Origin of the sequence: Aeromonas sp. LsrichE-8G (genome assembly GCF_022869435.1) — a bacterium.
Taxonomy (GTDB): Bacteria; Pseudomonadota; Gammaproteobacteria; order Enterobacterales; family Aeromonadaceae; genus Aeromonas; species Aeromonas caviae.
On sequence record NZ_JALIHH010000013.1, the window covers coordinates 1 to 57,671 of the forward strand.

Annotated in this window: 46 protein-coding genes and 1 pseudogene (1 of these 47 running past the window's edge); 20 read left to right on the top strand and 27 right to left on the bottom strand. The window is 62.5% G+C overall.

The features are described 5' to 3' along the window. Positions 1-30: 30 nt before the first annotated feature. Together tnpA and MUW49_RS03850 are read left to right on the top strand one after the other, a co-directional pair. Entirely contained in the window at positions 31-435 is a 405-nt protein-coding gene (gene tnpA / locus MUW49_RS03845; RefSeq protein ID WP_202211820.1) for an IS200/IS605-like element ISAs26 family transposase, read from the top strand. Between the two features lie 449 nt (positions 436-884). Continuing rightward, the gene (locus tag MUW49_RS03850; RefSeq protein WP_039039055.1) at positions 885-1,481 is read left to right on the top strand and encodes a GPR1/FUN34/YaaH family transporter; all 597 of its coding nucleotides are present in this window, start codon (positions 885-887) and stop codon (positions 1,479-1,481) included. Between the two features lie 78 nt (positions 1,482-1,559). Here the strand turns inward: MUW49_RS03850 and MUW49_RS03855 are convergent, their stop codons facing one another. After that, entirely contained in the window at positions 1,560-2,369 is an 810-nt protein-coding gene (locus tag MUW49_RS03855; protein WP_052815706.1) for a M90 family metallopeptidase, read from the bottom strand. 18 nt (positions 2,370-2,387) lie between these two features. Next, entirely contained in the window at positions 2,388-2,756 is a 369-nt protein-coding gene (locus tag MUW49_RS03860; protein WP_234888624.1) for a GNAT family N-acetyltransferase, read from the bottom strand. A gap of 373 nt (positions 2,757-3,129) precedes the next feature. Here MUW49_RS03860 and MUW49_RS03865 point away from each other — a divergent pair, with 373 nt between their 5' ends. Continuing rightward, on the top strand, positions 3,130-4,629 hold the full coding sequence (locus MUW49_RS03865) for an alanine/glycine:cation symporter family protein (RefSeq protein ID WP_043156472.1): 1,500 nt from the start codon (positions 3,130-3,132) through the stop codon (positions 4,627-4,629). A 67-nt stretch (positions 4,630-4,696) separates the two neighbouring features. On the opposite strand, the gene MUW49_RS03870 is transcribed toward MUW49_RS03865, so the two are convergent. Continuing rightward, positions 4,697-5,503: a crotonase/enoyl-CoA hydratase family protein gene (locus MUW49_RS03870; RefSeq protein ID WP_043156474.1), complete on the bottom strand. Its 807-nt coding sequence runs from the start codon at positions 5,501-5,503 to the stop codon at positions 4,697-4,699. Between the two features lie 157 nt (positions 5,504-5,660). Here MUW49_RS03870 and MUW49_RS03875 point away from each other — a divergent pair, with 157 nt between their 5' ends. From MUW49_RS03875 to MUW49_RS03895, 5 genes are all read left to right on the top strand, one after another. Then, the gene (locus MUW49_RS03875) at positions 5,661-7,448 is read left to right on the top strand and encodes a putative nucleotidyltransferase substrate binding domain-containing protein (RefSeq protein ID WP_244812420.1); all 1,788 of its coding nucleotides are present in this window, start codon (positions 5,661-5,663) and stop codon (positions 7,446-7,448) included. A gap of 2 nt (positions 7,449-7,450) precedes the next feature. Next, positions 7,451-8,077 (top strand): 3'-5' exonuclease, encoded by a 627-nt coding sequence (locus MUW49_RS03880; RefSeq protein WP_029314461.1) that lies wholly within the window; start codon positions 7,451-7,453, stop codon positions 8,075-8,077. A gap of 107 nt (positions 8,078-8,184) precedes the next feature. After that, positions 8,185-8,496 (top strand): DUF485 domain-containing protein, encoded by a 312-nt coding sequence (locus MUW49_RS03885; protein ID WP_039039049.1) that lies wholly within the window; start codon positions 8,185-8,187, stop codon positions 8,494-8,496. Then, positions 8,493-10,148, top strand: coding sequence for a cation acetate symporter (locus tag MUW49_RS03890; protein WP_010674577.1), 1,656 nt, complete (start codon positions 8,493-8,495; stop codon positions 10,146-10,148). Before MUW49_RS03885 ends, MUW49_RS03890 begins: the two co-directional genes overlap by 4 nt. 209 nt (positions 10,149-10,357) lie before the next feature. After that, on the top strand, positions 10,358-11,950 hold the full coding sequence (locus tag MUW49_RS03895) for an ABC-F family ATPase (protein ID WP_010674576.1): 1,593 nt from the start codon (positions 10,358-10,360) through the stop codon (positions 11,948-11,950). Between the two features lie 212 nt (positions 11,951-12,162). Here MUW49_RS03895 and ppiD read toward each other — a convergent pair whose 3' ends face one another. The 6 genes from ppiD to tig form a co-directional block, all read right to left on the bottom strand. Further along, positions 12,163-14,076 (bottom strand): peptidylprolyl isomerase, encoded by a 1,914-nt coding sequence (gene ppiD / locus MUW49_RS03900; RefSeq protein ID WP_042016078.1) that lies wholly within the window; start codon positions 14,074-14,076, stop codon positions 12,163-12,165. Positions 14,077-14,225: 149 nt separating this feature from the next. Continuing rightward, the gene (gene hupB / locus MUW49_RS03905; protein ID WP_005315375.1) at positions 14,226-14,498 is read right to left on the bottom strand and encodes a nucleoid-associated protein HU-beta; all 273 of its coding nucleotides are present in this window, start codon (positions 14,496-14,498) and stop codon (positions 14,226-14,228) included. A gap of 240 nt (positions 14,499-14,738) precedes the next feature. After that, positions 14,739-17,093 (bottom strand): endopeptidase La, encoded by a 2,355-nt coding sequence (gene lon / locus MUW49_RS03910; RefSeq protein WP_010674574.1) that lies wholly within the window; start codon positions 17,091-17,093, stop codon positions 14,739-14,741. A gap of 139 nt (positions 17,094-17,232) precedes the next feature. After that, entirely contained in the window at positions 17,233-18,507 is a 1,275-nt protein-coding gene (gene clpX / locus MUW49_RS03915; protein WP_010674573.1) for an ATP-dependent protease ATP-binding subunit ClpX, read from the bottom strand. A gap of 70 nt (positions 18,508-18,577) precedes the next feature. Then, on the bottom strand, positions 18,578-19,201 hold the full coding sequence (gene clpP / locus MUW49_RS03920) for an ATP-dependent Clp endopeptidase proteolytic subunit ClpP (protein ID WP_005324106.1): 624 nt from the start codon (positions 19,199-19,201) through the stop codon (positions 18,578-18,580). 86 nt (positions 19,202-19,287) lie between these two features. Next, on the bottom strand, positions 19,288-20,598 hold the full coding sequence (gene tig, locus MUW49_RS03925; protein WP_010674572.1) for a trigger factor: 1,311 nt from the start codon (positions 20,596-20,598) through the stop codon (positions 19,288-19,290). Positions 20,599-21,028: 430 nt separating this feature from the next. On the opposite strand from tig, the gene MUW49_RS03930 reads away from it, so the two are divergent. Next, complete coding sequence (locus tag MUW49_RS03930; protein WP_042016081.1) at positions 21,029-21,463, top strand: YccF domain-containing protein; 435 nt, start codon at positions 21,029-21,031, stop codon at positions 21,461-21,463. Positions 21,464-21,547: 84 nt separating this feature from the next. Further along, the gene (gene yfbR, locus MUW49_RS03935; protein ID WP_010674569.1) at positions 21,548-22,138 is read left to right on the top strand and encodes a 5'-deoxynucleotidase; all 591 of its coding nucleotides are present in this window, start codon (positions 21,548-21,550) and stop codon (positions 22,136-22,138) included. A gap of 130 nt (positions 22,139-22,268) precedes the next feature. Here the strand turns inward: yfbR and lolE are convergent, their stop codons facing one another. From lolE to MUW49_RS03950, 3 genes are read right to left on the bottom strand one after another with little or no spacing between them, the layout of a single operon-like run. Then, on the bottom strand, positions 22,269-23,510 hold the full coding sequence (gene lolE / locus MUW49_RS03940) for a lipoprotein-releasing ABC transporter permease subunit LolE (protein ID WP_039039045.1): 1,242 nt from the start codon (positions 23,508-23,510) through the stop codon (positions 22,269-22,271). Beyond that, the gene (gene lolD / locus MUW49_RS03945; RefSeq protein WP_010674567.1) at positions 23,510-24,208 is read right to left on the bottom strand and encodes a lipoprotein-releasing ABC transporter ATP-binding protein LolD; all 699 of its coding nucleotides are present in this window, start codon (positions 24,206-24,208) and stop codon (positions 23,510-23,512) included. The genes lolE and lolD overlap by 1 nt, the downstream gene beginning before the upstream one ends. 40 nt (positions 24,209-24,248) lie before the next feature. Further along, positions 24,249-25,484 (bottom strand): lipoprotein-releasing ABC transporter permease subunit, encoded by a 1,236-nt coding sequence (locus MUW49_RS03950; RefSeq protein WP_104452890.1) that lies wholly within the window; start codon positions 25,482-25,484, stop codon positions 24,249-24,251. A gap of 76 nt (positions 25,485-25,560) precedes the next feature. Between MUW49_RS03950 and MUW49_RS03955 the strand changes: the two genes are divergently transcribed. Both MUW49_RS03955 and mfd read left to right on the top strand, forming a co-directional pair. Beyond that, positions 25,561-26,136 (top strand): PilZ domain-containing protein, encoded by a 576-nt coding sequence (locus MUW49_RS03955; protein ID WP_042863798.1) that lies wholly within the window; start codon positions 25,561-25,563, stop codon positions 26,134-26,136. A 42-nt stretch (positions 26,137-26,178) separates the two neighbouring features. Further along, complete coding sequence (gene mfd, locus MUW49_RS03960; RefSeq protein WP_244812421.1) at positions 26,179-29,643, top strand: transcription-repair coupling factor; 3,465 nt, start codon at positions 26,179-26,181, stop codon at positions 29,641-29,643. 565 nt (positions 29,644-30,208) lie between these two features. On the opposite strand, the gene fbp is transcribed toward mfd, so the two are convergent. Continuing rightward, entirely contained in the window at positions 30,209-31,243 is a 1,035-nt protein-coding gene (fbp, locus tag MUW49_RS03965) for a class 1 fructose-bisphosphatase (RefSeq protein WP_029314452.1), read from the bottom strand. Then, complete coding sequence (locus MUW49_RS03970; RefSeq protein ID WP_244812422.1) at positions 31,231-31,473, bottom strand: hypothetical protein; 243 nt, start codon at positions 31,471-31,473, stop codon at positions 31,231-31,233. Before MUW49_RS03970 ends, fbp begins: the two co-directional genes overlap by 13 nt. Positions 31,474-31,616: 143 nt before the next feature. Here MUW49_RS03970 and MUW49_RS03975 point away from each other — a divergent pair, with 143 nt between their 5' ends. Beyond that, positions 31,617-33,233: a peptide ABC transporter substrate-binding protein gene (locus MUW49_RS03975; protein WP_244812423.1), complete on the top strand. Its 1,617-nt coding sequence runs from the start codon at positions 31,617-31,619 to the stop codon at positions 33,231-33,233. Between the two features lie 50 nt (positions 33,234-33,283). On the opposite strand, the gene MUW49_RS03980 is transcribed toward MUW49_RS03975, so the two are convergent. From MUW49_RS03980 to sixA, 3 genes are all read right to left on the bottom strand, one after another. Next, on the bottom strand, positions 33,284-34,204 hold the full coding sequence (locus tag MUW49_RS03980; RefSeq protein WP_042016089.1) for a DMT family transporter: 921 nt from the start codon (positions 34,202-34,204) through the stop codon (positions 33,284-33,286). Positions 34,205-34,389: 185 nt separating this feature from the next. Further along, positions 34,390-34,596, bottom strand: coding sequence for a DUF1107 domain-containing protein (locus tag MUW49_RS03985; protein ID WP_005324080.1), 207 nt, complete (start codon positions 34,594-34,596; stop codon positions 34,390-34,392). 133 nt (positions 34,597-34,729) lie between these two features. Continuing rightward, on the bottom strand, positions 34,730-35,197 hold the full coding sequence (gene sixA, locus MUW49_RS03990; RefSeq protein WP_201894138.1) for a phosphohistidine phosphatase SixA: 468 nt from the start codon (positions 35,195-35,197) through the stop codon (positions 34,730-34,732). 162 nt (positions 35,198-35,359) lie between these two features. On the opposite strand from sixA, the gene MUW49_RS03995 reads away from it, so the two are divergent. Then, positions 35,360-38,134, top strand: a complete 2,775-nt coding sequence (locus MUW49_RS03995) for an insulinase family protein (RefSeq protein WP_244812424.1) — start codon at positions 35,360-35,362, stop codon at positions 38,132-38,134. Positions 38,135-38,419: 285 nt separating this feature from the next. Here MUW49_RS03995 and MUW49_RS04000 read toward each other — a convergent pair whose 3' ends face one another. Together MUW49_RS04000 and MUW49_RS04005 are read right to left on the bottom strand one after the other, a co-directional pair. Next, on the bottom strand, positions 38,420-39,067 hold the full coding sequence (locus MUW49_RS04000; protein WP_010674558.1) for a thiopurine S-methyltransferase: 648 nt from the start codon (positions 39,065-39,067) through the stop codon (positions 38,420-38,422). 110 nt (positions 39,068-39,177) lie between these two features. Next, a complete protein-coding gene (locus MUW49_RS04005) occupies positions 39,178-40,548 on the bottom strand; it encodes a leucine-rich repeat-containing protein kinase family protein (protein ID WP_244812425.1) in 1,371 nt (456 codons plus the stop codon). 260 nt (positions 40,549-40,808) lie between these two features. On the opposite strand from MUW49_RS04005, the gene MUW49_RS04010 reads away from it, so the two are divergent. From MUW49_RS04010 to MUW49_RS04025, 4 genes are all read left to right on the top strand, one after another. Beyond that, complete coding sequence (locus MUW49_RS04010; protein ID WP_052814499.1) at positions 40,809-41,339, top strand: MarR family transcriptional regulator; 531 nt, start codon at positions 40,809-40,811, stop codon at positions 41,337-41,339. Beyond that, on the top strand, positions 41,336-42,118 hold the full coding sequence (locus tag MUW49_RS04015; protein WP_052814498.1) for a HEAT repeat domain-containing protein: 783 nt from the start codon (positions 41,336-41,338) through the stop codon (positions 42,116-42,118). Before MUW49_RS04010 ends, MUW49_RS04015 begins: the two co-directional genes overlap by 4 nt. Continuing rightward, a complete protein-coding gene (locus MUW49_RS04020) occupies positions 42,115-42,486 on the top strand; it encodes a DUF6616 family protein (protein ID WP_045524762.1) in 372 nt (123 codons plus the stop codon). The genes MUW49_RS04015 and MUW49_RS04020 overlap by 4 nt, the downstream gene beginning before the upstream one ends. A gap of 381 nt (positions 42,487-42,867) precedes the next feature. Beyond that, complete coding sequence (locus tag MUW49_RS04025) at positions 42,868-43,269, top strand: hypothetical protein (RefSeq protein WP_162231286.1); 402 nt, start codon at positions 42,868-42,870, stop codon at positions 43,267-43,269. Between the two features lie 36 nt (positions 43,270-43,305). Here MUW49_RS04025 and guaA read toward each other — a convergent pair whose 3' ends face one another. The 4 genes from guaA to MUW49_RS04045 all read right to left on the bottom strand — a co-directional run bounded on the left by guaA (position 43,306) and on the right by MUW49_RS04045 (position 51,350). After that, complete coding sequence (guaA, locus tag MUW49_RS04030) at positions 43,306-44,895, bottom strand: glutamine-hydrolyzing GMP synthase (protein ID WP_244812426.1); 1,590 nt, start codon at positions 44,893-44,895, stop codon at positions 43,306-43,308. An 84-nt stretch (positions 44,896-44,979) separates the two neighbouring features. After that, positions 44,980-46,443 carry an IMP dehydrogenase gene (guaB, locus tag MUW49_RS04035; RefSeq protein ID WP_010674549.1) on the bottom strand — a complete coding sequence of 488 codons (1,464 nt, stop codon included), beginning with the start codon at positions 46,441-46,443 and terminating at the stop codon, positions 44,980-44,982. Positions 46,444-46,708: 265 nt separating this feature from the next. After that, the gene (locus MUW49_RS04040) at positions 46,709-47,344 is read right to left on the bottom strand and encodes a YitT family protein (protein WP_223952423.1); all 636 of its coding nucleotides are present in this window, start codon (positions 47,342-47,344) and stop codon (positions 46,709-46,711) included. A 799-nt stretch (positions 47,345-48,143) separates the two neighbouring features. Beyond that, entirely contained in the window at positions 48,144-51,350 is a 3,207-nt protein-coding gene (locus tag MUW49_RS04045) for an alpha-amylase family glycosyl hydrolase (RefSeq protein WP_223952425.1), read from the bottom strand. 376 nt (positions 51,351-51,726) lie between these two features. Between MUW49_RS04045 and MUW49_RS04050 the strand changes: the two genes are divergently transcribed. Beyond that, positions 51,727-52,635: a DMT family transporter gene (locus MUW49_RS04050; RefSeq protein WP_069785003.1), complete on the top strand. Its 909-nt coding sequence runs from the start codon at positions 51,727-51,729 to the stop codon at positions 52,633-52,635. Between the two features lie 106 nt (positions 52,636-52,741). Further along, the gene (gene xseA / locus MUW49_RS04055; RefSeq protein WP_069785002.1) at positions 52,742-54,106 is read left to right on the top strand and encodes an exodeoxyribonuclease VII large subunit; all 1,365 of its coding nucleotides are present in this window, start codon (positions 52,742-52,744) and stop codon (positions 54,104-54,106) included. Between the two features lie 74 nt (positions 54,107-54,180). On the opposite strand, the pseudogene hutW reads toward xseA, so the two are convergent. The 4 genes and pseudogenes from hutW to MUW49_RS04075 all read right to left on the bottom strand — a co-directional run. Next, a pseudogene (gene hutW, locus MUW49_RS04060) lies at positions 54,181-55,526 on the bottom strand (heme anaerobic degradation radical SAM methyltransferase ChuW/HutW). 275 nt (positions 55,527-55,801) lie between these two features. Further along, the gene (locus MUW49_RS04065; RefSeq protein ID WP_010674543.1) at positions 55,802-56,290 is read right to left on the bottom strand and encodes an OmpA family protein; all 489 of its coding nucleotides are present in this window, start codon (positions 56,288-56,290) and stop codon (positions 55,802-55,804) included. Positions 56,291-56,323: 33 nt separating this feature from the next. Then, on the bottom strand, positions 56,324-57,433 hold the full coding sequence (locus MUW49_RS04070; RefSeq protein WP_069785001.1) for a diguanylate cyclase: 1,110 nt from the start codon (positions 57,431-57,433) through the stop codon (positions 56,324-56,326). Further along, positions 57,430-57,671, bottom strand: partial view of a YfiR family protein gene (locus tag MUW49_RS04075; protein ID WP_042882082.1) — the final stretch only. It continues 307 nt past the right edge of the window; the window shows 242 of its 549 coding nt (coding positions 308-549); the start codon falls outside the window, past its right edge; its stop codon occupies positions 57,430-57,432. The genes MUW49_RS04070 and MUW49_RS04075 overlap by 4 nt, the downstream gene beginning before the upstream one ends.

Below are 57,671 nucleotides of genomic sequence, written 5' to 3' on the forward strand. Positions count from 1 at the left end.
CATATCTATTAAGCCCGATTGAGTGACAGAATGCAATTCACTAAAATTAATAAATCACGCCATGCGGCCTACGCTTTGCACGTACATTTGGTGTTTATCACCAAGTATCGAAAGCCGATATTGGGGGATCTGCATCACGCTTCCTTATGTCAGTGTGCGGCAGAGGTTTGCAGAGATTTTGGTGCGGAACTGAAAGAGTGTGACGGAGAGGCTGATCATGTTCACATGCTGATAGAGTACGCGCCAACGGTGCAGCTATCGGTACTGGTGAACTCGTTAAAGGCGGTCACATCAAGGCGACTGCGTAATGAATTTCTGGACTTGAGAGGTGCTTACAGCAAACCCGTACTCTGGTCACGCTCTTACTTTGCGGGCTCTTGCGGCGGAGCACCGTTGGAGGTGATCAAGCAATACATTCAAAACCAGCGGGGCTGACGCCCCGGCGAAATTCCCCTCCCACCTACGTCGGAGGGAGTCCCCTTTCGCATTTAAGATGGGGAGCGCAACGGACACTGCGATGGCAAGCGATACGGGAGGTCCATAGGTCACAAACAGGAGGGAAACACTCTTGTCTGATGGCATATGAGATCATTTTTCAATCAATCCGCCATAACGCGACCATCCGGGGCGCGTTTCCCTCACCAGTCCCAGTCACCATCGTCGTTGCCGACTTTCATGCCAAGGTGGCTTTTATACAAAATCGCAACGTTGAAAACGTTTTTCATTCACCGCTCGTCTACCTGAATGGCACGAATGGTTGGCCACTTAAACTTTCGTGTTCTTTTTTTACCATTTCTGTGTGTCCCCCCCTTGCCCGGGACCCCGAGCCTGCCTAAAATCGCGCGTCTTTTATCAACCCCACCTCTATTGTTGGAGAACACCACGTGAGCGAAAAATTGGCCAACCCTGCCCCTCTGGGTCTGATGGGTTTCGGTATGACCACCATTCTGCTGAACATCCATAACGCAGGTTTCTTCCCCATCAGCGCCATGATCCTGGCCATGGGTCTGTGCTATGGCGGTCTGGCCCAGATCATCGCCGGCATCATGGAGTACAAGCGTGGCAACACCTTCGGTGTCACCGCCTTCATCTCCTACGGCACCTTCTGGTGGAGCCTGGTGTTCCTGCTGGTGATGCCGACCATGGGTCTGGCCGAGGCCACCCCGCACGCCTACATGGGCTGGTACCTGCTGATGTGGGGCATGTTCACCCTGTTCATGCTGATCGGGACCGTCAACTTCCCCCGCGTGAAGCAGTTCGTGTTCGCCTCCCTGACCGTGCTGTTCTTCCTGCTGGCCGCCCGTGACTTCACCGGCAGCACCCTGATCGGCACCATCGCCGGTTTCGAAGGCATCATCTGCGGCGCCAGCGCCATCTACCTGGCCATGGCCACCGTGATCAACGAGCAGTTCGGTCGCACCGTGCTGCCCATCGGCGAGCAGAAGAAAGCCGCTCCCGTCGAGCTCAAAGCCGCTGCCTAAGCACCCGGCGACATCGCTGTCACGAAAAAGGCACCCTCGGGTGCCTTTTGTGTTTCTACCGCCCGGACACCGTGCCGGTCAGCCCTGCGCCCCGGGATCCCCAGCCAGCAATCGGGTGGCCGGGTAGCGGGCGGCGGGATCCTGGCCGTAGAAGCGGGCGAACTGGTCATAGACCGCGGGGTAGACGGCGCGCAGACGCAACGGATCGGTGAAGAAGCTCTCGCTGCACACCGCGAAGAATTCGGCGGCGTGCGAGGCGGCGTAGGGGTCTATCTCGGTCACCTCCTCTCTGGTCAACTGATCGTTCATCTCGTCAAACGCACCTTGCAGCGCCCGGGTCCATTGCTGGGGATCCATGCCCCGCGGCAGGGGCGGTGCACCGTCCGCATCCCCTCCCAGCATGTCGAGCTTGTGGGCAAGCTCATGGATCACCAGGTTGAATCCGTCCCAGTCCCCGTCCTGCTGCAATTCGCTCCAGGCCAGCACCAGTGGCCCCTGGGGCCAGGATTCACCGGCGTTCTCCTCTTCAAATTCGCTCACCAGCCCGAACTCGTCCTGCACCTCCTGACGACGGGTCACGGGCTCGGGGATGATGATCACCTCGTGGAACCCTCGATACCAATCGAACCCCAGGTGCAGGACGGGCAGCACCGCCTGCAGGGCCAGCACCCCCTGCTGGCGGGGCGTCAGTTCCACCCCGATCTGGGTGAGGGTCTTGCGCGAGAGAAAATGGCGCGCCAGCTCCATCAGCCTCTGCGCCTCTTCTTCTTCAAGCCCCTGCAAGATGGGCACCGCCGCCAGCGCCTCGCGCCACTCCTGCTCTTCTGGGAGACGAGGCTCCCGGGGAGATGCACCACCCAATACCTCTTTCAACCTGGACCAGAACACACGGACTCCTCTTGCCAATCAGACAGCTTTCACAAAACGTTTCGGACGCTCGCAATACCCTTGCGCCAGATAAAATCGGTGCGCCCCTTCGCGCTTGAGGCTGCTGGAGAGCTCCAGCTGGCCACACCCCAGGGCTGCCGCCCGCTGCTCTGCCGCCGCCAGCAGCAGGGCCCCGATGCCCCCGCCCCTTGCACCCTCATCGACAACCAGCGCCGAGATCAGGCCCCAGGCTGGTGCAAGATGCATGGGTTGCAAGTGGTGCCACACCAGCCCCCCCACCGGGATCCCCTCGCACAGGGCCACCAGGACCTCCCGCGCCGGATCGGGCTGGGCCAGCCTGGCGCTGACCGCCCCATCAGGGTTGGGGTAGCCCAGCTGGGCAAACAACCCCGTCAATCCGGCCCCATCCGCCTCCCCGGCGAGGCGAATGATGTATCTGTTTTCCCTTGTTGCCACTCCTGGCCTCCTATTTGCATTACCTCAATCAGCCCTCTGGGCATGGCAAAGCGGCAGATGATGGGTATGTACCGAATCTTGTCCAGTTCCATTCACCATTTGTTAATGTCAATTCACAAATCAACAAAGTCACAACACTTTTCACTAGGAAGGCCCTGAACAAACCGATATGTTAAATCCCGCGGACTAACCAGTCGAAAGTCCCGCACAATCCTGAGTGACCCCCTTGGTCACCATATATTTCAATGTTAGGGCAGCGAGGCACAGACCTCGCCAAGACAGCGCAACAAAGGAGTTGTTGTACATGAATGAGATCGTCAATGCCATCAATGGCGTGATTTGGAGCCCTGCGCTCATTTATCTGTGTCTGGGGGTAGGCCTCTACTTCTCCCTGCGCAGCCGTTTCCTGCAACTGCGTCACTTGAAAGGCATGATACGCCTGATGTTTCAGGGCAAGGGCAACGATGCCGGTGTCTCCTCCTTCCAGGCACTCTCCATGACCCTGGCCGGTCGCGTCGGTACCGGCAACATCGCCGGTGTGGCCACTGCCATCACCTTCGGCGGCCCGGGCGCCCTGTTCTGGATGTGGATGGTCGCCTTCCTCGGCGCCAGCTCCGCCTTCGTGGAGTCCACCCTGGGCCAGGTCTACAAGGAGAAGATCAACGGTGAATATCGCGGCGGTCCGGCCTTCTACATCGAGAAGGGCCTGGGCATGAAGTGGTATGCCTGGACCTTCGCCATCGCCACCATCTTCGCCTGCGGCGTGCTGCTGCCGGGCGTACAAGCCAACTCCATCGGCTCCAGCCTGCAGACCGCCTTTGACATCGATCCCAACGTCACCGCCGCCGGTCTGGCGCTGCTGCTCGGTTTCATCATCTTCGGCGGCGTCAAACGCATCGCCAATTTCGCCAGTACCGTGGTGCCCTTCATGGCGCTGGGTTACATCATCGTCGCCTGCGTCATCATCGCCCTGAACATCGGCCAACTGCCGGGCGTGATCCTGCTCATCTGGAAGAGTGCCTTCGGGATGGAAGCCGGCTTCGGCGCCATTCTGGGTCTGGCCATCATGTGGGGTGTCAAGCGCGGGGTCTACTCCAACGAAGCCGCCCAGGGGACAGGCCCCCACGCCTCCTCCGCCGCGGCGGTGAGCCACCCGGCCAAGCAGGGCCTGGTGCAGGCGTTCTCCGTCTACATCGACACCCTGTTCGTCTGCTCCGCCACCGGCTTCATGCTGCTCATCACCGGCCTGTACAACGTGCAGGGTCCGGACGGTGCAGCCCTCTACACCGGCATCGCAGGCATCGCGGCAGGCCCCGGCTATGTGCAGACCGCCATGGAGAGCATGATGCCAGGCTTTGGCAACTACTTCGTCGCCATCGCCCTGTTCTTCTTCGCCTTCACCACCATCGTGGCCTACTACTACATCGCCGAAACCAACATCGCTTTTGTCAACCGCAAGATTAACCGTCCCTGGCTCACCTTCCTGCTGAAGATTGCGCTGATGGCTGCCACCGTCTACGGCACCGTCAAGACCGCCGATCTGGCCTGGGGCCTGGGTGACATCGGGGTCGGCCTGATGGCCTGGCTCAACATCGGTGCCATCCTGATGCTGCAAAAGCCGGCTTTCGCCTGTCTGAAAGACTACGAGGCACAGCTGGCCAAGGGTCTGGATCCCGTGTTCCACCCGGAAAAGCTCGGCATCAAGAACGCGGACTACTGGATTGAAAACCGCGCCGAAGTAAACCTGATGCGCGAGCAAACCGGCCACCCCTTCGAGGCGGACCCGGATACCGTTGCCAAGTAATCAGACGGCACAATGCAAAATGGCAGCTTCGGCTGCCATTTTCATTTGTGTTGGATGGGTGAGGGGTTCAAAGCACGTTGCGGCGCGGTCCGAATGGCAGGCGCCAGCGAAACAGGCTGTTGAGGGTCGCCCGCCACTGGTTGGGGCGCCCCAGGATCTGCCTCTGCAACCGGGTCTCTTCCTTGAGCATGGCCTCGTCACTGCGAGCCCAGGCCTGGGTGTAGAGCTGCTTGATCCCCGCCAGCGCATCCGGCGACTTGGTGATCAGGGTCCGGGCAAAGGCCCGCGCCTCTTCCAGAGGATCCGCGCACACCCGGCTCACCAGGCCGAGGGACTTGGCTTCGCTGGCTTCCAGCTCGCGCCCGCTCATGGCAAGCTCCATGGCGGTATCCATCCCCATCAGGTTGCGCAGGGTGACGCTGCCGCTCATGTCGGGGATGATGCCCCACTTGATCTCCATCACCGAGAAGCGGCAATCCGGGGTGCTGAAGCGAAAATCGGCGCCGAGCGCTATCTGCAGGCCGCCGCCAAAACAGACCCCCTGGGTCACCGCAATCACGGGCACCGGCAGTTGATGCCAGCCATAGGCCACCCGCTGGGCCAGGTTGGTCGCCTCGTCCGCCTCGCGCTTGAGGATCTCCAGCGCCGCCACCGGCTGCCTCAGCATGGATTTCACATCCAGCCCGGCGCAGAACGCCCGCCCCTCCCCGTGCAGGATCACGGCCCGCAGCCCTTTTTGCCGGGATAGCGCGTTCAGCGTCTCGTCGATGGCGTCGAACATGGCCCGATCCAGTGCGTTGAGCTTGTCCCCCCGGCAGAGCATCACCTCGGCGATCCCCTCCTGAAACACCCATTTGACCCTTGGCTTTTCCATCTCCGTCTTCGTCCTTTGATTCAACTGGTCATACCACAACGTTACCAGAGTGTTATGGGCAGGTACAGGGAGGCCGCCCCAGGCCTGCGACTAAAGTCGGCTGGCCCGGTGGTGGAGCCTTTGTCAGACTGGCCCCATGGTCACGGTGGAGCCTCTCATGTCACTTCTGTTCAATTTTGCCCGTCCACCGTTCGACGGCCTGGACGAGGAGGCACGCCAGCGGCTCGGTCAGCACCTCAGCATCTGCTACTTTCGCGCGGGCCAGACGGTGCAGCACGCCGGGGAGGAGCCCGCCGGGCTCTACCTCATCATCAAGGGGGCCGTGGAAGAGTCTGCCCCCCATCAATCCTTTGGCGACTATGGCGAGGGGGACATGTTCGACGTCCGTGCCCAGTTTGACGGGCACTGCCGCCACCGTTTCGCCGCCCTGGAAGATACCCTCTGCCAGCTCATTCCCCGCCCCGTCTTTCTGGCCCTGTGCGACGAGCACCCCCATATCGCCCGCTACTTCACCGCCACCCTGGCGGAGCGCCAGCGGGAGCAGGAGCGCCGCGGCCAGCTCGGACAGCAGAACCTGGCAGAGTTCATCCTGACCCGCATCGCTCCCGACCATCTGCAGGCGCCGCTGATCGTGGAAAGCAGCCTCTCGCTCCTGGCCGCCACCGAGGCCATGGTGGCCAGGGGCACCGACTGCCTGCTCTATCCCGGAGCAGACGGCAGCCTGAGCCTGGCCACCCGCAAGACCCTGCTCCACGCCCTCACCCTCAAGGGATTGTCGCTCAGTGCGCCGCTGGCGGTGCTGACCCCCACCCCGCTGACGGGTCTGCCACTGGGGAGCTATCTGTTCGATGCCCTGCTGCTGATGACCCGCCACCGCATCAAGCGCCTGGTCATCTGGCAGGGGCAGGAGGTGGCAGGCATCCTGCATTTGACCCAGGTGCTCGGGCTCTTCTCCACCCACTCCCATGTGTTGACCCTGCGCATCGCCCGCGCCGACTCCCCGGCCGCCCTCGAGGCGGTCGCCCGGGAGCAGCAGCAGCTCATTCGCTCCCTGTTTGCCCAGGGGATCCACACCCTGTTCCTGATGAAGCTCATCGCCACCATCAACGAGCAGTTGATCGCCAAGGCCTTTTCCCTGGTGATCCCCGCGGCGCAGCAAGAGCAGGTGTGCCTGCTGATGCTGGGGTCGGAGGGGCGTGGCGAGCAGATCCAGAAAACCGATCAGGACAATGCCCTGATCCTGCCGGATGGCCTGCCGTGGCCCACCCAGTCGGCGGATCTGGCCGCCTTCAGCGCCCTGCTGGCGCGCCTGGGTTATCCCCCTTGCCCGGGCAGGGTGATGGTCAACAACCCGGCCTGGGTGAAGCCGCTTGGCGGCTGGCTGCAAGGGATAGAGCAGGCCTGTGTGTGCGCCAGCGAAGCGGATCTGCTCTGGCTCGCCACCCTGGCCGATGCCCAGGCCATCACGGGAGATCGCGCCCGGCTCGCCCCCGTCGCCCGTCACCTGCGGGCCTGCCTCGCCGACCGGCCGGATCTGCTGGCGGAGATGGCAAGGGCCGCCGTCGCCTTTCACGCCCCCCTCACCCTCTTTGGCAGGCTGGAGCAAGCCCCGGAGGGGCTGGATCTCAAGCGGGGCGGCCTCTTCCCCCTTGTCCACGGCGTCCGGGTACTCTCCCTGGAGGCGGGGATCCTGGAGACCTCGACCACGGGGCGCATCGAGGCCCTGGTGAGCCAGGGACGCCTCAGCCGGGACTATGGCACCAATCTGGCGGAGGCCTTCCGGCTGTTCATGCGGCTTCGGCTGCGCAGCCAGTTGCAGGAGGGAGACGGACGGGTGCGGGTGGCCGACCTCGGCCCCGCAGAGCGGGATCTGCTGCGCCATGCCCTGCACCAGGTGAAGAAGTTCCAGCAATGGCTCACCTTGCACTTTCGTCTTAGGCAATAGCGATGTGGATGCACTGGCGCCGCCGCTGGCTTGGCAGGACGTTTCGGGAGGGGGAGTTTGCCCCGCTCTTTGCCCGCCCTGCTGGCGACGAGTGGGTGGCACTGGACTTCGAGACCACCAGCCTGGATCCGGCGCTGGCGGAGATCGTCTCCATCGGGGCGGTGCGCATCCGGGGCAACCGGATAGAGACGGGCGATGCCCTTGCCATCCGGGTCCAGGCTCCCGCCAGCCTGAGCGCCGGGTCCGTGGTGATCCACGGCCTGCGCCATCAGGATCTGCAACAGGGAATGGCACTGGAGCCCGCGCTGCGCGCGCTGCTGGAGTTCATCGGCCCCCGTGAGCTGGTGGGATATCACATCGCCTATGACCTGCGCATTCTCAACCTCGCCTGCCAACGGCTGTGGGGGCTCACCCTGCCCCAGCGCGGCATCGAGGTGAGCCGCCTCTATCACGATCACCTCTATCGCCGCTATCCCGATGCCGCCATCGATCTGCACCTGGCCGCGATCTGTCGCCATCTGGCGCTGCCAGCCCTGCCCCCCCACGACGCCCTGAGCGATGCCGTCACCGCCGCCCTTGTCTTTGTACGCCTGCATCAGGGCGGCCCGCTGGCTTATCCCAAAGTCTAATTGTTCGGAAATAACATTTAATTCACATTTTGCTCACATGGACAGCCGTGCTGTCCGGTAGGGAACCCCTCATCCACCGCTGACATTCACTGTCATGGAGAACTGCAATGGAACAGCAACCGTATCTTCGGATCCAGCAAGATCCCAACTTCCAGGCACTGGTCGCCAAACGCCAGCGTTTTGCCTGGACCCTCTCCATCCTGATGCTGGGGCTCTACCTGGCGTTCATCCTGCTCATCGCCTTTGCGCCGGGCTGGCTTGGCACCCCCTTGAGTGAAGGCTCCAGCATCACCCGTGGTATCCCGGTCGGGATTGGTCTCATCGTATCGGCCTTCGTGCTGACCGGTATCTACGTATTTCGTGCCAACGGCGAGTTCGACGAACTGAACCAGAAGATCCTCAAGGGAGCGCAATCATGAAAGGCAAGTTTCTGCTGCCGCTGGCAGGTCTGATCTCCACCCCTTTGCTGGCGGCCGACGCCATCAGCGGCGAGGTGCAACGCCAACCCCTCAATATCTCGGCCATCGTGATGTTCGTGATCTTCGTGGCCGCGACCCTGTTCATCACCTACTGGGCCTCCAAGCGCAACCGCTCGGCTTCCGACTACTACGCCGCCGGCGGGCGCATCACCGGCTTCCAGAACGGTCTGGCCATCGCCGGTGACTACATGTCCGCCGCCTCCTTCCTCGGCATCTCCGCCCTGGTCTACACCTCGGGATATGACGGTCTCATCTACTCCATCGGCTTCCTGGTGGGCTGGCCCATCATCCTGTTCCTGATCGCGGAGCGGCTGCGCAACCTCGGCAAGTACACCTTTGCCGACGTGGCCTCCTACCGCCTCAAGCAGACCTCGGTGCGCAGCCTCTCCGCCAGCGGCTCCCTGGTGGTGGTCGCCCTCTACCTCATCGCCCAGATGGTCGGTGCCGGCAAGCTCATCGAGCTGCTGTTCGGCCTCCAATACCATGTGGCCGTGGTGCTGGTCGGCATCCTGATGGTGCTCTACGTGCTGTTCGGCGGCATGCTGGCCACCACCTGGGTACAGATCATCAAGGCGGTGATGCTGCTCTCCGGTGCCTCCTTCATGGCCATCATGGTGATGAAGTCCGTCAACTTCGACGTCGGTACCCTGTTCAGCGAAGCGGTCAAGGTGCATGCCAATGGTGCGGCCATCATGAGCCCGGGCGGCCTGGTCGCCGACCCCATCTCCGCCATCTCCCTTGGGCTGGCCCTGATGTTCGGTACCGCCGGTCTGCCCCACATCCTGATGCGATTCTTCACCGTGAGCGATGCCAAGGAAGCCCGTAAATCGGTGTTCTATGCCACCGGCTTCATCGGCTACTTCTACATCCTCACCTTCATCATCGGCTTTGGCGCCATCCTGCTGGTCAGCACCAACCCGGACTTCAAGGACGCCACCGGCGCCCTGCTGGGGGGCACCAACATGGCGGCGGTCCATCTGGCCGATGCGGTGGGCGGTAGCCTGTTCCTGGGCTTCATCTCCGCCGTGGCGTTTGCCACCATACTGGCGGTCGTGGCCGGGCTGACCCTGGCGGGGGCCTCCGCGGTCTCTCACGACCTCTATGCCTGCGTCATCAAGGAAGGCAAGGCCAACGAGGCCGACGAGCTGCGCGTCTCCAAGATGACCACCCTGGTACTGGGTGTGGTCGCCATCGGCCTTGGCATCCTGTTCGAGAAGCAGAACATCGCCTTCATGGTGGGCCTGGCGTTCTCCATCGCGGCGAGCTGCAATTTCCCGGTGCTCTTCCTCTCCATGTTCTGGTCCCGCCTGACCACCCGTGGCGCCGTCTATGGCGGCTGGCTCGGTCTCATCAGCGCCGTGACCCTGATGATCCTGGGCCCCACCGTCTGGGTGAAGGTGCTGGGTCATGCCCAGGCCATCTTCCCCTACGAATACCCGGCGCTCTTCTCCATGGGGCTGGCTTTCATCGGGATCTGGTTCTTCTCGGTCACCGACAAGTCCCAGGCAGCCTCCGACGAGCATGCGAAGTTCTTCCCGCAGTTCGTCCGCTCCCAGACCGGGCTCGGTGCCTCCGGCGCCTCCGCCCACTAAGTGGCATCCCACGCATCCAAGCCGGCCCAGTGCCGGCTTTTTTCATGACCGCCCCTCGCCTCCCCTCTGCAAGAGAGGCCGGAGCCCGTTGCCGGCCTGGTCGTGAAACCTTCCCCCCTGCAATGGGGCCAGATCACAGTTCCTGCTAAAACTTTCGGGGGATCTGTGCCATAATGCGCGCCATTTGACAGACCAACCGGGACATTCCAGTGCTTTCAAGCAACAACATCACCATGCAGTTCGGCGCCAAGCCGCTGTTTGAGAACATCAGCGTCAAGTTTGGCGGCGGCAACCGCTACGGCCTCATCGGTGCCAACGGCTGTGGCAAGTCCACCTTCATGAAGATCCTCGGCGGCGATCTCGAACCCACCGGCGGCAATGTGAGCCTGGATGTCAACGAGCGCATCGGTAAGCTGCGCCAGGATCAGTTCGCCTACGAAGAGATGCGCGTGCTGGACGTGGTCATGATGGGCCACACCGAGCTGTGGGCCGCCATCGCCGAACGCGATGCCATCTACGCCAACCTGGAAGCCACCGACGACGACTACATGAAGGCCGCCGAGCTGGAAGGCCTGGTCGCCGAATATGATGGCTACACCGCCGAATCCCGCGCAGGCGAGCTGCTGCTGGGTGCCGGTATTCCCATCGAGCAGCACAACGGCCCGATGAGCGAAGTGGCCCCGGGCTGGAAACTGCGGGTACTGCTGGCGCAGGCGCTCTTCTCCAACCCCGACATCCTGTTGCTGGACGAACCGACCAACAACCTGGACATCAACACCATTCGCTGGCTGGAGCAGGTGCTAAACGATCGTGAAAGCACCATGATCATCATCTCTCACGACCGTCACTTCCTGAACTCCGTCTGCACCCACATGGCGGATCTGGACTACGGCGAGCTGCGGGTCTACCCGGGCAACTACGACGAGTACATGCTGGCTGCCACCCAGGCCCGCGAGCGCCTGCTGGCCGACAACGCCAAGAAGAAGGCCCAGATCGCCGATCTGCAATCCTTCGTCTCCCGCTTCAGCGCCAACGCCTCCAAGTCCAGCCAGGCTACCTCCCGCCTCAAGCAGATCGACAAGATCAAGATTGAGGAAGTGAAGGTCTCCAGCCGTCAGAACCCCTTCATCCGCTTCGAGCAGGACAAGAAGCTCTACCGCAACATCCTGGAGATCGAAGGCGTCTCCAAGGGTTATGGCGACGGTCCCCTGTTCAAGGGGCTCAATATGATGCTGGAAGTGGGCGAGAAGGTCGCCATCCTGGGTACCAACGGGATCGGTAAGTCCACCCTGATCAAGACGCTGGTCGGTGCCCTGGCACCGGATACCGGCACCATCAAGTGGTCCGAGAACGCCCAGATCGGCTACTACGCCCAGGATCACGCCGAAGATTTCGACACCGATCTCAATGTGTTCGACTGGATGGCCCAATGGAAGCAGGAGAACGAAGACGAGCAGGCGGTGCGCTCCGTGCTGGGTCGTCTGCTCTTCTCCCAGGACGACATCAAGAAGCCGGTCAAGGTGCTTTCCGGTGGTGAACAGGGCCGGATGCTGTTCGGCAAGCTGATGATGCAGCGCCCCAACATCCTGATCATGGATGAACCGACCAACCACCTGGACATGGAATCCATCGAATCCTTGAACCTGGCGCTGGAGATGTACAAGGGCACCCTGATCTTCGTCTCCCACGACCGCGAGTTCGTCTCCTCCCTGGCGACCCGCATCCTGGAGCTGACCGAAGACGGCATCCGCGACTTCGGCGGCACCTACGAGGATTACCTGCGCACCCAGGGTGTGGTGTAATCCCCCGCTTTCAAGCAAAGCGATCAGAACCGGCGCCTCGTGCGCCGGTTTTTTTATGCCTGCTGGCAACGCCGAGCGGGATGCAAACCAGGACGATGCACGACTTAGCTCATCCCTGCCAGAGCAGGTAGCCGCATCCCCTTGTTCCGCGTACAGATAAAAAAACGGCTCCATCATGGAGCCGTTTTCACACTTGGGGCCGTGAGGCTGACTTACTCGACAGTGGCTTCCACGTCGGTGAAGTATTCGATCTTGGCCGCCTTGCGCAGCTCGTCGATCAGCGACTTGTAGTCGGCCTGTGCCTTGCCCTGACCCAGCTGACCTTGCAGCAGGCTCACCATCTGGGACGGCTCCTTGATGACGTTGACCTTGTCCAGCGCCACCACCACACGATCACCGTTGGCTTCGGTCACCAGCTCGACGCTCGGCTTGCCATCGGTCGGATGGGGCATGCGGAACGCCTGGGTCACCAGGTTCTGGTCCATCTCCTGGGCGAAACGGGATACGCCGGTATGGGTATCCACTTTCAGACCCAGCGCGGTCAGGTCGGCCTGAACGTTCTCACCGGCCTTGAGCTTGTCCAGCAGACCCTGGGCCTTGCCACGGGCCACTTCACTGGCCTTGTCGTGCTTGATGGCGGTGATCACCTGCTCTTTCACCTCGGCAAGCGGCTTGGCCGCCTTCGGCTGGTGACCCATGATGTGCAGCACCAGCGCCTTGCCGTCAGCCAGCTCGATCACGTCGGAGTTGGTATTGTCATCGCGCAGCTGTTCGGAGAACGCCACGGAGAGCACCTTGGGATCATTGAGCGGTGCCGGCGCATCGGCCTGGCTGAAATAGCCGGTGGACTGCACCTGGAGGCCCATGGCTTCGGCGGTCAAGTCCAGAGAGTCCGGGTTCTCGAAGCTGCTGTCGGCCATCTTCTGCTGTTCGGCGAAGAACTGCTCCTTGGCCTTCTCAGACTGCAGACGGGCGATGGTATCGCTCATCACGTCCACGAAGGGCTTGGTCTTGGCAGGCTCGACGCCCAGCAGCTTGATGATGTGGAAGCCGAACGGGCTCTTCACCACGGCGGAGAGATCGCCGGCCTTGGCCAGCGCGAACGCGGCTTTCTCGAAGGCAGGATCCATCACCCCTTTCTCGAACCAGTCGAGCTCCCCGCCCTTCTTCGCGGAGAAGGTATCGGAGGAGTCGGCCTTGGCCAGCGCGGCGAAGTCGTCACCCGCCTTGGCCTTGGCCAGCACGGCCTCGGCTTTCTGCTCGGCGGCCTTTTCATCCTTGCCAAACGGGATCAGGATGTGCGCCACCTGACGGCGCTCGGGACGCTGGAACAGATCCTGATGCTGGTCGTAGTAATCCTGGGCATCCTGCTCGGTGACCTTGATGTTCTTGCCAAGGTTCGCGGCATCGAGCAGCAGATAGTCGACCTTGACCGTCTCGTCGTTCATGAAACGAGCACTGTTGGCCTTGTAGAACTGCTCCACCTCAGCATCGCTCACCTCGATTCCGTCCACATAGGCGGAAGCGGCCAGACGGATCAGGCGCAGGTCACGGGTCTGGTTGTAGAGACGATCCAGTTGCTCGGCTTCACCCTTGAGGGCGAACTCCGATCCCAGCACGGCGCCCATCAATTGCTGGCGCACCATGTCCTGGCGCAGGGAGTCGCGGAACATCTCGGGGGTCATGCCGGCACGGCGAATGAGCTGCAGGTAGCGGTCATTGCTGAACTTGCCGTTCTCGGCAAACTCGGGCATGGCGACGATGGCCTGCTTGATCTGCTCATCGCTGACGCGCAGACCCAGGGAGCGGGCCTTGTCATCGATCAGCGCCTGATCGATCAGACGGTCCAGCACGCCACGGCGGAACTGTTTCATGTAATCGGGATTGGCGGCCAGCTGGTTGAAGGCCTCACCCATTTGGGATTCCATGCGGGCCCGCTCATTGCGGTAGGCATTCTCCAGTGCGGGGGCACTGATGTCATTGCCGTTGACGGTGGCGGGGGCGGTACGTGCCGGGCCATTGAGGTAGCTGCCTACGCCGGCCAAGGCAAAGGAGAGGATGATCAGGCCCAAGATAACCTTGGCTACCTTGCCCTGCGCCCCTTCGCGTAGTTTATCCAACATCATGTTTGTACTTATGCTCCCGAACTCGATGGGCGTAAATAATGAAAAGGCGCACCGATTGCGATGCGCCTTGGTCAAGCAGTATGAGGGAGAGCCCTCTCACTTGTCTGGTCAGAGACCAAGGACGGTGCCGATAGATATCAGCGACCGGCTTAGTTGACCGCGTCTTTCAGGGCCTTGCCGGCTTTGAAGGCAGGAACTTTACCGGCAGCGATTTCGATGGTCGCACCAGTTTGCGGGTTGCGGCCGGAACGGGCTGCACGCTCGCGAACGGCGAAAGTACCGAAACCAACCAGAGCAACCTGGTCACCCTCTTTCAGGGCTTCGCCCACGGCATCGATGAAGGCATCCAGCGCACGACCAGCGGCAGCTTTGGAGATATCAGCACCGTCTGCAATCTTGTCAATCAGTTGAGATTTATTCACTCTTATATTCCCCTTTTATCGAACATCGCTGCGGCGCTGATTTCCCTGGCCACAACAAGTGGAGGTTTTATAACAAGCCTCCTGATCAGTTGCAAGTGACAATCTGGCGCAAACCCGCGCCACATCACGCATTGCGACTCATCATGAGCACCCGATCGGTGGTCAAGGCTACTTCCGTTGTCCGGTGCATGCAAGCCTTAACCACCCCCCGAATGCGCCAAATTTGCGGCGCATCAACATTTACACGACAGAAACGCGTTCGAAACCTTGCGGATTGTCCTGCAACGCCAGTGCAAGCACCTCATCAATCCAGCGAACCGGATAGATTTCAAGATCTTGTTTGACGTTGGCCGGGATCTCCTCGAGGTCACGTTCGTTCTCTTTCGGGATCAGCACACGCTTGATGCCACCACGGTGGGCCGCCAGCAGTTTCTCCTTGAGACCACCGATGGGCAGCACCTCGCCACGCAGGGTGATTTCACCCGTCATGGCCACATCGGCACGCACCGGGTTGCCGGTGAGGCTGGAAACCAGGGCGGTACACATGGCGATACCGGCGCTCGGGCCGTCTTTCGGGGTCGCCCCTTCCGGCACGTGCACATGGATGTCGCGCTTCTCGTAGAAGTCGCCGTTGATACGCAGCTTCTCGGCACGGGCCCGCACCACTGTCATGGCCGCCTGGATGGACTCCTGCATCACGTCACCGAGGGAACCGGTGTAAGTGAGCTTGCCCTTGCCCGGCATGTTGGTGGTCTCGATGGTGAGCAGATCGCCCCCCACTTCGGTCCACGCCAGCCCGCACACCTGACCAATCTGGTTCTGGTCGGTGGCCTTGCCATAGTCAAAGCGCTGTACCCCCAGGAACTCCTTGAGGTTCTCCTGGTTGACCTGAACATGCTTGATGCTCTTGTCCAGCAGGATGCGTTTGACTGCCTTGCGACAGATTTTGGAGATTTCACGCTCCAGGCTGCGTACACCCGCCTCGCGGGTGTAGTAGCGAATCACCCCGATCAACGCCGAATCCTCGATGGTGATCTCGGAAGGCTTCAGGCCGTTGCGCTGGATCTGCTTGGCCACCAGGTGCTGCTTGGCAATGTTGAGCTTCTCGTCCTCGGTGTAACCGGACAGACGGATCACTTCCATCCGGTCCAGCAGCGGACCCGGTATGTTCATGGAGTTGGAGGTGGCCACGAACATCACGTCCGACAGGTCATAATCCACTTCCAGATAGTGATCGTTGAAGCTGCTGTTCTGCTCGGGATCCAGCACCTCCAGCAGAGCGGAAGCGGGATCGCCACGCATGTCCGAGCTCATCTTGTCGATTTCGTCGAGCAGGAACAGCGGGTTCTTCACGCCGACTTTCGCCATCTTCTGGATGAGCTTGCCGGGCATGGAGCCGATGTAGGTACGACGGTGACCGCGGATCTCCGCCTCGTCACGCACCCCACCCAGGGCCATGCGCACATACTTGCGGCCGGTGGCCTTGGCGATGGACTGCCCCAGGGAGGTCTTGCCCACCCCGGGAGGCCCGACCAGGCAGAGGATGGGGCCCTTGAGCTTGTTCACCCGCGCCTGCACCGCCAGGTATTCGAGGATGCGATCCTTGACCTTGTCCAGGCCATAGTGATCTGCATCCAGCACCTCCTGGGCCTTGCCCAGGTCTTTCTTGACCTTGGAGCGGGCCTTCCAGGGCACCTGCACCATCCAGTCCACATAGCTGCGCACCACGGTGGCTTCCGCCGACATGGGGGACATCATCTTGAGCTTGGCGAGCTCGGCCTGGGCCTTCTCGCGGGCATCCTCCGGCATCCCGGCCTCTTCAATCTTGCGATTGAGGGCTTCGAATTCATCCGGGCTGTCTTCCAGCTCGCCCAGCTCTTTCTGGATGGCCTTCATCTGCTCGTTGAGGTAATACTCCCGCTGGCTCTTCTCCATCTGCTTCTTGACCCGGGAGCGGATGCGTTTCTCGACCTGCAACAGGTCGATCTCCGACTCCATCATGGCCATCAGAAACTCGATGCGCTCGGACACGGAGGCGATTTCCAGCACCTTCTGCTTGTCTTCGAGCTTGAGCGGCATGTGGGCAGCCATGGTATCGGCCAGGCGCGCCGCATCGTCGATCGCCGAAATCGAGGTGAGTACCTCGGGCGGGATCTTCTTGTTGAGTTTGATGTAACCTTCGAACTGGCCGATGGCAGAGCGCACCAGCACGTCCTGATCCTTCTCTTCGATGGGGGCGGACGCGATGTACTGGGCCTCCCCGACAAAGAAGTCGCGATCGTCGATCATCCGCTCAAGGCGGGCACGCTGGCCCCCCTCCACCAGCACCTTGACGGTGCCGTCCGGCAGCTTGAGCATCTGCAGAATATTGGCCACTGTCCCGACGGAGAAAATTTCCTCCACCGTCGGTTCGTCAGTCGACGCATCCTTCTGGGCCACCAGCAGGACTTTCTTGTCCTGCTCCATGGCCGCTTCCAGACAGCGAATGGATTTTTCCCGCCCCACAAAGAGTGGAATGACCATGTGGGGATAGACCACCACGTCACGAAGAGGCAGGACGGGAATCTCGATGCGTTCTGAACGCTCTAGGTTCATATATGTCCTCTCGGCTTGTTATACCGTTGGCAAAGGCTTGGCTGAGTATATGGGGGCGCAAAGATGAGATTCAATCGCCTTGGCCGTAAAAAGCATGAAAGGGGCAAAAAGCCCCTTTATGTGATTAAAAATCAGACAGTTACTCTGAGGCTGCGGCCTGAGTCTCGGGATTGTCGTAGATCATCAGAGGCGCGGAGTCTCCCTTGATCACCGTCTCGTCGATCACCACCTTGCTGACCCCTTTCAGGGAGGGCAGGTCATACATGGTGTCAAGCAGCACGGCCTCGACAATGGAACGCAGACCCCGGGCACCGGTTTTGCGCTCCATGGCCTTGCGGGCAATGGCATTGAGCGCGTCGTCACGAAACTCCAGCTCCACCTCTTCCAGGGCAAACAGCGCAGCATACTGCTTGGTCAGCGCGTTCTTCGGCTCTTTCAGGATCTGGATGAGGGCAGCCTCGTCAAGCTCGGTCAGGGTCGCGACCACCGGCAGACGACCGATGAACTCGGGGATGAGACCGTATTTGATGAGATCTTCCGGCTCCACCTTGGCAAAGTTCTCGCTCAGGGTTGCCTTGGCATTCTTGGATTTCACCTCGGCGCCAAAACCGATGCCGGTGCCCTTGACGGAACGTTGCTCGATCACCTTGTCCAGCCCCGCGAAGGCACCACCACAGATGAAAAGGATCTTGGAGGTGTCGACCTGCAAAAACTCCTGCTGCGGGTGCTTGCGACCGCCCTGGGGCGGCACGGAGGCGATGGTGCCTTCGATCAGTTTCAGCAGGGCCTGCTGCACCCCTTCCCCGGACACGTCGCGGGTGATGGAGGGGTTGTCCGACTTGCGGGAGATCTTGTCGATCTCGTCGATGTAGACGATGCCACGCTGGGCCTTCTCCACGTCGTAGTCGCACTTTTGCAGCAACTTCTGGATGATGTTCTCCACGTCCTCGCCCACGTAACCGGCTTCGGTCAGGGTGGTAGCATCGGCCATGGTGAAGGGCACATCCAGCAGACGAGCCAGGGTCTCGGCCAGCAGAGTCTTGCCGCTGCCGGTGGGGCCAATCAGCAGGATGTTGGATTTGCCCAGCTCCACGCCACCGGACTCGCTGCCGCTGCGAAGACGCTTGTAGTGGTTGTAGACAGCCACTGCCAGCACCTTCTTGGCGTACTCCTGACCGATCACGTAGTCGTCCAGATGGGCGCGGATTTCATGAGGGGTCGGCAGCTCGCTACCATCGCGCTTGGGAGAGATCTCGCGGATCTCTTCGCGGATGATGTCGTTGCATAGCTCGACACACTCATCACATACGTAGACGGAAGGGCCAGCGATCAGCTTGCGCACTTCATGCTGGCTTTTGCCGCAGAAAGAGCAATACAGCAGCTTGTCGCCCTCACCCTTGCGTTTCTCTGTCATTCAGCGACCTCGTTTTATCAATAGAGGATGGATCGTCCTGTTGAGTTTACAACAGGACGGGGTACCCTGCTCAGCCGCGCTGGCTCAGGATGCCGTCAACCAGACCATAGGCAACGGCCTGCTCGGCGGACATGAAGTTGTCACGGTCGGTGTCGCGCTCGATGGTGGCCATGTCCTGACCGGTATGGAACGCCAGACGATCGTTCAGGGTATTCTTGATTTTCAGGATCTCCTGGGCATGGATCTGGATGTCAGAAGCCTGCCCCTGGAAGCCGCCCAGCGGCTGGTGGATCATCACTCGGGCATTGGGCAGGCAGAAACGCTTGCCCTTGGCGCCACCGGCCAGCAGGAAGGCCCCCATGGAGCAGGCCTGCCCCATGCAGACGGTGCTCACGTCCGGCTTGATGAACTGCATGGTGTCATAGATGGACATACCCGCAGTGACGGCGCCACCCGGCGAATTGATGTAGATGCTGATGTCCTGATCCGGGTTCTCGGACTCCAGGAACAGCAGTTGGGCCACCACCAGGTTCGCCATGTGATCCTCGACCTGACCGGTCAGGAAGATCACCCGCTCTTTCAGCAGACGGGAATAGATGTCGTAGGAACGCTCCCCTTTCGCGGTTTGCTCTACCACCATCGGGATGAGCGCATTGCGTGGGGATTCAGTCACATCGTTATAGTTCTTGTACATAAGGCATTGTCCCTAAAATAAAATGGCCCGAGTGGAGATCACACGAGCCATTATACTTAACAGTTTTGACCTTAAGTCAAATGTTCTTAGGCAGCGGCACCGGACTTGTTGATCACTTCGTCGAAGGCAACTTCTTTCTCGGTGACTTGCGCCTTGGACAGGATCAGATCGATGGCTTGATCTTCAATGGCCAGGTTGCGCACGCCGTTCAGCATCTGCTCGTTCTGCTGATAGTACTCGATCACTTCTTTCGGATCTTCGTAGGCAGTGGCCATGGACTCGATGATGCTGGTCACACGGGCGTCGTCAGCCTTGATCTCGTTGGTGCGGATGACGTCACCCAGCAGCAGACCAACGCGGACACGGCGCTCGGCCTGGGCCTGGAACAGCTCGGCCGGCAGCTCGGGGGCGTTGCCGCCCTGGAAGCCACCGAAGCGCTGCAGAGCCTGCTGACGCAGGGTGTCGATTTCCTGGGCAACAGCAGCCTTCGGCAGATCGATCTGGTTGGCTTCAACCAGGCCGTTCAGTACCTGCTCTTTCACGCTGTTTTTCAGGGCCTGGGCCAGTTCGCGCTCCATGTTCTTGCGCACTTCTGCCTTCAGTTCTTCAACGCTGCCGCTCTCGATGCCGAAACGCTTGACGAACTCTTCGGTCAGCTCGGGCAGCACTTGCTCTTCAACCTTGTGCAGCTTGGAAGCAAATTTGGCAGCCTTACCCTTCAGGGCTTCGGCGTGGTAGTCAGCCGGGAAAGTCACCTCGATGGTGAACTCGTCGCCCGCTTTCTTACCCAGGATGGCGTCTTCGAAGCCCGGGATCATGCGGCCAGCGCCCAGTTCCAGGGTGAAGCCTTCAGCCTTGCCACCGTCGAACTCTTCACCGTCGATGGAACCGACGAAGTCCATGGTCACACGCATGCCGTTGGCGGCAGCCACAGCGGCTTCAGTCCAGGTGGCGTGCTGCTTGCGCAGGGTGTCGATCATGTTTTCCAGGTCGCTGTCCTTCACGGTGGCAACCGGCTTCTCGACCTTGATGCTCTCCAGACCGGCAACTTCGAACTCCGGATACACTTCGAAAGTGGCGGTGAATTCGAAATCCTGACCTTCTTTGATCTCTTTCGGATCCATGGTCGGGGCGCCAGCCGGGCTCAGTTTGTTCTCGATGATGGCCTTGATGAAGTTGTTCTGCATCATTTCATCGGCAACGCGGGCGTGAGCCATGGCACCGAACATCTTCTTGATGATGGCAACCGGAGCCTTGCCAGGACGGAAACCGTCGATGCGACGGGTTTTGGCCAGGCCATTCAATTCTTTGCGCACGGCGGCGTCAACGGTAGCGGCCGGTACAGTGATGGTAAGACGGCGTTCCAGACCCTGGGTTGTCTCTACAGAAACTTGCATTCTTTTACCTCGTTCAACTCAGCACTGCGTGCTGACCCTTTATTGCCCCCGGGCAAGCCCGGAGTCTTCCTGTTTATAAAGACAACGACTGTCTTTGTGATGAGAAAATATGACGCGACATTATAGCGGCGTGCAGTGGTCGCGTCGAGCCGCACATCCCCCATCCGGGGCACAGACAGCACAATTTGCGCAAGACTTTCTCCTATATGGGGAAGCCTTGCACCGAGTTCAAGCATTCCATCCGCAATAATTTGCACTGGCTCACTCTTTTTCACGGCGAACGGGCCATTTTGATCGCCATCCGCCGCCAATCAGGCACAAAAATGGCGTGCTGCGACCCAAATTGTCCACCTTCTCGCCTGTGCCATTGCGTCCCCCGGCAGGGCTCGCTATGGTGACAGCCAATTCACGTGCTGCTGGAGTCACCCACATGTCCTTTTTCCGCTTCTTGTTCAATCTGCTCTGGTTCGTGCTGGGAGGCGTCTTCATGGGGCTGGCCTGGTGGCTGGCGGGGCTGCTCTGCTTCATCTCCCTCATCGGGATCCCCTGGGGACGCGCCTGCTTCGTCATCGGCACTTTCACCTTCTTCCCGTTTGGCAAGCAGGCGGTGAGCCGCAAGAGCATGACGGGCCAGAGCGACATCGGCACCGGTGCCCTGGGGCTGATTGGCAACATTCTCTGGTTTGTGCTCATCGGGGTCTGGCTGGCCATCGGCCACATCGCCTCGGCGCTGGCCTGTTTCGTCACCATCGTCGGCATCCCGTTCGGCATCCAGCACCTCAAGCTGGCCCTCATCAGCCTTGCCCCCATCGGCCAGATGATAGTGACCAACCACGAGGCCGAATCGGGCCGCTACATCCGCTGACAGCCCATCTCAGGCTATCCTTGCGGGTGGAAAAAAGGGCAGACTAGGGTCTGCCCTTTTTCATTGCCCCATTCGAGGTCTTCCATGCTGCCCAGCCATTTTTTTGCCAACCTCGCCCGTATGCGCCTCATCTACCGCTGGCCCCTGATGCGCAACATCCAGCCCGAAAACATCGCCGAGCACAGCCTGCAGGTCGCCATGGTGGCCCACGCCCTCGGCCTTATCAGCAATCGCCTGTTCGGCGCTCAGGTGGATGCAGACCGGGCCGCCGTCATGGCCCTCTACCACGACAGCAGCGAGGTACTGACCGGGGATCTGCCCACCCCGGTCAAGTACTTCAATCCCGAAATCGCCCGCGAATACAAGAAGATTGAGCTTGCCGCCGAGCAGCGCCTGCTGGGCATGTTGCCGCCCGAGCTGGTCGAGGACTTTCGCCCCCTGCTCGACTCCGGCGCCCAGGACGAGGCCCTCACCAGCCTGGTGAAGGATGCAGACACCCTCTGCGCCTACACCAAGTGTCTGGAGGAGCTGAGCGTCGGCAACCGGGAGTTCGAGCCCGCGCGAAAGCGCCTCGAGCAGATGCTGGACGCCAGGATGAACCCCGCCATGCGCTACTTCATCGATGTCTTCGTGGGGAGTTTTTCACTGCCTCTCGATGAGTTGAATGCCCATTGATGCCATCAACACGGCACCAGGCATCATCTCCTCCTGCGTATTACTCCGATAACCGCCACTTCGGGGGCTTCCCCACAAAAGAGTGACAATAAAAAGGGCCCCGCAGGGCCCTTTATCACATCCATGGGCATCAATGCCCCAGTTCCCGGGACGGCACCAGGCCGCTCGCCCGCCAGGCGGGATAGAGGGTCGCCACCAGGCTCATCAGGATGGCGGCGCCGGTCACGATGAGCAAGTCCTGCATGTGCAGCTCGGTCGGCAGGAAGTCGATGAAGTAGATGTCCGGATTGAGGAAACGGTGCCCGATCACCCCTTCGATGGCGCTCAGGATCTGGGTCAGCTTGCTGGAGAGCAGGCCGCCCAGCAGGGCGCCTAGCAAGGCTCCCGCCACCCCGTTCACCATCCCCTGGATGACGAAGGTGAGCCGGATCTGGCCCGGGCTCGCCCCCATGGTCTTCAAGATGGCGATCTCGCTGCGCTTCTCGTTCACCGCCATCACCAGGGTGGAGACGATGTTGAAGCAGGCCACCGCCACCACCATCAGCATCACCACGTACATCACGGTGCGCACCATCTGGATGTCCTGATAGAGATAACCCTGACGGCTCATCCAGCTGCTGATATAGACGTAGTGCGGGAATTTCTGGGCCGCCGCCACCGTGATGGACTGGGCCTTGAGCACGTCGCTCACCTTGAGGCTGAACCCCTCCACCGCGCTGCCCATGCCGGTGATGGCCTGGGCGTCCGCCAGGTGCATGAAGCCGAGCAGGCCGTCGAGCTGGCCGCCGATCTCGAGCAGCCCCACCACGGTGAGCGCCTCCCGTTTCGGGTTCTTGATGCCGGCGGCATCCCCCGCTTGGGGCAGCAGCAGGGTGACGGTGTCCCCTGTCTTGACCCCCAGCTTGTCGGCGATGATCTTGCCGAGGATGACCCCGTGTTCACCCGCCTGCAGCTCGCGAAGGCCCCGCCCCGTCATGAAGTTGCCCGCATCGGAGAGATTGGCTTCCAGCTCCGGCAGCACCGCACGCAGCTGGACCCCCTTGAGGGCGGAGCCGTGCTCCAGCAGGCCGTCCAGGCGAATGACCGGGGCAGCCGCCTCCACCCCGGGCTGGGCCAGCAGGTAGTCCCTGAGCCGCGGCCAGTCAGGCAGTGGCGCCTCCATGCCGATGAGCTCGCCGTGGGGTACCACGGAGAGCACCCGGTTCTTGAGCTCCCGCTCGAACCCGTTCATGGCGGAGAGGCCAAGAATGAGGGCCATCACCCCGAGGGCGATGCCGATGAGGGAAGAGGCCGAGATAAAGGCGATGAAGCCGTTGCGGCGGCGGGAGCGGCTGTAACGCAGGCCCAGGAACAGGGGCAGCGGTTTGAACATCAGGCGACCTCCGCCATGATGCCGCTCACCAGGGTGACCCGGCGGTGGAGCTTGGCCGCCAGGCTCAAGTCATGGGTCACCACCACGAACGCGGTGCCAAGCTCGCGGTTGAGCTCGCACAAGAGCTCATAGACGGCGGTGGCGCTGGCATGATCCAGGTTGCCGGTGGGCTCGTCCGCCAGCACCAGGCTGGGTTCGTTGACCAGGGCACGGGCGATGGCCACCCGCTGGCGCTCGCCACCGGAGAGCTCGGACGGTCTGTGGTTGAGACGGTGGGAGAGCCCCACCCGCCCCAGCATCTTGCTCGCCTTCTCGGTGGCGCTGGCCACCGACTCACCGGCGATCAGCAGCGGCATGGCCGCATTTTCCAGCGCGCTGAATTCCGAGAGCAGGTGGTGGAACTGGTAAACGAAACCCAGCTCCTGGTTGCGAAACCTCGCCTGGGTGCGGCTGTCCCAGCCATGGATGTCCTGCCCCTTGAACAGCACGGCGCCGCTGGAAGGGTTGTCCAGCGCCCCCATAAGGTGCAGCAGGGTGGTCTTGCCGGAGCCCGAGCTCCCCACCACCGCCAGCATCTCCCCGGGGGCGACGTCCAGCTCGATCCCCTTGAGTACCTGGGTCTCCAGATTGCCCTCTTTGTAGACATGATTGAGGGCCTGGCAGCGCAGCAGCGGCTCGCAGGAGACGGATTGATTCATAACGGGGGCTCCACTTGCACCAGTAACAACAGAAGATGAATTATTCATAACGCAGCGCCTCCGCCGGTTTGACCCGGGCCGCGCGGGAGGCCGGGTAGAGGGTGGCACTGAAACTCAGCAGCACGGCACCCAGCAGGATCGTCATAACCTGGGCCGGCTCGACGATGACTGGCAGACCGCTGCCCCCCGCCGCCATATAGAGGTTGAGCCCAAGGGCATTGAGCAGAGGATTGAGGCCGAAGCAGAGCGCCAGCCCCGCCAGCCCCCCGAACAGGGCGCCGATGACGCCGCTCGACGCCCCCAGCACCATGAAGATCTTGACGATGCCGGATTCGCTCATGCCCATGGTACGCAGGATGGCCACCTCCCCTTCCTTGTCGGTGACCACCATCACCAGGGCGGAGAGGATGTTGAAGGTGGCGACCGCGATGATCAGCACCAGCATCAGCCCCATCATCCGTTTTTCCATGGCCACCGCCTGGAACAGCTCGCCGCGCTCGCGGCGCCAGTCCTGCCACTCCAGCCCGTCCGGCAACGCGGTCTTCACCACCTCGTCGGCGGCGAAGGGATCGTCCAGCCAGAGGCGGATGCCGCCCACCTTGTCTGCGGGCAGGCGCAGCATGCGCTGGGCATCCCCCAGGGCAATCAGGGCCACCTGGCTGTCCACGTCGGCGCCGACCCCGAAAATGCCGGAGACGGTGAAAAGACGCTGGGCCGGCACCCGGCCAAAGGGGGTAAAGCGGGTACCTTCGGTCAGAATGAGACGCACCTGGTCGCCGATAGAGACCTTGAGTCGGCTGGCCACCCCCTGCCCCAGCACGATGTGGTATTCACCGGCCTGCAGGCTGTCAAGGCGCCCTCCCAGCATCTGGGCGTGCAGGATGTCATCCTTGGGCCAGCGGGCGGGATCGATCCCCTGCACGCTCACGCCGGTGAGCTGACCCGGGCTTTGCAGCATGCCTTCGCTGTCGAGCATGGGGGCCGTGGCCACCACGTGGGGCAAGCCGGCCAGATCGGGCAGACCTTCGGGCTCGGCCTCGATGCGTCCGGCCTGATTGGTCACCACCACATGGGGGATCACCCCGAGGATGCGCCCCTTGAGCTGGCCTTCGAACCCGTTCATCACCGAGATCACCACCATCAGGGCGGCGACCCCGATGGCGATGCCAAAGGTGGAGAACAGGGAGATAAAGGAGACGAAGCGGTTACTGCGTCGCGAGCCTGCATAACGCAGGCCGATGGCCAGCGACAGTGGCTGAAAAAGTCCGGTCTTCAAGGATATCTACGTTGCCAACGAAATAAGATACCGGATAATAAAGGGAAACCGTCTATGACAACAAGGGATAGCCTCCATGCAGGAACAGTTCTTCAGCGTCACCCATGCCACGCCGGTCAATGTGATCCCCATGCCGGCCGACTTTCGTCTGCCGACGCTGGAGGCCCTGGAGGCCGAGTTGCCCGAGCCGTTTCGCATCGCCTCCGCCATCACCTCCATCGATCTGGTGAGCAGCCGGCTGCTGCGCAGCCAGAACGAGTCCATGCACGATCTGGTGGAGATCATCAATCAGCAGTCCCGCAAGATCGACATGATCATGGGCTATGTGCTGGCAGCCCAGGATCATCCCGAGCACCGCTTCCACACCCTGCGCTTTGGCGCCGGGCAGCTCACCTACCTGCACCCCCACCAGGGGCACGGGGAGGCCCCCGCCCTGCACCAGATCGTGCGGCTCAAGATCTTCCTGCGGGAAGAGGCCTCCGCCGTCTACTGCTACGGCGAGGTCGTGCAGCGGGACGCCGGAGAGCATGGCACCCACGTGGTGCTCGACTACGTGCGCATCCGCGAGGATGACCGGGAGCTGCTGGTGCGCGCCAGCCTGCATGTGCAGTCGAAACAGCTCAAGCTGCGTGCCCAGGAACGTCAGCGCTAACCCAGGTCCATGTCAAAAGAACGCCAACAGTAAAAGACTCCGATGATGCCAATGACCCTCCCCGCCTTGCCCGCCAAAGCGGGCCAGAAGACAACGTTCGGCCAGCTGGTCGGCAGCAGCCTGGCTCTGGTTGCCGCCCGCCTCACCCGGGAAGCCCGAAGACCCGTCCTGCTGGTCACCGCCGATACCCCGAGCGCCCTGCGCCTTGAACAGGAACTGGGGTTCCTGCTGGCGGATCAGGATTGCCCGGTGCTGCTGTTCCCGGACTGGGAGACCCTGCCCTACGACAGCTTCTCTCCCCACCAGGACATCATCTCCCAGCGCCTCGAGACCCTCTACCAGTTGCCGCAGATGCGCCACGGCGTGCTCATCGTGCCCATCTCCACCCTGATGCTGCGCACGGCGCCCCAGGCTTATCTCGACAAATACAGCCTGATGGTCACAAGCGGCCAGCGCCTCAACCTGCAGCAGCTGCGCGGGCGTCTGGCGGAGGCGGGCTACGTGGCGGTGGAACAGGTGCTGGAGCACGGCGAATTCGCCGCCCGCGGCTCCCTGCTGGATCTCTTCCCCATGGGAAGCAGCCGCCCCTATCGCATTGATTTTTTTGACGACGAGGTGGACTCCATCCGCCCGTTCGACCCCGAGACCCAGCGCTCCAGCGAGCCGGTGAAGTCGGTGAGCCTCCTGCCCGCCCGGGAATTTCCCACCGACGAGGGGGCCATCGAGCTGTTTCGTGGCCAGTATCGCGAACAATTCGAGATCTCCCGCGCCGAGGGCTCCGTCTATCAGGAGGTGAGCAAGGGGCGCTGGCCCGCCGGCATCGAATACTACCTGCCGCTCTTCTTCCAGCAGACTGCCAGCCTGTTTGATTACCTGCCCGAAAACACCCTGCTGCTCACCGTGGGGGAGATCTACCCCGCGGCCCAGCGCTTCTGGAACGACATCGGCCAGCGCTATGAAGACAGACGCTGGGACAACACCCGTCCCCTGCTGCCGCCCCAGCAGATCTATCTGCCGGTGGAGCAGCTCTTCGCCGCCCTCGGGGACTATGGCGCCGTGCGTCTGCAGGAGGCGACCGTTGACGGCGGAGCGGGTCAGCACGATCTGCCCCTCGCCCCCCTGCCGGATCTGCAGCTCGACCACAGCAAGGAGCAACCCCTGCTGGCCCTTGACGGCTTCCTGCAAGGCTTTACCGGGCGCACCCTGTTTGCGGTGGAGTCCGAGGGGCGGCGCGAGGGGCTCGGGGATCTGCTCGCACGGATCAACCTGCAACCCCGGGAGTTTGCATCCCTCGACGCCTTCCTGGTGAGCGATGCGCGCCACGGGCTGCTGGTCTGTCCCCTGGAGCGGGGCTTCCTGCTGCAAGAGCCCGGCCAGACGCCCCTTGCCCTCATCACCGAAGCCGAGCTGCTCGGCGGCAAGATCCGCAGCAAGCGCCAGCGGGATAAGAGCAAGAACTTAAGCTCCGATGCGGTGATCCGAAACCTGGGCGAGCTGACCCAGGGCCAGCCGGTGGTGCACCTGGATCACGGGGTCGGTCGCTACCTGGGGCTCGAGACCATAGACGCAGGCGGCCTGCCCACCGAGTTTCTGACCCTGGAATACGCCGGCGGCGACAAGCTGTTCGTGCCGGTCACCAGTTTGCACCTGATCAGCCGCTACACCGGCTCGGACAACCCGCCCAGCCACAAGCTCGGCGGCGAGGCCTGGGTCAAGGCGCGGCGCAAGGCGGCGGAAAAGGTGCGGGACGTGGCGGCCGAGCTGCTGGATGTCTATGCCATGCGGGCAGCCCGTCACGGCTTTGCCTTCAAACACGACCGGGAGGCCTACAGCCAGTTTGCCGCGAGCTTCCCGTTCGAGGAGACCGAGGATCAGCTCAATGCCATCAACGCTGTGCTCGGCGACATGTGCCAGGCCAAGAGCATGGACCGCCTGGTGTGCGGCGACGTGGGCTTTGGCAAGACCGAAGTGGCGATGCGGGCGGCCTTTGTGGCCGTGCACGGCGGCAAGCAGGTGGCCGTGCTGGTGCCCACCACCCTCCTGGCCCAGCAACACTACGACAACTTCCGCGACCGATTCGCCAACTGGCCGGTGCGGGTGGAAGTGCTGAGCCGCTTCCGCTCCGCCAAGGAGCAGAGCGCCGTGATGAAGGAGATGGCCGAGGGCAAGGTGGACATCATCATCGGCACCCACAAACTGCTCGGCGCCGAGCTCACCTTCAAGGATCTGGGCCTGCTCATCGTCGACGAGGAGCACCGCTTCGGGGTGCGCCAGAAGGAGAAGATCAAGGCGCTGCGCGCCGACGTGGATATCCTCACCCTCACCGCGACCCCCATTCCCCGCACCCTCAACATGGCCATGTCCGGCATGCGGGATCTCTCCATCATCGCTACCCCGCCCGCCAAGCGGCTCGCCATCAAGACCTTCGTGCGCCAGCACGAACCTGCGGTGGTGCGCGAGGCGGTACTGCGGGAATTGAAGCGTGGCGGCCAGGTCTACTACCTGCACAACGACGTGGAGAGCATCGAGAAGTGCGCCGCCGATCTTGCCGAGCTGGTGCCGGAGGCGCGCATCGGCATCGCCCACGGCCAGATGCGCGAGCGGGAGCTCGAGCGGGTGATGTCGGACTTCTACCACCAGCGCTTCAACCTGCTGGTGTGCACCACCATCATCGAGACCGGCATCGACGTGCCGAGCGCCAACACCATCATCATGGACCGGGCGGATCATCTCGGTCTGGCCCAGTTGCACCAGCTGCGGGGCCGGGTCGGTCGCTCCCACCACCAGGCCTATGCCTACCTGCTCACCCCCCATCCCAAGCTGATGACCAAGGATGCGGCCAAGCGGCTGGAGGCCATCGCGTCGCTGGAAGATCTCGGCGCCGGCTTTGCGCTCGCCACCCACGATCTGGAGATCCGGGGCGCGGGCGAGCTGCTGGGCGACGATCAGAGCGGCCAGATCGAATCGGTGGGCTTCACCCTCTACATGGAGATGCTGGAGCAAGCGGTGGAGGCGCTCAAACATGGCAAGGAACCGTCGCTGGAGCAGCTCATGAGCCAGCATACCGAGGTGGAGCTGCGCCTGCCCGCCTTGCTCCCGGAAGACTACATCCCGGACGTCAACATGCGCCTCTCCATGTACAAGCGCATCGCCAGTGCCGCCGACGAGCAGGAGCTGCGGGAGCTCAAAGTGGAGCTCATCGATCGCTTCGGTCTCTTGCCGGAGCCGACCAAGACGCTGATGGAGCTGGCCGCCTTCCGCCAGCGCGCCACGGCGCTGGGCATTCGCCGGGTGGAGATGAGCGAGCGCGGCGGCTATCTGGACTTTACCCAGGAAACCCGCGTCAACCCGGCCTATCTGGTCAAGCTGCTCTCAGAGCAGCCGCGCATCTACAAGATGGACGGACCGACCCGGCTGCGCTTCCAGGTGCCGACCCAGGACAGGGCCATGCGCCTCAAACTGGTGGACGGCCTGCTGGCAGATCTCGCCCGCCATGCCACCCCCTGAGGGGAAGCATGACGTCAGCAGGGCGCGACCTGCCGCCTACAACAACGGGAGCCCCAGGGCTCCCGTTTCGTTGCAGGCAAGGGGCGGCATCTCGCCCCCGGCCCGCCTTCTTGCCTCCCGATGCCTCGGTTCGCCCTTCTGGCAGCACCATTTTGCCGCCAAACCCATCCACCAATGCGATACATCGAGTCATCACCCATCTAAAAAACAGATGGATGTGGGGATGATCGTGGGCAAAAAACGGGTTCAACGCGCCTCGATAGCCCCGCAGATGGCCCGTGCCGTATTTATCCCGCCCACGTATCCAGACCAGATATCCAGGCCAGGCATCCCGGCAAGGGGGCCACCAGCCATTGCACCGCGACCGCCGAGGCGCCGCGTCAGTCCGTCAGTCCGTCAGTCCGTCAGTCCGTCAGCCCGTCAGCCCATCAGCCCGTCAGCCCGTCAGCCCGTCAGCCCGTCAGCCCGTCAGCCCGTCAGCATATCAACCTGGCTACACCCGCCTGCACGCCAATAAAAACGGGAGCCTTGACGGCTCCCGTGACGAAGGGACGCTGGCCCGGGCTTAGCCCTGGTTGGCCGGATCCTCGTGGGCGGAGAACTCCCGCATGAAGGCCTCGGCCCGCTCCACCATCCTGGTGGACCCGACGAAGTAGGGGGTCCGCTGGTGCAGAGCGGTAGGCTGGATGTCCATGATGCGGCCAAAGCCATCGGACGCCTTGCCACCGGCCTGCTCCACCAGGAAGGCCATGGGGTTGCACTCATAGAGCAGGCGCAGCTTGCCGTTCGGAGAGTTGGTGCCGGACGGGTAGATGTAGATGCCCCCCTTGAGCAGGTTGCGGTGGAAATCCGACACCAGGGAACCGATGTAGCGGGAGGTATAGGGCCTGTGAGTCGCCTCGTCACGCTCCTGGCAGTATTTCAGGTACTTCTTCACCCCGTCCGGGAACTTGATGTAGTTGCCCTCGTTGATGGAGTAGATCTTGCCCTCCTCCGGAATGCGGATGTTCTCGTGGGAGAGGCAGAAGCAGCCGATGGAGGGGTCATAGGTGAAGCCGTTGACCCCAAAGCCGGTGGTGTAGACCAGCATGGTGGAGGAGCCGTAGACCACGTAGCCCGCCGCGACCTGACGGTGACCCGGCTGCAGGAAGTCCTCCAGAGTGACCCCGGCGCCCGGTTTGCTGACCCGGCGGTAGATGGAGAAGATGGTCCCGACCGAGACGTTGACGTCGATGTTGGAGGAACCGTCGAGGGGGTCTATCAGCACCACGTACTTGGAGTGACGAGAGAGCTCGGAATCGAAGGAGACGAAGTCCTCCTCCTCCTCAGAGGCCATGCCGCACACCTCGCCACGGGCCTCCAGCGCCGCCTTGAAGCGCTCGTTGGCATAGACGTCCAGCTTCTGCTGCACCTCGCCCTGCACGTTTTCGGCGCCGATGGAACCGATGATGTCCGCCAGACCCGCCTTGTTGATCTCCCGGTTCACCACCTTGGCGGCCAGGCGGATGGAGCTGAGCAAGGAGGTCAGCTCGCCGGTCGCGGTCGGGTAGTCCGCCTGCTTTTTGACGATGAACTCGCCCATGGTGATCATGTTTCGCATTCTTGTTCCTTTAAGATCGTTTCCGTTGGCCATTGAAAACGTTTGCAAGTGTCGGCAAAAAAAGTGCCGATCCCCGGCAGCGTTGTTTTGTAACCCAATGTAACGCCTGTTTTTTGTTTTTGCAGCGAATTAAGCCGTTCTTTAAATCGCCAGAAAACCGCGCCACCACGGGCTTTCGGCGTGAAAAAAGGGTGCCATCCGGCATCTTTTGGGAGGTTAATTCGTGACAAGAATGCATCCGGGCCGACGCGGCTGCCCGCCTTGCTCCCCCTGGCGCCCGGCAATGTTGCGCCAGAGGCGCCCCTCTTGAGATCTCCCCCCCAATCCCGCACACTGGCTGCGCTTTGGAAGCAAAAAAACATAAGGATATTCAATGAAAAAGTCGCTTATCGCCGGGGCGGTTGCCGCTCTGCTCACCCTCCCCGTCCTCGCTGCCCAGGTGCCTGAAGGCACCCAGCTTCTGCCAGCCGCCCAGCAAGTGTTCGTGCGCAACATCGGCACCGAGCCTGCCTCCATCGATCCCCAGATGGTGGAAGAGAGCGCGGGCAGCGACGTCGTCAACGATCTGTTCGAGGGGCTCTATACCCTGGATGGCAACGGCAAGCTGCAGGCGGCGGGCGCCCTTGGCTACGAGCTCGATGCCACGGGCACCGTCTACACCTTCAAGCTCAGACCCGATGCCAAATGGTCCAACGGCGAGCCGGTGACGGCGGCAGACTACGTCTATGGCTGGCAGCGGGCGGCGGATCCCAAGAACGCCTCCAACTACGCCTGGTTCATCGAGCTGACCGGCGTCGCCAATGCCAGCGACGTGGTGCAGGGCAAGCAGAGCCCGGATGCCCTGGGGATCAAGGCGCTCGATGACTACACCCTGCAGATCACCCTGAAAAACCCGGTCCCCTTCTTCCTCAAGACCCTCTCCCACTACACCACCTTCCCGGCGCCCAAGGCCACCATCGAGAAGTTCGGTCATGAGTGGGTCAAACCGGCCAACATCGTCTCCAACGGCGCCTTCGCCCTCAAGGAGTGGACCCCGAACGAGCGCCTCATCGCCGAGCGCAATCCCCACTACTGGGACAACGAGCACACCGTGCTCAACAAGGTGATCTATCTGGAGATCGTCTCCGATACCGCGGCCTACAACCGCTATCGTGCGAGCGAGCTGCACTACACCACCTATCCCCTGGAGCAGTATCAGCAGATCAAGCGCCAGAGTCCGGAGGAGCTGGTGAGCGCCCCCATGCTCGCCACCTACTACTACGTCTTCAACACCCAGCGCAAACCCTTTGACGACGTCAGGGTACGCAAGGCACTCTCCCTTGCCATCGACCGGGACACCATCACGGAGAAGATCCTGGGACAGGGGCAGCTCTCCGCCTTCAGCCTGACCCCGCCGAGCGTGGACGGCTTCGAGCTCAAACGCCCCGCCAGCGAGCTGATGAGCAAGGAAGAGCGCATCAAGCAGGCCAAGGCGCTGCTCGGCGAGGCGGGTTACGGCCCGGACAAGCCGCTGACGGTGGACATCCTCTACAACACCAACGAGGGGCACAAGAAGATAGCGCTCGCCATCTCCTCCATGTGGAAGCACAACCTGGGGGTCAAGGCGGAGCTCAACAACATGGAGTGGAAGACCATGGTGTCGGCCCTGAACGAGGGTGACTTCGGGGTGAGCCGCTACTCATGGAACGGAGACTACAACGATGCCTCCACCTTCCTCGACATCATGACCTCCAGCAGCAGCGCCAACAGCGGCAAGTGGTTCAACAAGGAGTACGACGCCCTCCTGGCCAAGGCCCATGACGCCAAGGATCCGGCCGAGCGCAACCGCCTCTATCAGCAGGCCGAGGTGCTGATCGACGAGGAAGCCCCCATCGCCCCTGTCTACTTCTACGTGAAGTCACGGCTGCTCAAACCCAACGTCCAGGGCTACCCCTACCAGAACCCGCAAGACCTGGTCTATGCCAAGGATCTCTATCTGACGGCGCAGTGACGCTGGGCACCGAACCAAAAAGACCGCCTCGAGAGCGGTCTTTTTTTATCCTACTTCTCCTGACAGCCCGCCACCGCGAGCCGGGCGCGTCTTCGCACCGTCACGGGCCTCACCAGCAACTGCGCCAGCAACACCCCCATCAGGGTCATGCCGCCACCGATGAGGTGATAGCTGGTGAGCCGCTCCCCGAGCCAGCTGATGGCAAGAGCGGCCGTCATGACCGGCAACAGGTTCATGAAGATGGCGGTGCGGCTCGCCCCGAGCAGGGCAATGCCCTGCATCCAGAGCCAGGGCGAGAGGGCCGAGGTCGGGATCCCCGCATAGAGGATGAGCCAGAGGGCGCTGCCATCGGGCCAGTGCCCGTCCACCAGCAGATAGAAGGGGGTGAGGAACAGGAGGCTGCACAGCACCTGACCGTAGAGCATGGACCAGTTGTCCAGCCCCAGATCCCAGCGCTTGAGCAGCACGCTGTAGAGCGCATAGGTGGCCGCCGAGAGCAGCATGTAGACGGAACCGATATGGATGCCCTGGGTCAGCAGCCGGACCGGATCCCCCTGCCCCAACAAAATCGCCAGCCCCAGAATGGAGATGGCGCCTCCCAGCAGCGCCCCCCAGGTGGGCCGCTCGCGCAGCAACCAGATGCTGAGCAGCACTGTCATCAAGGGGGTCAGCCCCATCATCAGGCCAATCTCGGTGGCCCCTAGGGTCTGGGCCGCGTAATAGCCAAAGGTCTGGTTCAAGACCATGCCGAGCAGGGCCAGCACCGCCAGCTTCGAGAAACCGGCCCGCAGCTTGCGGCGCTCGCGCCAGGCCCGGTGAGCAAGAAACGGGGTCAGCACCAGGGCCGCCACCATCCAGCGCGACCAGGCGAGCGCCGCAGGAGACAACACCCCGACCGCCAGCTTGCTGACGATGCCATTGCCGGCCCAGATGGCCATGCAGGAGAAGGGAAACAGGAAGGCAAGGGGCATTGCGATATCCAGAATAAAAAGGCGGGTATTGCGCGCGAGTATAGAGAGGCAATCAGGATAAGCAAGCCTGCCAACGCAGGAAGAAGCGCCATGACGCGAACGGTTGGCGCCGCGCCCAGGCTCCATCAACAATCATGCCCGCACAGGGGCGGGCATGAGGGGGACCAGGGTCAGCCTGAGGCGCCTCAGGCGGCATCCATGTGGAGCCTTGAAATCAGTTCATTGACCTCGAGCACCGTCTGGCGATGGGGAATGTCGGCTTGCAATGGCATCATCAGCAAGCCCGACTGGAAATCGAAGCGCCCCCTGCCGTGGATGTAAATCCGCCCCTTGAAGAAGGTTTTGACATGTTTTGCCACCATCAGTGGCAGGTACTTCTTGAACACTCTCATCGTTTGCAACCTCTTGAAGTTGTATCCGTATGACAGCAGCTTATGCGAAATAATTCCGTTAAATTTATATAAAAAACCGGAAAATTCGACTCTCTCTTCCCCAAAAAACCAAACTGTAACTTATTATTAACTTTTACCGTATTGTATGCGGTCCTTCCAACCAGAGCAAGACTCCTTTGCCATCTTGCCATTCGATGCAGGCCAGCCCGGACGTCGCGAACATGGGGGCCCCTGCCGCCGGGCAGAGACTCTGGACCAGATACCCCACCAGCGGCAGGTGGCTGACCATCAGGATGTTGTCATGCTCCGCCGCCAGCTCCGTGAGGTAGCTCGCCACGAAAGCCGGGTCCCCATAGGGGGTGATGTCGCCGCTCTCCTCGACCTTGAGGGCCTTGGGCAACTCGGGGGCGATGGCCTGCCAGGTCTGTCTGGCACGCAGGTAGTTGCTGTGGATCACCAGGTTCAGGGAGCCTGCCAATTGGGGAGCCAGCCAGCCCGCCATGTGGATGGACTCTTCGATGCCTTGCTCGGTCAGTGGACGCTGTTCATCAGTCTTTGCGTTCATGCCAGCCTGGCCATGACGCATGATGTAGATTTTCATTACAACCTCGCCCAGGGGGCCTGTTTAAATAGCGGGGGAATCTTACCCCGCCATGCCGGGGGAAACAATTGCGCCACCTCTCAGAAAAGGGTTTGCCTCGCAAGATAGCGGGGTCGATAATCATGTTTAAATTCAAATAAATTCACCGCGAGCCCCTCCCCAATGAGCCCATATGCCAGTCCCAATGACCATCGGCGGTATCACTATCTGGAGCTGGCAAACCGGCTCAGGGTCTTGCTGATCTGTGATCCCGAGACCGACAAATCCGCCGCCTCCCTGGCGGTGAATACCGGCCACTTCGACGATCCAGCCGATCGCCAGGGCATGGCCCATTTCCTCGAGCATATGCTGTTTCTCGGTACCCGCACCTACCCCAAACCCGGTGAGTACCAGCAATTCATGAGCCGTCACGGGGGCAGCAACAACGCCTGGACTGGCACCGAGTTCACCAACTTCTTCTTCGACATCGACAACGGCTTCTTCGAGGCGGGGCTCGACCGGTTCTCCCAGTTCTTCATCTGCCCCACCTTTGCACCGGAGTGGGTCGACAAGGAGCGCAACGCGGTGGACTCCGAGTACCGCCTCAAGCTGCAGGACGATGTGCGCCGCAGCTACCAGGTGCACAAGGAGACGGTCAATCCGGACCACCCCTTCTCCAAATTCTCGGTGGGTAACCTCGACACCCTGGCGGATCTCCCCGGCCGGGATCTGCGCTCGGACCTCATTGCGTTCTACGAAACCCACTACAGTGCGGATCGCATGGCGCTGGTCATGCTTTCACCGGCACCCATCGAGACCCAGCTGGCCTGGTGTGATCGCTTCTTTGGTGCCATTCCGGATCGCCGCCTCGGCCCTCCGGTACTGAGCCATCCTCTCTACCGACTCGATGATCTCGGCATTCGCATCCAGCTGACCCCGGTCAAGGAGACCCGCAAGCTGGCGCTGACCTTCCCGCTGCCGTGCGTGGATGCGTATTACGACAAAAAACCCCTCACCTTCCTGAGCCACCTCATCGGCTATGAGGGGGAAGGCAGCCTGCTCTCTCTGCTCAAGGGGCGAGGCTGGGTCAATCAGCTCGCCGCCGGCGGCGGCATCAGCGGCGCCAACTTCAAGGACTTTGGCGTGAGCTTTGGCCTCACCCCCCTTGGGCTTGAGCATGTGGACGAGATCATCGCCGCCCTGTTTGGCTATCTGAAGCTCATCGAGCGGGACGGGGTGCAGGCCTGGCGCTATGAGGAGAAGCGCAGCGTGCTGGAGTCCGCCTTCCGCTTCCAGGAGCGTGGCCGGGCCCTCGACACCGTCTCCGGCCTCGTGCTCAACCTGTTCAGCTATGGGCCGGACGATCTGCTCTACGGCGATTACATGATGCGCGAGTTCGATGAGCCGCTGATCCGGCGCTTCCTCGCCAAGCTGACCCCCCACAATCTGCGAGTGACCATCCAGGCCCCGGAAGTGAGCACGGATCGCCTCGCCCGCTGGTACCAGACACCCTACAGCGTCCAGATCATCAGCGAGGCCGAGAAGATCCGCTGGCAGCAGAGTGAACCGGATCCCGCCCTGCACCTGCCGGCGCCCAACCCCTTCATCAGCACCCGCCTCGACGCCCGTCTACCGGCACTGCCCGCCGACATGCCGTCCTGCCTCATCGACAGGCCCGGTTTCCGGCTCTGGCACCTGCACGAGCATCAGTTCAGCGTGCCCAAGGGCAGCCTTTACATCTCCGTCGACAGCGAACATGCGGTCAAGAGCCCCCGTCACATCGCCATGGCGCGTCTGGCCGTGGAGCTGCTCACGGATCACCTCAACGCCCTCACCTACCCGGCGGAGCTCGCGGGCCTTGGCTACCAGATTTATGCCCATCAGGGGGGCTTTACCATCAACCTCAGCGGTTTTGCCGACAAGCAACCGCTGCTGCTCGACATGATCCTCGGCAACCGCACCCTGGGGTATCCGGATCCGGCCCGCTTTAGCGAGATCAAGGAGCAGCTTATCCGCAACTGGGAGAACCAGGCCAAGACCCGCCCCATCTCCCAGTTGTTCAACCAGCTCACCAGTTTGCTGCAACCCAACAACCCGCCCTTCGAGCAGCTGTTGCGCCACCTGCGCACCGTCGAACTCGGGGAGATGCCTGGCTTCGTCTCCGAGCTCTTTGCCAGGGTGCATCTGGAGGCCCTGGTACACGGAGACTGGACGGCCGCCGAGGCCCTCGAACTCGCGGCCCTGCTGGAGCGCCACCTCGGTGCCAACAGCCAGCCCAGCGCCGAGACCCGCCGCCCCCTCATCTCCATCCAGGACAGAGGTACCCTCATTCGCGAACAGGGGTGCGATCACGAGGACTCGGCGCTGCTGGTCTACTACCAGTCGCGCACCACCCGGGCGCGGGATCTCGCCTGCTTTACCCTGGCGAACCACATCATGTCCTCTACCTTCTTTCACGAGCTGCGCACCCGCCAGCAACTGGGGTATGTGGTGGGCGCCGGCAACCTGCCTCTCAATCGCCATCCGGGGCTGATCTTCTATATCCAGTCGCCGGTGGCGGGACCGCAGATCCTGCTCGATGCGGTGGAGGAGTTTATCGACCTCTTCCCGCTCGCCATGCTCGAATTTACCGAGCAACAGTGGCAAGAGAGCAAGGCGGGGCTGCAAGCCCAGTTGAGCGAGCGGGATGCCAACCTGCGCAGCCGCGGCCAGCGGCTCTGGGTCAGCATCGGCAACAAGGATCTGGGGTTTGATCAGCGGGAACGGGTCTGCGACGAGGTGGGCAAGTTGAGCCGCGCCGATCTGGTGCGCTTTATCACCCAGCTGCGATCGCGCACCTCCGATCGGCTGATCCTCTGCAGCTATGGTCAGGGGCACGAACATGACGAGCGGATCACCGGCCAGTTTATCGACGATCCACGGGCATTTCGGCTCAACGCCGCCACCTTCGAAGGCTGACCTCCCCTGTTGGCAACGCGCAGGCAATAAAAAGCCGACCCTGTGGGGTCGGCTGGAAAAACCATAATCAATTGCGACCAGAGCCGCCAAAAGTGAACATGAGCGTGAAAATCAGACACTGGGTTGATGTTCGACCGGCGTTCAAACCAGAGCTCATCGGTCGGCACCAGCAGTGATTGAGAAACAGCCTCATCTTAGGCATTTCCCTGATTTTCCACGTTGATCTATGTCAAAGGAGGTAAAACAAGCGCCACTTCCCTCGTTGGCAGCGGCCTCGCGCCCTCCTCAGCCCCGGCGGATAAGCCGGTAAGCCACCTCGTCGAAATAGGAGAGCTGCCCCGAGAGCACCCTGGGGTGATCCAGCTCAGCCCCCCGGCCCAGCACCTCGACACCAAAGTCGCGCTCAAACAGGGTGCGCACCTCCATCTCCCCCACCGAGAACGGCGGCTGTAGCTGCTGCTCGGGCTGATACTCGAGGGTCACCAGCAACACCTGCCCTCCCGCCTCCACCAGGCGGCTCATCAGGGCGGCATACTGGCGGCGCATGGCGCCCGGCAAGGCGATGAGGGCCGCCCTGTCATAGACCAGGCGATAACGCTGACCAAGCTCCGGAGCGGCGAAGAAGTCCCCCTGATAGATGCGCAGATCCTCGTGCCGGTGGCACTGATAGGGACCCACCTCGCTTCTCTCTGCACTCAGGTTGTTCTCGTCAAAAAACTGGGTAATGGCGAGCTCGGAGAGCTCGAAGCCATCCACCGGATGCCCCTGCTCACGCAGCCAGAGCATGTCCCGGGACTTGCCGCAAAGGGGCACCAGCACGGGGTCGCTCCCTTGCTGGGCCGACCACCAGGATTGCAGCCAGCGGTTGAAATCTGCCTGATGAAAGCCAATCCGGTTCTCTTTCCACTTCTGGTGCCAAAATGCCGCTTCCATCATCTTCCTCTCGTCATCTGCAATGGTGCATCACTATCACAACTTCACCGAAGTGGCGCAAGCCCCATGATCCCGCCCCTGTGCAAGAGAACGCCCACGATGGGCAGGCCTCAGGCCACGACCCCAGGCAGGCTTGTCGCCATCGCTGCCAGCCGGGTCAGGATCTGCGCGAAGGTGGGTCGCCGGGAAGGCACCTCAAAGCCGCACTCTCTGGCCAGTCGATGAAGGGGGTCAAGGTCGGCGTCGCCCCCATTACAGCGCGCCAGCAGCTCGGCCAGCAGGCAGCCAAAGGCCCGCACTTCCAGGCGCTCCAGCCGCCCGGCCAGCACCTCATCGGCGCGGTCGTAACAGGAGGCGGCACCAAAGTCCCCGAGCAGCACCCGGCCCGGCGCCTCCTGCGACGAGTGAGGCATCGCGGGCTGCAAGGAGTACAGCAGGTTGTGTGCGTAGAGATCGCCGTGGAGGATGCCCCGCTCGTGCAGGTGCCGGGCGGCCGCAGCCACCCCCTGCACCATGGCCATCACCTGGGCCGGGGTGAAGTTCAGATCCTCCCCATAGACATCCCGGGTGCAGGAGTCCAGGCTCGGGGGGCCCGCCAGGGTGGCGAAGGCGGGGTTTATCAGGGGCATCACCAGTGCCGGGATGCCGGAGGGATGATCGCTCACTCTCCCCATCACACCGACCAGGTTTGGATGACGACCGGCGGCCAGGGACGCAGTCATCTCGCTCAGGGGCAAGCCATCGCTGGTGACGGCCCCCTTGAAGAGCTTGACCGCCACCGCCCCGGGCCCTTCGGCACCCGCCCACTCGGCGCGATAGATGACGCCGGATGCTCCCTCCCCGAGCACATCCCCCAGTGAGAGCGCCTGCCAGGGGATCTCGGTAGTGAGCTCCGATGTGCCGTTCAGACACGCCTGCTCATCACAGAATGGGTTGCCCGCAAAGGCCAGCCAGGACAGACGCGGCATCGAGGGCAGCCAGCTCGGCAGCGCTGGCAGGCGGTTGGCGGCGATGCGCAAAAGCTCCAAACGGTGGCAACCGGCAAGCGTCTCGGGAAGCTCATGTAGCCGGTTGCCAGAGAGCATCAGCTTTTGCAGGGCGTCACACTGCCCCAGCTCGTCCGGCAGTCGTTCAATGGCATTGTCGGTCAGGATCAACCAGCGCAATCTGGCGGGCAGGGAGGTGGCCGGGACGGTCGCGATGCGGTTGGCCTTGAAGCCCACCATGGTGAGCGCAGGGCAGCGCCCCAACACCTCGGACAGTTCGGTGAAGTTGTTCTCGGAGCAGAAGAGGATGCGCAGCTTCTTGCATTCGGCCAGCGCGTCAGGCAACTCGCTCAGCTGGTTGCCGGTGAGATCCAGCACCTCCAGGGTCTCCTTGAGGCTCAGGATCTCGGGAGGGAACACCGCGAGGTTTTCAGCAAGTTTGAGGTGGCGGGCGCCGCAGAGTTCGCCTGCGCGAAGCTGTTCCAGGGTATGCATGGGATCGTCTCTATCAACATTCGGGCTTGCGGTGGCTCACTGCGGGACACTCCCCCCAGACCACAAAGGAGGGGCATTATAGGGAATGACGGCCAAAGATGGCCGATTTTCTTGCAACGCCTTCTCTTGCAAAGGCCCCCCATCGCCACACTCCCGCTCTCCGTTGCCATGGACCATTCCGGTCGCGCGCTTGGGTGGTTGATCATTTGATTGGCGCCATATAGTATGGCGCCATACAAAGTCATTCGAGACTCACCATCATGATCACGCTGGAACAGAAACACCTCGCCCTGCTCGAGGATGCAGAGCGCCGCGGACACGCGGACACCCAAAACATGCGCGTCTGCTTTGAGGTGTTGACCCTCGCCGCTGCCATCGATCAGGCGTGCGCGGCGCGCCTGGCCCCTCACCGCCTCTCCGAAGGCAAGTTCGTGCTGCTGTTTTTGCTGCGCGACCTGCCAGAAGGGTTGGCTCCCCACGAGCTTGCCGACAAGGCGGGGGTCACACGGGCCACCATCACCGGCCTGCTCGACGGGCTGCAACGGGACGGCCTGTTGGCTCGCCACAGCGACAGCCAGGACAGGCGAAAGATCTCGGTGCGCCTGACAGAGCAGGGCCAGGCCCTGGCGCAGCACCTGCTCGATGAGCACAGCCAGTGGATAGGCTCCCTGTTTGCCGGGTTCGATCAGGCAGAGCGGGAAACCCTGAGCGCCCTGCTCAAGCGGGCCTGGCTCAATGTCATCTCATCCCGGGCAGGCTGCACTGAGGCCGCCACAGAGGAGCACCCATGACACGCAGCCGCATCACGGATATCGCCCCCTCACGCCTCGCCCAGCTCAACCGGGGAGAGGCTGAGGCAAGCAACCTGACCGAATGCCTAGCGGTGGATTTTGCCGCCCTGATGCAGTGCACCCTGCCTTCGCTCGGGCCCCAGGCGCTGGCATCGATGCACGCCGCATCCGGGGAGGGCATTACCCGGCGCATGGCACTGGCCGCCAGGCTGCTCCTGGCCGAGAACGGCACGAGGGATCTTGCGGCGCTCAGCCGTCATCCCTCCGATACCGTGCGGGGCTGGGCCTGTTTCATGGTGGGCGCGAGCGAGGGACTGTCGCTCAGCGACCGCCTGGCCCTCATTCGCCCCCTCGCCGATGACCCGCACTTTGGGGTGCGCGAGTGGGCCTGGCTCGCAATGCGAACGACCATTGCTGCGCAGCTGGAGGCGGCCATTGCCGCCCTGGTGCCCTTGACGGCGGAGCCGTCCGAGCGGCTGCGACGCTTTGCCAGCGAAGCGACCCGGCCCCGCGGCGTCTGGTGTACCCATCTTGCGTCCCTGCGACAAGCGCCGGAGCAGGCCCTGATGCTGCTCGAGCCCCTCAAGGCCGATCCCGCCCTCTATGTGCAGGACTCCGTTGCCAACTGGCTGAACGATGCGAGCAAAGACAGGCCACAGTGGGTCACTGACCTCTGCGCGCGCTGGTCTCGCGAAAGCCCCAGTCCCGCGACAACCCGGATTTGTCAACGCGCCTTGCGCACCTTGCGCAAGGGCCAACTCCCGAAGGAACCCCTATGACCCACTATCTGACAGAGCTCTACACCCCCACTCCCGCCTGGCTGGCATTGAGCCAGACGGCTCGTCAGCAGTTCTTCGAGGCCATTGGCACAGGCATGGCCAACCTCGCCGCCCTCGGGGTGGAGCCCATCGCCCTGGGCGAGACCGATGCTGCCACCCTCCATGGTGCGCCCCACCCCTTCTTCGCCATCTGGCGCGGGCCGGATGCCGCAGCCATCGAGGCCCTCGTCCAGGGGATAGCCGCATCGGGCTGGCACGACTACTTCGAGACGGTCAACGCCACCGGCGCCGGGGTCTCTCTGGGCGAGCACCTTGCACAGTTGGCCGCCCTGCCCTGCGCCGCTACATCCAGCCCCGCCCTGGCCTGATAACCCCTAAAAGAGCGTTATCCCACCAGGCTTTGCGTCAGTGCTGCCGACACCGGTGGCACTGTTTTCCATGCACTGCCCTTGCAAACCCAGGTCACCACCACCTGGGAAAGCGGCGCCACAGCCCCGCTCCCTTCCCACTTCCTTCCCACTCCCTTCAAAAAACGCTGATATCTCCTGATGCCGTGATGAGCCATCGCGATGGCACAAGTGAGCAAGATCCGGGTCGTCGTGACAAAGGTTCGCCGCCATAGTGCTTTCAAACCAACAGAGGTGAAAAGACGCCATAAGGCGTCTTTCTTATTGCTGGTTGTTAGAGCAAACCGGTTAGGCGATCTCCCCCTCCCCGCAACCCACCCAGATCGGGGTGATGGAGGTGATATGAGCCGACCCATCCAGGGATTGGAAGATCTGCACCATGGCTTCCCCGTGGAGCGGGTTGGGCAGCGGCACCGTGGTTTTGCATTTGAAACGGTAACTGGTGCGCCTGCTATCACTTGGGGGGATTTTGAAGAAGTGTTTGATGCTGGACACAGTGGCACTTACCTTTCTGGGCATAACACTCGTGGATGGCCTTCAGAGGCTATGCAGCAAAGCCTTTCCCCTGCCCGGAGAAACCACAGCCTGCCGCCTTGTGTGGATGCGATAGATGAGGCTCTGCCTATCGACTCGGGCACTTACCATGACAACGTTGGCAACAGGGCCTCTATCCCCTTCGCCAGGAGCAAAATTTTCTCGCAAACGATTGGAAAAAGAAAAGGCGCCTCAAGGGCGCCTTTTTGACAGTTTTGCGTGATCTCAGGGAGAGGCGTTAACCGCTTATTCCCATTCGATAGTGGCAGGCGGCTTGCCGGAGACGTCGTACACCACGCGGGAGATGCCGTTGATCTCGTTGATGATGCGGTTCGACACGTGGCCGAGGAAGTCGTACGGCAGGTGAGCCCAGTGGGCGGTCATGAAGTCGATGGTCTCGACGGCGCGAAGCGCAATGACCCAGTCGTACTTGCGGCCATCGCCCATGACGCCGACGGAGCGCACCGGCAGGAAGACGGCGAACGCCTGGCTGACCTGGTTGTAGAGGTCGGCCTTGCGCAGCTCTTCGATGAAGATGGCGTCAGCCTTGCGCAGCAGGTCGCAGTACTCTTTCTTCACTTCGCCAAGCACGCGCACGCCCAGGCCTGGACCCGGGAAGGGGTGACGGTAGAGCATGTCGTAGGGCAGGCCGAGTTCGAGGCCGACACGGCGCACTTCGTCCTTGAACAGCTCGCGCAGCGGCTCCACCAGACCCATCTTCATCTCTTCCGGCAGGCCGCCGACGTTGTGGTGGGACTTGATGACGTGGGCCTTGCCGGTCTTGCTGGCAGCGGATTCGATGACGTCCGGGTAGATGGTGCCCTGGGCCAGCCACTTGGCGTTCTTGAGCTTCTTGGACTCGTCGTCGAACACGTCCACGAAGACGCGGCCTATGGTCTTGCGCTTGGCTTCCGGCTCGTCGATCCCCGCGAGGGCGGAGAGGAAGCGCTCTTCGGCGTCGACCTTGATGATGTTCAGGCCGAGGTGATCGCCGAACATGTCCATCACCTGCTGGCCTTCATTCAGACGCAGCAGGCCGTTGTCGACGAAGACGCAGGTGAGGCGATCGCCGATGGCGCGGTGCACCAGCATGGCGACCACGGAGGAGTCCACGCCGCCGGAGAGGCCCAGGATCACCTCGTCGTCACCCACCAGCTCGCGAATGCGGGCGACGGCGTCGTCGATGATGGTGGCCGGGGTCCACAGGCACTCGCAGCCGCAGATGTCCTTGACGAAGTGCTCCAGCATGCGGGCACCCTGACGGGTGTGGGTCACTTCCGGGTGGAACTGCACGCCGTAGAAGCGCTTGGCTTCGTCGGCCATGGCGGCGTGGGGGCAGGTCGCGGTCTGGGCGATGGTGGTGAAGCCGGCGGGGATCTCGGTGACCTTGTCGCCGTGGCTCATCCAGACATCCAGCAGGGCATTGCCGTTGTCGGCAATGGCGTCTTCGATGTTGCGCAGCAGCGCACTGGCCTTGCCGGACTGGCCCAGCACTTCGACCTGGGCATAGCCGAATTCACGCAGGTTGGAGGACTGCACCTTGCCGCCGAGCTGCTCGGACATAGTCTGCATGCCGTAGCAGATGCCGAACACCGGCACGCCGGCGTTGAACACGTACTCGGGGGCGCGCGGGCTGCCCGCCTCGGTCACGGATTCCGGGCCGCCGGAGAGGATGATGCCGCTCGGGTTGAACTCGCGGATCTGCTCTTCGGTTACGTCCCAGGCCCACAGTTCGCAGTAGACGCCGATCTCGCGCACGCGGCGGGCGATGAGCTGGGTGTACTGGGAACCGAAGTCGAGGATGAGGATACGGTGGGCGTGAATGTCTTTAGTCATTTTATTCCTGCATCAGGCTGATGTTGTCACAAAAAGCACGGGATAAAAAAAGGGTGGAAAAACGGGGCGCAGAGCCCCGTTTCATCAGCCCATCCGGTAGTTGGGGGCTTCTTTGGTAATGGTCACGTCGTGAACGTGGGACTCTTTCATCCCGGCGCCCGAGATGCGCACGAACTCGGCCTTGGTGCGCATGTCGTCGATGGTCGCGCTGCCGGTCAGACCCATGGAGGAGCGCAGGCCGCCCATCTGCTGGTGGATGATCTCTTTGAGGCGGCCCTTGTACGGCACGCGCCCTTCGATCCCTTCCGGCACCAGCTTGTCGGCGGCGTTGTCGGTCTGGAAGTAACGGTCGCTGGAGCCCTTGGACATGGCACCCAGAGAGCCCATGCCGCGGTAGGACTTGAAGGAGCGGCCCTGATAGAGCTCGATCTCGCCCGGCGCCTCTTCGGTACCGGCGAACATGGAGCCCACCATGACGCAGCTTGCGCCCGCGGCGATGGCCTTGGCCACGTCGCCGGAGAAGCGGATGCCGCCATCGGCAATCACCGGCACGCCGGTGCCTTCCAGAGCGTCAACGGCGTCGGAGATGGCGGTGATCTGGGGCACGCCCACGCCGGTCACGATACGGGTAGTACAGATGGAGCCCGGGCCGATACCGACCTTGACGGCGTTGACACCCGCTTCCACCAGCGCCTTGGCGCCAGCGGCAGTGGCGACGTTGCCGCCGATGATTTGCAGGTCAGGATAGGCTTCACGGGTCGCCTTGATGCGATCCAGCACGCCCTGGGAGTGGCCGTGGGAGGAGTCAATCAGCAGCACGTCCACACCGGCTTCCACCAGGGCGGCGACGCGCTCTTCGTTGCCTGCACCGGCACCGACGGCGGCACCGACCCGCAGACGGCCACGCTCGTCTTTACAGGCGTTGGGCTTGCGCTCGGCTTTCTGGAAGTCCTTCACGGTGATCATGCCCTTGAGCTTGAAGTCGCCGTTGACCACCAGCACCTTCTCGATGCGGTGCTTTTGCATCAGGGCCACCACCTCTTCACGAGGGGCCCCTTCACGCACGGTCACCAGACGATCTTTCTGGGTCATGATCTGTTCGACGGTCTGGGAGAGATCGATGACGAAGCGCACGTCACGGCCGGTGATGATGCCCACCAGCTGGTTGCCGTCAGTCACCACGGGGTAACCGGCGAAACCGTTCTTGTGGCTCAGCTCCTTGATCTGGGCGATGGTCATGTCAGGGCGCACGGTAACGGGGTCGCTGACCACGCCGCTCTCGTACTTCTTGACCTTGCGCACTTCGGCAGCCTGCTGCTCGATGGACATGTTCTTGTGAATGAAGCCGATACCGCCTTCCTGGGCCAGTGCGATAGCCAGACGGGCTTCGGTCACTGTGTCCATGGCAGCGGAGATCATCGGAATATTCAGCGTGATCGCAGACGTGAGCTTGGTACGCAGGTCGGCGGTATTGGGGAGAACAGTGGAGTGGGCTGGAACCAACAGTACATCGTCGAAGGTCAGCGCTTCTTTGGCAATCCTGAGCATGGCAATATCTCACCGTTGAGGAGTGGGGGTGTAAAATATTGCCGACAAATTTTACTCATGCATTGGCCGGTGGTAAAGAAGTTTTTTGAATTTTTTATGGCGTAGCCCGATTTAACGCCACCAACAGGGCAAAAAACCAATAAATTCAGCCGTAACCATGCCGTTTTTCCCGACAAGATGATCTTTTTTGCCGTTGAGCCCCTTTCTGCCGCCAGTCTCCCGGAACGGCCTTTTTTCCACTCACAGCCGTCAGCCAGACCGGCGGTCAGTTCCCCTGATAGCGGCCCGGCTTGTGCCAGTTCATCAGCATGGCGTTCATGGCCAGCGCACTCAGGGTTGACCAGAGCAGCAGGGGAAGCGGCAGGGTGAGCAGAGAGAGCGCAAACACCAGCACATCCAGCACCATCTGGCTCTTTCCTGCATTGATGCCGGTGCGCCGTTGCAGCCAGAGCGTCACCACGCCGGTGCCCCCCACGGAGGCATTGTGGCGCGCCAGAGACAAGACCCCCATGCCGAGGAAGGTTCCCCCCACCAGGGCGGCAAACAGGGGATGGACATAGCTCACCGTCAGCAGCAGCGGCACCGCCTGGGTGGCCGCCGAGAGGGCGAGGTTGACGATCAGCGTCTTGAGGGTGAAGGCGCGCCCCATGGTGACGTAGCAGAACACCATGAAGGGCAGGTTCACCAGGAAGAAGAGCACGCCGATGGGCAGGGTGCTGACATGGACGATCAGCAGGGCGATGCCCGCGATGCCGCCGGTGATCATGCCGGAACACTTGAGCAGATTGAGCCCCACGGCGATAAACATGACCCCGAGCACCATGCCGTAGACATCGTCCTTGAGGGTATGGGCCAGCCCCCTGCCCGCGGCCGCTGGCTGCATGGTCATTTCACCTTCCATATGACTCCTTAGATCCGATTTGATGGTGGCATCCGTTGCCCGACAACCAGGCCGCATTGGGGCTGATGGCGGCGACCCATTCACCTTGCCGTCCCAACCCCCAATCTTGCGCTCCCCCGCCCCCTGATGTCGCCATCATGGGGATGACAAGGCACAGCAAAAAGAGCGCCAATCAAAACAAGAGTCCGCGATACCATAAATAATCGGATTTAAATTCTGATAAATACGCAATGTGCAGACCGAATGCACTACTTCAGTGATCGGCCATCATGGTGGCGCAGCATGTTTACCCGAGTCACCGAGAAAGGCCTCGTGGTATCCCCTTCACAGTCCGGTTTTTCGGCAGATCATGTCGATACGATGCCGCTTTTCAGCATGGATGATGCCTGTCATGGGGTAAGCCCGAGGGCTATACGGCGTGTTTCTTCGGGGCGGGCTCCAGGGGCGGATGTGGATGGATCGCACCAATAAAGTGCAATTGCACCAATATAGATCAACCGAGTGGCACAGTTTGCCTTGCACCGCGGCGCAAAGGCGACATGGGCACCGCTTTGCTAACTGCCATGAGCACTGCAATATGCAGAGCATGGAGTGACTCAGGCGGCGGATGCACCACTCCCCTTCCCTCTAGCCCCCTGCCCATGAGCGTGCTGGTCGCGAGTCCACAGGTCTGCCCATCCATCAACCCCTCCGCAGCCAGAGCCCCATCAGGATGGGGCATCCATTCAGGCATAGGCAGAAGGCAGAATAAAAAAGTCGGCCCGAAGGCCGACTCGCTGCACCTTGTGACAGAGCTTCCTTACTTGAGGTATTTGCCGTCCGCGCCCACCTTGCCCGGGCCGTTCAGTACCCAGACCCGCGCCGAATAGGCGGGCACCGCAAAGCTCAGGCTGCCGTTGCTGACGCTCTGGCTCGCACCGGTTACCGCGTCCGTGTAGGTGCCGTTCTTCAGGCCACTCAGGTTTATCTGCTGGGCCGAGTTGGCCGCAAGGCCCACGGCGGCGTAGCTCCCTTGGGCGCTCAGATCACGCACGAAGCTGATGCCGCTCCCCCACTCGTTCACCTGGCTCATGGGCGCTTTTTGCAGGGCGGGCACCGCCTTGCGGATCTGGTTCAGGCGCTTGATGTGCTGATAGAGCGGGTGGCTCGGGGTGGCGGGGTTGTCCAGCACATCTCCGTAGTAGGCACGACCGGTCTGATCCACCGTCATGGTGGCCCCGTCGATGTCCTGGGGCTTGCCCGCCTGGAACATCACCTCCTCCCCGTAGTAGAGGGTCGGGATCCCCCGCGCCGTCCAGAGCAGGTTGTAGGTCATGGCCGCATTGCCCTCTTCCCCGCCGTAGCGGTACTTGAAGTCGTTGTCCGGCCCCACGTCGTGATTCTGGAAGAAGGTGATGAGCTTGGTGGCATCCCCATAAACCCAGTCCATGGCGAAAATCCCCCCTACCCCGCCAAAGTTCCCCCGGGTGACGTTGTCACGGAAGGTGGAGAACAGCGAGAAGTCCAGCACCGAGAGGCCGGAATCGCCCCCTGCACGGGGATTGGCCGGGTTCGGCGTGGTGCGGGTATACCACCAGGGGCGGATCACCGCCGAGGCATTGTCATTGGCCAGCTCAGAGCCCCAGCCGGTGCCCTTGACCAGGTTTTCGCCAAAAACGAACAGCCCCGGCTTGTGGGCCTGCCAGTCGTGGACATAGGTCAGCAGTTCGTCCCGCTCGATGTGCTTCAAGGTATCGATACGAATTGCATCCACTCCCATGTCGAGGTACTGACGAATGGCGCCGTTAAGGTAGTCCTTGACGTTCTGGTTGCCGGTGGCGAGATCGATGCAGTCCCCCGCCATGTGCTTGCGCTGCAGGGCAAGCGGGCTCTCCCAGTCACCGCCGGACATGAAACCGTCCAGGTGATACCAGGCGGGATCCAGGGTCTGGGCGTCGATGCCGAAGAAGCGGTTGGGGTTGTAGCCTGCGCTCGGCACGGTGGCGCCGGTCTTGGGGTCTACCAGGGGCTGGGTGCCCGCCGGATCGGACTGGCAGCGGGCCTTGTACCAGTCGGGAGCCGCCGGGTTGTCGTCGTCACAGCGGTTGGCACTGGCGTAGTCCCCGAGATTGCCCTGATAGGGACCATTGTTGATGAGTCCCTGGCTCGACCCCGCTGGTACGTAGTATTTGACGGGCAGGCGATCGATCCAGGTCTTGCCGCGCAGACCGTACTGGCTCGAGTGGTTGAGCACCACGTCCTGGATCACCTTGAGCCCCTTGGCGTGGGCCGCCTGGATGAACTCCCGGTAACCCGCCCCCGGCGACTCCAGACGGGGATCGACCCGGTAGAAGTCGTAGGCATGGTAGCCGTGGTAGTCGAGGCCGGAGCGGTTCTCCACCGGCGGCGTCACCCAGATGGCGGTGAAGCCGAGATCCTTGATGTAGTCGAGCTTGGCGATCAAACCCTTGAAGTCGCCACGCCACTGGGGATCCCCCGCCTTGTAGCGATCCCGGTTGTAGTAGTTGTTGCTGGCATCGCCATCATAGAAGCGGGCAGTCAGCAGGAAGTAGATGCTCTCGGCACGAAAATCGCCGCTCGCCACCCCCTGCTCGCCGATACGGTACTCGAAGCGCTGCTCGCGCTGATTACCGCTGGCGTCGATGGCAAGGGTGCGGATCACCAGATCGGTGCCGCTCCCCTTGTCACTCGCCACCAGGGGCTGGCCTGCATAGCGGGCCGATGCCGTGGTGGGCTGGCTGCCGTCCGTCGTGAAATGCACGGCGGGGGCGCTGTCCTGATCGTCGCTCACTCCCAGGGTGATGGACTGGCTGTCCACATAACTCCCCGGGGACGGGGTGGCCGTCACCGTGGGGGCCTGCAGATCGGCCCCGGCCAGGGTCTCCACCTCGATGGCCTTGCGCAGGCTGTCAAAGCAGATGCGATAACTGGTGTTGGCGCTGACCAGGTAATCCTGGGCCGGATACGCCTCGGTCCAGTCCCCCTTGTGGTCAATCTTGAAGCGGGGGTTGTTGCTGCCAAAGGCCTGCTCGGTGCAGAAGGTGGTGCCATCCTCACTGGTCATGGGGGTGAGCCCCCAGTTGTTGGCCGTGCCCCGGAAGTACCAGCTGTCGCTGCTCTGTCCTGCCCCGACCACCACGCTCACGCTGCTGCTGCCCTTGGCGCCCTGATCGTCGGTGACCGTGAGGCCATAGGTGAAGGTGCCGGTCTGGGTGGTGTTGACGACGATGCTCTCCGTGGTCTCGCCGCTGCTCCACAGATAGCTCGCGATCTGGCCGTCGGGATCCGTGGAGTCGCTGCCGCTCAAGGTGAGCGACGCCCCCTGGGTCACGTTCACCGTCCCCCCCGGGGTGATGACCGCGAGCGGCGGCTGGTTGTCATCCCCAAGGGGGGTGATGCTGTAGGCCAGGGTCTGATCGTTGACCTGGATGCGCACCGTGCCCACGGCGCTCCAGAAGATGTCGCCGCCACTTTTCTCCAGCACGCCGTCGCCGTTGCTGTCGCCAAAGTTGACGGCCCAGTCCCCAGCCTGATCAAACTTGAGGCGCTGGCTCGCCTTGCCATCCAGGTAGGCTTCCACCTGCCACAGGTGATCCCCTACCAGGGTCATGGGGAGGCTGGCCCAGCCGTTGAAGGTGCCGCGCACGTTGAGCTGCGGCAAGGTGCTGGCAAACCCCGAGGCCTCGCAACTGGCCACCGCCGTCGCGCTCACCGCCTGGGTGCTGGCGTTGATGCGGATCTGGTACGCCGTGTTGACATTGACCCCGTAGTCGGCCGCCGGGTAGCTCTGCTGCCAGTTGCCGTACCTGTCTATCTTGAAGCGCGGGCCGCCGCTGGCATCCCCGCTCACGAAGCGCTGACAGGTATCAAAATTGACGCCGTCCGTCGACGTCATGGCGGTCGCCGCCCATCCATTCGCGGTGCCCCGGAAGAACCACTCCGCCGCCGTGCTCGGCGCCGTGATCAGGGTTCCCAACAATCCGGCCGCGAGTATCCATCTAGCCATTGATAGTCCTTTATTTTCATTGTTTGTGTGTGATGCCGGTGTGTCCCGGCATTCCCCCATCCGCAACGTCCCGCCTTCAGATGAGCCCGACCAGTCTAGAGTCCCCCATGGCCAATTCATGGCCAACACGCGCAAAATGTGACCACTGTCGACCTCATCATGGGCTGTATGTGATTGATAGCGCTTTCATTTCCTGGCGCAGAAGTGAGGGGCACCCCCATCGGGGAGAGCAAGATGGCCGCCCTCCGCGACCACCTCGGGCACAGGGTCAGCCCCTGCCTCCTGCACGGCGCCGTTGCCACCGGGGACACTTGCCCCCATGATGCAATCCCCCTTGCCATCTCGGGCAACAGGGCGGTTCATTCAGGGAGAAACGATGAGACCATCGGATTACGGGAGATTGCTCGCGCTGGCAGCCATCTGGGGTGCTAGCTTTTTGTTCATGCGCATCGCGGCGCCAGCGTTCGGCTCGGTCAACACCACCTTCCTGCGGGTCTTCTTCGCCCTCGTCGGGCTCGCCGCCATGCTCCTGCTGCTGCGCACCCCCATGCAGTTTCAGGGCAAGCTCAAATCCATCATGGTGCTCGGCATCATCAACTCCGGCGTCCCCTTCCTGATGTATGCCGTGGCGGCCCTCTGGCTGCCCGCGGGGTATTCTGCCATCCTCAACGCCACCACGCCCCTGATGGGAGCCCTCATCGGCTTCTCCTTCTTTCATGAGACGCTGACCTTGCGCAAGTGGGCCGGGGTCATGCTGGGGCTGGTGGGCATCGGGCTCATCACCACCACCGGGGAGGTCGACCTGAGCGGCCAACTGACCATCGGGGTGCTGGCCTGCCTCATCGCCACCGCCTGCTATGGCTGCGCCGGCTTCCTGACGAGACGCTGGGTCACCGAGCGGGGAGGCCTGGACGCCAAACTGGTGGCCTTTGGCAGCCAGATAGGGGCCGTCCTCTTCCTGCTTCCCTTCTTCGGCTACACCCTGGCGACCGGCCCCGCCGTCGACTGGGCCCAGCCTGGGGTCTGGGCCAGCGTGCTGGCGGTCGGCTTCCTCTGCACCGCCTTCGCCTATCTGCTCTATTTCAGGCTGATCGCCGACATCGGCCCCCTGCGAAGCCTCACTGTCACCTTCCTCATTCCGCCCTTCGGCATCCTGTGGGGCTATCTGGTGCTGGGGGAAACCCTCACCGGCGGCTTCGTGTTCGGCGGCGCCGTGGTCTGCCTCGCGGTCTGGCTGGTGACCAGCCCCGCCAGAGCCGTCAAGTCGGCCAAGGCACAAGCCTAGGCTCCGCGTCATCTGCCGGGCCCATGGCTCGGCAGATGGGCGCAACTGGGGTAAGATGACCCCCATCGTTTCTCCCGCCCCGGCGGACACCACAGCAGGGCCAGCCTTGAATCACCTCGAACCCGCCAGTCAGAGCAGACAACAGCAGATCTTCACCGTCACCCGCCTCAACAGCGCCGTGCGCATGATCCTGGAGCAGGATCTGGGGCTGGTGTGGCTCACCGGCGAGCTCTCCAACCTCGCGATGCCAAGTTCCGGCCACTGGTACTTCTCCCTCAAGGACATGTCGGCCCAGGTGCGCTGCGCCATGTTCAAGGGCAACAACCGCCGGGTGCCGTTCCGTCCCCAGGATGGCATGCAGGTGCTGGTGCAGGCGCGAGTCTCCCTCTATGAACCCCGGGGCGACTACCAGCTCATCATCGAGTCCATGCAGCCCGCCGGGGATGGCATGCTGGCCCTGCGCTTCGAGGAGCTCAAGCGCCGCCTCGGGGCCGAAGGGCTCTTTGACGAAGGGCGCAAGCGCCCCTTGCCCCGGGAACCCCGCGCCGTCGGGCTGGTCACCTCCGCCACAGGCGCCGCCCTGCACGACATGCTGACGGTGCTTGAACGCCGCGCCCCGGACTTGCCCGTTTTCATCTACCCGACCCAGGTGCAGGGGAGCGCCGCCACCGCCCAGATCGTCTCGGCCATCATGCTTGCCAACCGCCGCGCCGAGGTGGATGTGCTCATCGTCGGACGCGGCGGCGGTTCCCTTGAAGATCTCTGGTGCTTCAACGAAGAGGCGGTGGCACGGGCCATCGCAGGCTCCGCCATCCCCGTGGTGAGCGCCGTAGGACACGAGGTGGACGTCACCATCAGCGACTTTGCCGCCGACCTTCGTGCCCCCACCCCCTCTGCCGCCGCCGAGCTGGTCGCGCCGGACAGGCGCACCCGCGCCCAGCGCCTCGTGCACCTGCGCCAGCGGCTCACCCAGGCCATGAGCCGTCACCAGGTCGCCGCCCGCCATGGCTTCGTCCTGCTGCAGAAGCGGCTCGATCATCAGGATCCCAAGCGACGGCTGGAGCAGCAGTCCCAGCGCCTCGACGAGCTCGACCGCCGCTTGCAGCAGCACCTGCGTGATCGCCTGCACCAGGGGGAGCGGCGCCTGGCGGGCCTCGCCATGCGCCTGCAGGCCAGAAGCCCCGAAAAGCGGCTGGCCATCGGCAAACGTCGTCACCAGCTTGCCGAGGAGCGCCTCCATGCCCTCATCGCAAAACGCCAGGATCTCGCCCGCCACCGCCTCGCCATGCTGGGAGCCCGCCTCGACGGCATCAGCCCGCTGGCCACCCTGGGGCGCGGTTACGCCATCGTGCGCACCCCCTCCGGGGAGGTGATCCGCCGCGCATCCCAGGTCAATGCAGGCCAGACCCTGATCACCACCCTCGCAGAGGGAGCGCTGCGGGTACGGGTGGACGAGGTCCACCAGCCATAACGAACAAGGGGGGCACATCAAGTGCCCCCCTTGTCTATCATCCCCTCTTTGCCCGGCCCTCTCGGCCAGCGCACTCACACCAGTGAATGGCGCACCGCCTGCGCCGGATCGGCAGACGCCGTATCCGACCCCGCCAGCGGGTTGGTCTGTAAGTATTCAAACAACCCGGCCTGCAAATTCACGTTCCAGAAACGCCCCGCCAGGGTGAGGGCGAGACGCTCGGCCGAGAGCCGTGCCAGCCCGTGTCGCAGCCAGGCCTCAAAAAGCGGCATCAGGTGGGAGACCAGCCCCTGTGGCAATTGCGACAACGCCAGCCATCCGGTGTCGAGCCCCCCTCGCAGCAGCCCGTCGAGACGGGCATCGGGATTGGGCCTCATCACCATGCCGGGAGCACGCACGCCCTTCGCCTGCGCCTCATGCCAGGGCGCCAGATCCCGGCCATACATGAGGCCGTGGCCGTGAATGTTGCCCCCCGCCCCTGCGCCGAAGGGCAGGATCTCGGCGCCCCATTTGGCCATCTGGTTGTAGCGGCTCTGCTCGGCATCGGTGCGCCGCCAGTGGCTGCAGGAGAGCCGCTCCCAGCCCCCCGCCTCCAGCGTCCGTGCCCCGTCGGCATACATGACTGCCCGCTGCTGGCCATCGGCGGCCCAGCCCAGGGTGCCTTTCTCGTCGGCGCGCGCCAGGTTGGTGCCCGCCATGGAGATGAGTTGATAGAGATCCACCCCGTGCACCCCGCTCGCCATCACATCCGCGATATCCTGGCGCCACACGGCCTCATTCTGCCCCGGCAGACCGAAGATGAGATCCGCCACGATCACCGCCTCGTTGTGGCGGGTCAGCGCCGCCAGCCGGGACAGCAAGGTCTCCCTGTCATCGAAGCGGGCCGCCTGCTGGCGCACGCGGGTATCAAAACTCTGCACGCCGAACGAGAAGCGGTTGAAGCCACCCGTCAGGGCCGTCTGCACTTCTCGTCATCAAAGCCGTTGAGCCGCCCTTCCAGGGTCAGCTCCGCATCCACGGTCAGGGGAAAACGGCGGATGGCGCTGGCCAGGCGGGCGAGATCGCCCGCCGCCATGTCGGTCGGCGTGCCGCCCCCCACATAGACCGCCGAGAAAGGCCGGCTCTGGACGAGCGGCGTCTCGGCTGCCTGGTGCAGCGACCCGCAGAGTGCCTCCATGTAGCGGCTCATGCGCGCCGGATTGGCGCCGTTTTCGAAGAAGTTGCAAAAACTGCAGCGCTTGCGGCAAAACGGGATATGGATGTAGAGCGCTCGGGCCTTGGCCTCGCTCTCATGCTGCCACCAGGCTTGCCAGCCGGCATCGTCCAGCATCAGGGGGACGGTCCCTCCCCGGCTGGCATGGGCCGACGTCTTGGCGGTGAAGGCGAATTTGAGGGGATCCGGGGTACAAAGCCCCGTCATGGTCGAAGAAAGCTGGAGAGTCGTCACTGGGGTTACCCTGCGTAAATAACGCAAATGATAACGAATATCATTTGCAGGTATTTGTGCTGGATCAAGTCGGGAAGGATTGAGCCGTCACTCTGTCCCCATCAGGGCAGCAACGCGTCAGGCAAGGAAAGCGTGAAACAACAAGGGAAGAGAGCCACTCTCCCACTGGAGAGTGGTGGCACACACAGGATCAGGCGGTTGATTCAAGGCTCCTGACGGGAGCGCCGCGCCGATACCGGCTGACGGGGTCAGCCATTGCCGATGATGATGGCAACCCGGCGATTTTCCGCTCGTCCAGCAGCGGTCGCGTTGTCGGCGATGGGCGCCTCTTCTCCGCGGCCGCGGATATCCAGGTTCCCCTGGGGCATACCCACCGACACCAGGACATCGGCCACCGACCGTGCCCGCTTGAGGGAGAGTTGCTGGTTGTAGGCCTCATCACCGTTGGAGTCGGTATGACCGTCCACCCGGGCCCGGTTCAGTCCGACCTCAATCAGGGCCTTACCGAGTTTCTCCACCACCTGGCGGGTCTCGGGGTTGAGGGCCCCCACATTGTTGGCGAACAGCACCTTGTTGGAGATATCCAGGGTCCATCCCTCGTCGGTCAGGTGAAATCCCTGCTCCTTCAAGGCGGCGATCTGCTCCGCCGTGAGCCCCTGGGGAGGGCTCTGGCACGCCGCCAGCACACTCAGCAACAGTGCCACCAGGCCCGCTTTGATCGGGTTCAACATGCGCATTCTTATCATCCTTTCACTATTTCCGGTTCAACTTCACGTGCTCGTTTTTCGTGTTTCTCTCTCCTCCCTGCGTTGTCGTTTGGCTTGATACATGGCGTCGTCTGCCCATTGCAGCAGGGCATCCGCCGTCCTCCCCTGCTCGGGATAGCGGGCAGAGCCGATGCTGATCCCCACCCCGAGATGGCGACCGTCACTCAATACCACGGGGGTGTTCATGGCCTGCTGCACTCGCCCTATCACCTCGCGCACCTCGTCCTCCCCATGGATCGGGGTCAGGAGGATGACGAACTCATCTCCCCCCAGCCGGCAAACCAGATCCAGGGGCCTGAGCTGATGCTGCACCCGCCGCGCTACGGCGATCAGCACTTCGTCGCCGATGCCGTGGCCCAGGTTGTCATTGATCTGCTTGAAACGATCGCAATCCAGATAGAGCAGGGCAAAACCTTCATGCCCCTTGTTGCCTGCCAGGATGGCCTGCTCCATGCGAGCCTCGAACAGAGCGCGGTTGGGTAGACCGGTCAGGGGATCATGGGTTGCCTGATGCAGCAGGCTGGCGTTCTCCCGCTTCTGGTGGGCCTGCCAGGCTTCCAGCTCATCGAGCAGCGAATTGAAATCCTCCCCCAGCTCGTGCAGCTCGGCGATATTGGCCGCCGGCACCCGCTCCTTGAGGGCCCGCTGGCGGCTGACGTTGTAAGCCATCTCGGTCAGGGCCTTGAGGGGTGCCGTGATGGAGCGCTGCATCCGGCGCGCCACATGGAGCGCCACGGGCCCCGGCAGGATCAGGCGGGCCAGGTGCTGCTCCAGGGTGGTCCAGGGGGTAGTGATGTCCCGGCGCCAGCTCGCCAGCACCTGGCCGTCCGGCAGCACTATGCTGGCGCTGGCTATGTCTTCCCGGGAGGTGATGGTCTCCAGGGCATCCAGTGCCGCCTCCTTGTCATGGAAGACCACGGCCGCCTCAGTGGTGTAGCTGATGGCCCGTGCCACCAGCTTGAGGTTGTGATCCGCATAAAGGCGCAGCGCCAGCAGCGCCGTGACGGTCAGAAACAGCCCGGCCATGCAGACGGCAGTCAGGGAGATCATCATGTGGGTGCGCCCCAGACTCTGTCGCAGGGTAAGCCGGGGAGTGGCGTGATGGACCGTCATCGCACCTCCTCATCGGCTCGCGCCAGCTTGAGCACGGCCGGGTGTACTCGCACGCCGCTGCGGGCCAGCGCATCCAGATTGACCCGAAAACGCACCCTCTCCTCCCCGGCCTGCAGACAGAAGACCGCATCGGCGATGCATTCGCGGCTCTGCTCACTGATGCTGAGGATGGCGTGACCGCGCAGGCGCTCGAACAGGGAGAGGCGCTGTGCCGGTGCCAGCACCCCCAGATAGATGA

Excerpts from the sequence above, each read along its gene's own strand:
- tnpA (WP_202211820.1), top strand. The coding sequence starts at position 31 with ATGCAATTCACTAAAATTAATAAATCACGCCATGCGGCCTACGCTTTG.
- MUW49_RS03865 (WP_043156472.1), top strand. The coding sequence starts at position 3,130 with ATGAATGAGATCGTCAATGCCATCAATGGCGTGATTTGGAGCCCTGCG.
- MUW49_RS03870 (WP_043156474.1), bottom strand. The coding sequence starts at position 5,503 with ATGGAAAAGCCAAGGGTCAAATGGGTGTTTCAGGAGGGGATCGCCGAG.
- MUW49_RS03875 (WP_244812420.1), top strand. The coding sequence starts at position 5,661 with ATGTCACTTCTGTTCAATTTTGCCCGTCCACCGTTCGACGGCCTGGAC.
- MUW49_RS03880 (WP_029314461.1), top strand. The coding sequence starts at position 7,451 with ATGTGGATGCACTGGCGCCGCCGCTGGCTTGGCAGGACGTTTCGGGAG.
- MUW49_RS03885 (WP_039039049.1), top strand. The coding sequence starts at position 8,185 with ATGGAACAGCAACCGTATCTTCGGATCCAGCAAGATCCCAACTTCCAG.
- MUW49_RS03890 (WP_010674577.1), top strand. The coding sequence starts at position 8,493 with ATGAAAGGCAAGTTTCTGCTGCCGCTGGCAGGTCTGATCTCCACCCCT.
- ppiD (WP_042016078.1), bottom strand. The coding sequence starts at position 14,076 with ATGATGTTGGATAAACTACGCGAAGGGGCGCAGGGCAAGGTAGCCAAG.
- lon (WP_010674574.1), bottom strand. The coding sequence starts at position 17,093 with ATGAACCTAGAGCGTTCAGAACGCATCGAGATTCCCGTCCTGCCTCTT.
- clpX (WP_010674573.1), bottom strand. The coding sequence starts at position 18,507 with ATGACAGAGAAACGCAAGGGTGAGGGCGACAAGCTGCTGTATTGCTCT.
- clpP (WP_005324106.1), bottom strand. The coding sequence starts at position 19,201 with ATGTACAAGAACTATAACGATGTGACTGAATCCCCACGCAATGCGCTC.
- tig (WP_010674572.1), bottom strand. The coding sequence starts at position 20,598 with ATGCAAGTTTCTGTAGAGACAACCCAGGGTCTGGAACGCCGTCTTACC.
- MUW49_RS03930 (WP_042016081.1), top strand. The coding sequence starts at position 21,029 with ATGTCCTTTTTCCGCTTCTTGTTCAATCTGCTCTGGTTCGTGCTGGGA.
- yfbR (WP_010674569.1), top strand. The coding sequence starts at position 21,548 with ATGCTGCCCAGCCATTTTTTTGCCAACCTCGCCCGTATGCGCCTCATC.
- lolE (WP_039039045.1), bottom strand. The coding sequence starts at position 23,510 with ATGTTCAAACCGCTGCCCCTGTTCCTGGGCCTGCGTTACAGCCGCTCC.
- lolD (WP_010674567.1), bottom strand. The coding sequence starts at position 24,208 with ATGAATCAATCCGTCTCCTGCGAGCCGCTGCTGCGCTGCCAGGCCCTC.
- MUW49_RS03955 (WP_042863798.1), top strand. The coding sequence starts at position 25,561 with ATGCAGGAACAGTTCTTCAGCGTCACCCATGCCACGCCGGTCAATGTG.
- mfd (WP_244812421.1), top strand. The coding sequence starts at position 26,179 with ATGATGCCAATGACCCTCCCCGCCTTGCCCGCCAAAGCGGGCCAGAAG.
- fbp (WP_029314452.1), bottom strand. The coding sequence starts at position 31,243 with ATGCGAAACATGATCACCATGGGCGAGTTCATCGTCAAAAAGCAGGCG.
- MUW49_RS03975 (WP_244812423.1), top strand. The coding sequence starts at position 31,617 with ATGAAAAAGTCGCTTATCGCCGGGGCGGTTGCCGCTCTGCTCACCCTC.
- MUW49_RS03980 (WP_042016089.1), bottom strand. The coding sequence starts at position 34,204 with ATGCCCCTTGCCTTCCTGTTTCCCTTCTCCTGCATGGCCATCTGGGCC.
- MUW49_RS03985 (WP_005324080.1), bottom strand. The coding sequence starts at position 34,596 with ATGAGAGTGTTCAAGAAGTACCTGCCACTGATGGTGGCAAAACATGTC.
- sixA (WP_201894138.1), bottom strand. The coding sequence starts at position 35,197 with ATGAAAATCTACATCATGCGTCATGGCCAGGCTGGCATGAACGCAAAG.
- MUW49_RS03995 (WP_244812424.1), top strand. The coding sequence starts at position 35,360 with ATGAGCCCATATGCCAGTCCCAATGACCATCGGCGGTATCACTATCTG.
- MUW49_RS04000 (WP_010674558.1), bottom strand. The coding sequence starts at position 39,067 with ATGGAAGCGGCATTTTGGCACCAGAAGTGGAAAGAGAACCGGATTGGC.
- MUW49_RS04005 (WP_244812425.1), bottom strand. The coding sequence starts at position 40,548 with ATGCATACCCTGGAACAGCTTCGCGCAGGCGAACTCTGCGGCGCCCGC.
- MUW49_RS04010 (WP_052814499.1), top strand. The coding sequence starts at position 40,809 with ATGATCACGCTGGAACAGAAACACCTCGCCCTGCTCGAGGATGCAGAG.
- MUW49_RS04015 (WP_052814498.1), top strand. The coding sequence starts at position 41,336 with ATGACACGCAGCCGCATCACGGATATCGCCCCCTCACGCCTCGCCCAG.
- MUW49_RS04020 (WP_045524762.1), top strand. The coding sequence starts at position 42,115 with ATGACCCACTATCTGACAGAGCTCTACACCCCCACTCCCGCCTGGCTG.
- MUW49_RS04025 (WP_162231286.1), top strand. The coding sequence starts at position 42,868 with ATGAGCCGACCCATCCAGGGATTGGAAGATCTGCACCATGGCTTCCCC.
- guaA (WP_244812426.1), bottom strand. The coding sequence starts at position 44,895 with ATGACTAAAGACATTCACGCCCACCGTATCCTCATCCTCGACTTCGGT.
- guaB (WP_010674549.1), bottom strand. The coding sequence starts at position 46,443 with ATGCTCAGGATTGCCAAAGAAGCGCTGACCTTCGACGATGTACTGTTG.
- MUW49_RS04040 (WP_223952423.1), bottom strand. The coding sequence starts at position 47,344 with ATGGAAGGTGAAATGACCATGCAGCCAGCGGCCGCGGGCAGGGGGCTG.
- MUW49_RS04045 (WP_223952425.1), bottom strand. The coding sequence starts at position 51,350 with ATGGCTAGATGGATACTCGCGGCCGGATTGTTGGGAACCCTGATCACG.
- MUW49_RS04050 (WP_069785003.1), top strand. The coding sequence starts at position 51,727 with ATGAGACCATCGGATTACGGGAGATTGCTCGCGCTGGCAGCCATCTGG.
- MUW49_RS04065 (WP_010674543.1), bottom strand. The coding sequence starts at position 56,290 with ATGCGCATGTTGAACCCGATCAAAGCGGGCCTGGTGGCACTGTTGCTG.
- MUW49_RS04070 (WP_069785001.1), bottom strand. The coding sequence starts at position 57,433 with ATGACGGTCCATCACGCCACTCCCCGGCTTACCCTGCGACAGAGTCTG.